Raw genomic sequence first — 57,671 nt, 5'->3', positions numbered from 1 at the left:
AGTACTTCACGTTCAACATGTTCGATGCGCAAGCCTGGCTGGTGCGGGATGCCATTATGGGCAAGTTTGTGGTTCCCGATGCGGATGCGCGTCGTGAAGACATGGAAAAATGGCTGGCAGAACATGAGACGCTTGAAACGCCGCAGGAGTCGATCGATTTTCAGGCAAAGTACATACGCGACCTGGTGTCACTCACAGACTATCCGGATTTCCCGATCGAAAAGCAGGCCGAGCTCTTCAAGTCTTGGCTGAAGGACAAGGAAGAGGACATCATGGGCTTTCGCAACAAGTCCTATGCCTCGACCATCACGGGAACGATGGCGGCCAAGTTGCCCCGGCCCTGGATGGACATCAAGGATGACTCCCTTGAAGGCTTCATGGCCTTGAATTTCATCGAAGCCGAATAGTCAGGGCTTTGAGAAGAACGGCGGCGAATATTTCGCCGCCGTTTTCACTTTCGGGATAGTAAAGGGCGCTAAGCGGATAGTCGCCCAGCCTCCGGCGCGCATAATGGTTTGCAAAATTCCATGACAAAAAAACCCGTGAAACCGTAGCGGGAAAGGAGGCAAACATGAACGGAATCAAGGATAAAGTGGCCATCGTCACTGGTGGTGCAACCATCATAGGGGCGGCCGTCGCCGCGTCACTGCACGCTGCCGGAGCCAGGGTCGTCATTGCTGACATCGACAGGGACGGAGGCGAGCGCGTCGCGAAAGACCTGGGCGAGGGCGCGCGATTTATCGCGACCGACATTACCGATGATGCCCAAATCGAACAGTGTGTGGCTTCCACGGTCGGGACTTACGGTGGGGTCGACCTCCTGATCAATCTTGCATGCAGCTATGTCGATGACGGAATTGAATCCACTCGTGATGACTGGAACCAGAGCCTAAGCGTCAACGTCGTGGGTGCGGTCATGATGGCCAAAGCTTGCCGCCCCCACATGGTGGCTCGCGGAGGCGGTGCAATAGTCAATTTCAGCAGCATCAGTGCCAAAGTCGCCCAGACGGGGCGCTGGTTGTACCCCGTTGGCAAGGCCGCGGTAGCACAGCTGACGCGCAATATGGCGATGGACCTGGCCGGCGAAGGCATTCGCGTCAATTCAGTATCCCCCGGCTGGACGTGGTCCCGTGTGATGGATGAGCTCACGCAAGGCAATCGCGCAAAGACTGACAAGGTGGCGGCACCATTCCATATGCTGGGGCGCGTTGGCGATCCCGAAGAGGTCGCCAACGCTGTGGTGTTCCTGTGTTCTTCACAGGCTTCCTTTATTACCGGAGCAGACCTGGCGGTTGATGGAGGTTACAGCGCCATGGGACCCGAGCAGGGTGTGCCCGCGATTCCTCTGCTGGCACAGTAGCAGAGCAATCGCCGCAGCAACAAGAACCCAACAAAGTTGGGCCAAGACAGGAGACACAAATGAAGATCGGAATCATTGGAGCCGGCTTCGCCGGCCTGGCTACGGCCAAGGTCCTGACGCAGTTCGGTCATGAGGTGACTGTATTCGAGAAGGCTCCCGACGTAGGCGGCGTCTGGAGCGCCACACGCAGGTATCCGGGGCTGCGCACACAGAACAACAAGGATACCTATTGCTTCACCGATTACCCGATGCCGTCATCGTATCCCGAATGGCCTTCAGGCGAGCAGGTGCAACAATACCTGGAGTCTTATGCCAGCCATTTTGATCTGAACGGTTCGATCCGCCTCAATACCGAGGTGCAGCGTGCCGAGCCGCGTGCCGACGACGGCTGGAGCGTGACGGTCAGCGACCTGAACAGCAACCAGACCTCTCAGCACGAGTTTGACGCATTGGTGGTGGCGAACGGCATTTTCTCAGAGCCGTTTATTCCGGATTACGAAGGACGGGCGGCTTTTGAGGCGGCAGGAGGCCGCATTTGCGCGGCGTCGGAGTTTCATGACGTTGAGGAAGCCAGAGGAAAGCATGTTTTGGTCGTAGGCTACGGAAAATCCTCATGTGACGTCGCTGCCGAGATCGGCAAGGTAGCAATGTCCACCAAAGTCATTGCCCGCGAACTGTTGTGGAAAATGCCGCGCAAGATCATGAACGTACTTAATTACAAGTACTTGATGCTTACCCGCATGGGCGAAGGCCTGTTCCCTTATATCGAACAACGCGGGTTCGAGCGTTTCTTGCATGGGCCCGGAAAAGGCGTGCGCGACAGCATGATCAAATCGCTGCAGTCTGTCGCAACAAAACAGCTTCGTCTCGAGAAGCTGGGTCTGGTGCCCGAGGGGACGTTTGACCGGATTGCGCGCAGTACTGTCAGCCTGGCTACCGATACCCTGTATCGACACGTCGAAGAAGGGCGAACAGAAGTGGCGCGTGATTGCGAGATTGTGCGACTCGGACAAGATCGAGGTCAGCCTGTGGCAGAGCTCAGTGACGGTCGCAAGGTGCCCGCCGAGCTGATTGTCTGCGGCACGGGCTTCAAGCAGGTAGTGCCATTTTTCTCCGACGAGCTGCAGCAGCGCATCACCGACGACGAAGGCAATTTCATGTTGTACCGTCAGATCCTTCCACTAGAGGTTCCCAATCTCTATTTCTGCGGGTACAACTCTTCGTTTTACAGCCCGCTTAGCGCAGAGGTGGCAGCGCTTTGGATAGCCGCGTATCTAATGGGAGACATCACCCTGCCGTCGTTGGATCAGCGGCGCAAACACGTTGTAACGCGTTTGCGCTGGATGCAGGAACGCACCGAGGGCAAGCATGCCCGGGGGACCAACATCATCCCGTTCTCCATGCATAATATTGACGAGATGTTGAACGAGATCGGGCTGAATGTGTCGGCGATGACGCGTTTCAAGCAGTGGCTGCTGCCCACCAATGCCAAGGACTATCGTTCTGTAACCAGGGGGCTGCTGAAACGCGCCAGAATGCGCAGCAATAAGGGCGAACCCGCTCCTAATTGGAGAGGCCGGCCTGCGGCATAGGCCGACGTCGATGGCAGGCGGCCACTGCTATTTTCGTGGCGTGGCCGTCTGGCTGGGACTTTCGCCGAACTGGGCTCGATAGGCTTGACTGAAGTGCCCCAGGTGCGAAAACCCGGCGTTGAGTGCAACACGGGTAATCTGAACGGCACGCCCGGTGTCGCGGGCTTGGAGCAGCGCCTCACGGACCTTCTGCAGCCTCACCTGCCGAAGAAATCCCATGGGTGAAATGCCTTTGTACTGTTGAAACCCTTTATGAAGGCTGCGAGCGCTGATGGCTGCGTGACGGGCCAGTACGTCCATGGTGATGGGTTCGCTGTAGTGGGCGCGGATGTAATCTTCGGCGCGTTGCACATACTGCTTGGCCGGCGTTTGCACGGGCTCTGCCAGAGCCCGGCTGTAATTGTGCGGGTGCTGACTAAGTAGTGTAGCGATCAGGAGATCTTCGATCTGGCGGGAAATCAGGCGGTGCTGCGCAGCATCGGCAGAGAACGCAGACGAGGCCAGAAACTGCACGAGGGCTTTCCAGGCCGCACCTTGGCGTGAGCGAAGATCCATGCCCAGCTCAAATTCGATCGGCTGTGGCAGAGCGTAACCCAGCTGGGCACTGCAGGCGGCTTCGAGCGCCTCGCGCTCGAGCCGGACGATGAGTTGGTCGCACTGGCCCTGCCATTTCATGTGCAAGGGCAAGGTGGGTGTCAGTACCGAGGCGCGATGGGGGCTGGATGTAATCTGCTGGTCGCCGCAGCGGATCTGGGCAGTACCTTCGAGTGGCATCTGAACGAGCAGGAACTTGTCCAGACAGTCCGGTTCGATGCTGACGTCGGCTCCGTAGCACAGCCTGTTGATGGACGCGTTGCCCAAGGGCATATGGTCCATATAGGCGTCGAGCTTTTGTTGACGACCCAATACACCAAGATCGTGAGGCTTGAAGATGCGAGCGACCAGATTGCGGGTTTCGTCCAGATCGCGGGAGTGGAACAGTCGAGCCCGTACAGGGCCACGCTTGGATGTGGCAGTTTGGGACAGCAAGTTCATGGAAGCAGACCTCCAGGGACCGTGTCGCGCCGAAGCAGCTTGAGGGCGCGGTTCGCGCAGATGACTGCATGGATGATTTAAGTTTAAACTAAGTACACGTAAAAACCATACAGAAAAACCCAGGGGGCGCCCAACTAAAGGTGCCTATATCATTATCGTGCAGAACCCTTTACGGAGACCAAAATGAGCAATACCCCCTCCAGTTTCGTCGAGCTTCTTTCCAAAGGCGATTTCAAGGTCATCGACCTGACTCATACCCTTTCGCCCGACTTTCCGCCTTTGCAACTGCCACCCGAGTTCGGGCAGGTTTCGTCGTTCAAGATTGAAACCATTTCCCAGTACAACGAAGCTGGTCCGGCCTGGTACTGGAACAACTTCACCTGTGGCGAACATACAGGAACCCACTTTGACGCGCCCGTACACTGGGTTTCCGGCAAGGACGTCCCCAACAACTCGGTCGATACCATTGATCCAGCCAATTTCATTGCCCCGGCAGTAGTCGTCGACGCTACCGAAGAAGTCAGCCAGAACGAAGACTTCATCCTGACGCCAGAATTTCTGCAGGCCTGGGAGGCCAAACACGGGCAGATCCCTGCCGGCAGCTGGGTCCTGTTTCGCACCGGTTGGGCCAAACGCCTCAGCGATCCGGCCTCGTATGTAAACATGCGCGAAGACGGTGCCCATACCCCCGGACCCAGCCAGGAAGCAGTCGAGTGGATGATCAAAGAGCGTGACGTTCACGGTTTTGGCGTGGAAACCATCAACACCGACGCCGGCCAGTCGTACGGCTGGAAGGTGCCGTATCCATGTCACACCCTGATGCACGGTGCCGGCAAGTACGGTCTGCAGTGTCTCAACAACCTTGACCAGTTGCCACCGACCGGGACGGTCATTGTGGCCGCGCCGCTCAAGATCCAGAATGGCTCGGGCAGCCCGCTTCGCGTGTTGGCTTTGGTACCTTAATCGCCAGCTCCGGAGGACCCATGAACAAGAAAGAAGCCCAGGTCATCGTTGTCGGCAGCGGAATGAACTCTTTGGTTTGTGCCGCGATATTGGCCAAGCGAGGCAGGTCGGTACTAGTGCTCGAGCGCAACGACAGGCTCGGAGGCTGCATACGTACCGAAGAACTGTTCCCGGGTTTTCACCACGAGGTGCTATCTTCGTGGTACCCCTTGTTCATGGGCGGTGCCGCCTATCCCGAACTCAAGGACGATCTTGCATCACTTGGTGTCGAGTTTGTTTCAAATGGATACACAACCGGCGTCGCCATGCCCGATGGTCGCACCCTTGCGCTCAAGCAGGACATTGGCGATTCCGTAAACCGTATTGAAGCTGTCGCCCCGGGCGATGGACAGGCCTTCGGTGCCATGGCCGGCCAGCTATTTGAGAAAGACGCTGCGCTGACCTTCGGTCTGTTGGGTAATTCGCCCTACGACTGGAAGGTCGGGCGTCTGCTGTTTTCGGAGTGGCGCAAGCGTGGAACCGATGGACTCCTGGGGTATGCCTCGGAATCACTCGAAAGTTTCCGTCGTTGGAGCGACCGCAAGCTCTCGTCCGACCTTACCCGGGCCATGATGGCCCCTTGGGTGTTGCATACCGGCTTGGGACCGGATGACGCCACGTCTGCGCTAATCGGCAAGCTCACCTTCGCAGCAGTGGTTGCTGGCGGCATGCCGGTTGTAAAAGGAGGCAGCCAAAAACTCGTGGAGGCCCTGCAGGCCCTCATTGAACGTCATGGCGGCCAAGTACTCACCAATGCCGAAGTTACCGAGGTAATTACCTCGAATGACCGTGCTACAGGAGTGAGGGTAGGCGATACGGTCTACTCGGCCAGCCAGGCAGTGGTATGCAACGTCACCCCGCCCCAGTTGTATGGCCGCCTGTTACCTCAGGCTCCGCAAGAGCTGCGCGATCGCGCGCAAGGCTACGCCTTCGGGCGTGGCTGCATGCAGATCCATTTCGCCTTGAACGGCCCTGCACCGTGGCGTGATCCTGAAATGCTCAAGGTACCCCTGGCGCACCTTACCGATAGCCTCGAGTCGGTTTCGATGGCGGTTGCCGAGGCAAATAATGGGCTGTTGCCGCGAAATCCCACCATTGCAATCGGCCAGCCAACGGCGGTGGATCCCAGCCGGGCACCAGAAGGCAAGTGGATACTCTGGCTTCAATTGCAAGAAATGCCGTCGCGGATTCGTGGCGACGCGGCCGGGCAAATCGAGGTTCCGGCCGACGGGCTCTGGAATGAGGCTGTTCGCGAGGCCATGGCCGATCGTGTACAGACCCGACTCGAATCAGTGTTGCCGGGCCTGTCTGAGCTGATTATCGGTAGAAGGGCATATTCCCCAGGAGACCTGCAAGCGCTTAACTGCAACCTGGTCGGTGGTGATCCTTACTCGGGAATCTGCTCGCCAGACCAGTTTTTCTGGTTGCGGCCCTTTGCCGGGGCCAAGGGCGCCAAGGCACATAAAACGCCGTATAAAAATGTGTATCACATCGGCGCCTCGACCCATCCGGGTCCGGGTCTGGGTGGAGGCTCGGGGTATATGGTGGCTCAGGCGCTTACGCGCAAATAGGTTTCGGCGGCTTATTCAAGGGGCAGTACTGCGCCGCCACCCAGGTGTTCGGCGTAGTCAGAGCAGAAATCTTCGATGTGCTGCATGATCTCGTCGATATCGTCACTGATGGTGACCAATTCGAGATCATTGGGCCCGATCAGCTTGTGCCCAAGCAGCTGCTCTCGCATCCAGTCGAACAGCCCCTCCCAAAATTGGGTACCCATCAGCAAGATCGGGGCAGGAGGCACCTTGCGCGTCTGGACCAACGTCATGACCTCGAACAGTTCGTCGAGTGTGCCAAAGCCACCCGGCATGGCAATGTAGGCTGCGCTGTGCATGAAAAACGTCGCCTTGCGTGAATAAAAATATTCAAACTGCAGGCTGTGCGTCTGATAGCGATTGTTGGTGGTTTCGCGGGGCAGACTGATATTAAGTCCTATACTGGTACCGCCGGCCGTAAATGCCCCCTTGTTGGCCGCTTCCATGATGCCGGGGCCGCCACCGGCAATGACGGGCAATCCCGCTTTAGCCAGGCGTCGCCCCAGTTGTTCGGACATTTGGTAATACTTGGAATCGGGTGTGAGGCGGGCACTGCCAAATACGCTGACGCCCCACCCCACTTGTTGAAGTGTGTCGGCGGCCGCTTGCATCTCTGACATAATCTGGGGGATCTGCTCGGCTGCCGAAGCGCGTACTATTTTTTTTACTGTCATGAAAAAAACCTTGTTGCTTGTTGATGGGTCCAGCTATCTGTACCGTGCCTATCACGCCCTGCCTGATCTGCGTAATGCCAAAGGAGAACCCACCGGCGCGCTTTATGGTGTGGTTTCCATGTTACGTAGACTGCTTCAGGATTACAAGGCAGACTACGCAGCATGCGTTTTTGATGCCAAGGGTGGCACGTTCCGCGACGACATCTATCCCGAATACAAAGGGCACCGACCTGATATGCCGGACGATCTGCGTGCCCAGATCGAGCCCATACACAAGGTGGTTGCCGCGTTGGGCTGGCCCGTGCTTGCGGTATCGGGCGTCGAGGCCGATGACGTGATCGGCACCCTGGCCAAGCGTGCTACAGCCCTGGGCGTGCACACGGTTATTTCTACTGGGGATAAAGACCTTGCTCAACTGGTAAACGAGCATGTAGAGCTGGTTAACACGATGAGCGGAGAGAAAACCGATGTCGAAGGCGTAATGCGCAGGTTCGGAGTAAGACCGGACCAGATCATTGATTTTCTCATGTTAACAGGTGATGCGGTCGATAATATTCCCGGAGTTGAAAAGGTCGGCCCCAAGACGGCTGCCAAATGGCTCAACGCCTACGGCTCTCTTGATAATCTGGTGGCTCATGCTGACGAAATCAAGGGTGTCGCCGGCAACAACCTTCGTCAGGCCATACCGAACTTTGAGATGACGCGCCGGCTCGTGACAATCAAGCTCGACTGCGAAATTCCCTTCTTTGATGACGAAACCTTGGGTGATCTGGTTCCCAAGGAACCCGACACCCAGGCACTTATCCAGCTATACGATGAATACGGTTTCCGTACATGGTTGCGCGAGCTGAGCGGCGACCCTCAACGAATTCCCTCGCAGGATGCGCGTGTGGCCGCCGATACGCCTCAGGCGCCCGAGCAGATCAATTACGAAATTGTGCAGGATCAAAAATCGCTCGATGCCTGGATGACCCGTCTCAGAAGCGCCGAACTCGTCGCGCTGGACACAGAAACCACATCCATCGACCCCATGCAGGCACGCATTGTGGGGCTATCCTTGTCGGTGGAGCCCGGCCATGCGTGTTACATACCTTTGGCTCATCGCGGACCCGATAACCCGACGCAACTGTCCATGGACGAAGCATGGGCCAGCCTGCGGCCGTGGCTCGAGGATCCGAAAGCTGCCAAGCTGCTGCATAACGCAAAATACGACACCCATATATTCAAGAATGAAGGGATTACCTTGGCTGGGGTCACAGAAGACACCATGCTCCAATCGTACGTGCTGGAGTCTCACCGTCGGGTCAACATGCAAGAACTGGCCCAGCGCTGGCTGGGCGTAACGGGGGTTACATACGAAGAGCTGTGCGGCAAGGGAGCCAAGCAAATCTGCTTTGACGAGGTCGAACTGGCCAAGGCGGCGGTTTATGCCTGCGAAGATGCCGACTACACCTTGCGCCTGCATCATGTGCTGCGGCCACAGGTTGCCGCGCAAGAGGGGTTTGAGCGCATTTATCAACTCGAAATGCAAGTGTCTGATGTACTTGCCACGATAGAGCGCAATGGTGTGAAAATTGATGTTCAGGCCCTGGCCGCGCAAAGCCACGAGCTGGGCCAGCAAATGCTCGAGCTCGAGAAAAAGGCGCACGAACTGGCCGGTCAGCCATTCAATCTCAATTCCCCGAAGCAACTGGGCGAAATATTGTTCCAGCGCATGGAGCTTCCGGTTGTGCGAAAGACCGCCAGCGGGGCGCCTTCCACAGATGAAGACGTGTTGACCAAGCTGGCCCGTGATTACCCGCTTCCGCAAGTCTTGCTCGAATATCGAAGTCTGGCAAAGTTGAAGTCCACCTATACTGACAAGCTGCCACGCATGGTCGATCCGCGAAGTGGCCGGGTTCACACGCGGTACTCGCAGGCTGCGGTGATTACCGGCCGATTGGCGTCTTCCGACCCTAATTTGCAGAATATCCCGGTACGGACACCCGAAGGCCGCAGAGTGCGCAGTGCTTTCGTGCCCGAGCGTGGCCATCTTGCATCGGCAGACTATTCTCAGGTCGAGTTACGGGTCATGGCGCATCTTTCGGGCGACGATAATTTGCAAAGTGCGTTTGCACGAGGCGAGGATATTCATGCGGCAACCGCTTCAGAGGTATTTGGAGTCGCATTGGCCGAAGTATCTGCCGAGCAACGCCGCGCAGCAAAAGCCATCAATTTCGGTCTGATTTACGGCATGGGCGAATTCGGGCTGGCGTCAAATTTGGGCATCACGCGAGATGCGGCGCGCGCATACATCGACCGCTACTTCAATCGCTACCCGGGTGTCGCGCACTATATGGAGCAGACCAAGCTAAAGGCTCGTGAGCAAGGCTTTGTCGAAACAGTGTTCGGGCGGCGGCTTTGGCTGCCGGATATCCGCGGCGCCAAGGGTCCACGGCTGGCTGCAGCCGAGCGGGCCGCGATCAATGCGCCGGTCCAGGGCACTGCCGCAGACTTGATCAAGATGGCGATGGTAGCTGTGCAGCACTGGATCGAAACCGAAAAGCTTGAGACCAGAATGATCATGCAGGTGCACGACGAGCTGGTTCTTGAGGTGGCCGACGACGAAGTTGAGCTGGTACGGGCCACGCTTCCGGGGTTGATGTGCGATGTGGCCGAACTGGCGGTGCCGCTTGTCGCAGAGGTTGGATTTGGTTCAAACTGGGAGCAGGCGCATTAAGCGCGCGTTTACAGACAGGAGAAATCAGATGTCTTTTTCACCGATAACCGGCATGACGGAAACTGCCATTCATACACCTGCCGACGGATTGGACGAAGCTGCCTTCAAGCTGCCGACCTTCGACGGAACCATCGACGCATACTATGCCAAGCCAAAGGGACAGTCCCGCATTCCCGTCATACTCGTCATCCAGGAAATATTCGGTTTGCATGAACACATCCGAGATGTCTGCCGACGCTTTGCGAATCTGGGATATCTGGCGGTGTCAGCGGAGCTTTATCAGCGGCAAGGCGACCCCAACGCATTCGACAACATACCCGATGTCATCAGCAATATTGTTTCGAAGGTTTCCGACGAACAGGTCATGGCGGATCTGGATGCCTGCGCCAACTGGGCCGGGCAGCAGGGCGGGGACGCATCCCGGCTTGGTGTAACCGGCTTTTGCTGGGGTGGACGCATCACCTGGATGTACATGGAGCACAATCCCGCCGCAAAGGCAGGAGTTGCCTGGTACGGCAAGCTGGCTACAGGGCATGGTCCGTTGCAAAAGCGTAATCCTGTAGACGTCGCCAACACGCTCAAGGGTCCGGTGCTTGGTCTTTACGGCGGACAGGACTCCAGCATTCCACTCGAGGACGTGCAGCGCATGGAGGCTGAGCTGGCCAAGGGTAACGAAGCGGCGCGCGCGTCAAGGATAGTTGTTTATCCCGATTCCGGACATGCGTTCTTTGCGGATTATCGTCCGAGTTACCGCGAGGACGACGCGCGCGACGCGTGGGCGAAGGCTACAGATTGGTTCAAGTCCCGCCTCTGAACGACATGGATGCCAGGGTGCCCCGTCCGGCCTTCCGGTCCGGACGTCAGAAGTTTTTCCGGGTTTAAACGCGCACCGAGTTTTGCTGCAACGCCTGGATACGGACTTCGATGGGTGGGTGAGTGGCGAACAGGGCGCTGATGGCCCGGCCTCCGGAAATACCGGCTGCCTCGAAATTTTTGGGCAGGTCGCCCGGTTCCATGCCACCCAGGCGAGCCAAGGCCCGGATCATGGGTTCGCGGGCACCCAGGAGCTTGGCGGAGCCTGCGTCGGCGCGGAATTCGCGCTGGCGAGAGAACCAGGCCACGATGATGGAAGCCAGTATGCCAAAGATAATTTCGCATACGATGACCGTCGCAAAGTACCCGATGCCGACGCCGTCCCTGTCGTTCTTGAGCACGGCGCGGTCAATGAAATACCCCACGACACGGGCCAGGAACACCACGAAGGTATTTACAACGCCCTGGATCAGCGTGAGCGTCACCATGTCGCCATTGGCGATGTGAGCCACTTCGTGACCCAGGACCGCCGTAACTTCTTCTTCGGTCATCGATTCCAGCAAGCCCGTCGATACCGCTACCAGTGCGTTGTTCTTGAAGGCACCCGTGGCAAAGGCGTTGGGCGCACCGTGGTAAATGGCGACTTCCGGGTGACCGATGCCTGCACGGTCGGCCAACTGGTGCACGGTGTCTACCAGCCAGCGTTCGCGTGAGTTGGCGGGGGCGTTGGGGTCGATGACTCGCGCGCCAGTGCTGCGTTTGGCCATCCATTTGCTGAGCAGCAACGAAATGATTGAGCCTGTAAAGCCCACAATGGCCGAGAAGGCAAGCAACTGTCCCAGATCCATGCCTTGCGCAGTGATGTAATTTCCCACCCCAAACACACTCAAGGTGATGCTCAGCACAACCAGGACGGCCAGGTTGGTCATCAAAAATAGAAAAATGCGTTTCATCGACTATTTCCTGTGTAGCGAACTGTAGTTTTAAATGTGTCCCGAATTATATGGAGACATTGCGCGCTGCTTAAAGTGCCCGTGTTCTAAAAATATTGTGTTTCTGGCTAAATGCGCTGTTTGGGGCGATTGAGATAGGCCCTATGCCTAATTTTTTTCCGGAGCAGCTGCGATCCAGGCTTTGCGCCGGATGTGCCGCCGGTCAAACCAAAATATCGTTGGGAAAGTATAGTAGCGTCTTTGAATAATCGGTGTCGGGTGCTTGATGCAGTCGTTGTGGATGTTGCTTGCCTGTGCCATGTTCGCCGTGATGGGGGCCTGCATCAAGGTGGCGGCCGATTTCGGCGCGTCACTTTCGCAGATCGTCCTGTTTCGCGGCGTGCCTTCCGTCTTGCTCTTGCTGGCATGGGCGATCTCCTCCGGGCGCAGCTTGCGTCCCCCTGATTGGAAATTGCATATTTGGCGAAACCTGTCAGGCATCACTGCCATGTGGATGGGCTTTTATGCCTTGTCGCATTTGCCTTTACCTACGGCGGTCAGTCTGAACTACACCTCGCCGCTTTTCATAGCCGGCTGGATGATGGTTTCGGGTGCAGCGCAGCGCGACTGGGTACGCGGATTCGCCGTGCTGCTTGGATTTGTCGGTGTTATCGGGGTCTTGCGACCCAGTATCGGACAGGAGCACTTTCTGGCCGGGCTCCTGGGATTGGGGTCGGGTGCCTTCGGAGCCATTGCCATGCTTCAGGTTCGTCAGCTGGGGCGAGCTGGCGAGCCGGAATGGCGCACTGTGCTGATATTTTCGAGTTGTGTCTGTGTGACAAGCTCGGTGGGCCTTGCATCGCAGGGATGGCATGCGCCATCCGTTCCGGCCTGGCTGGGTCTGTTCGGCCTGGGCGTCTCTGGTCTGGTGGGACAACTGGCCATGACGCGAGCCTTTGGTTACGGCTCTACATTGTTGACGGCAGCACTTCAATACACCACCATCATTTTTGCAGCCATGATCGGAATTGTGTTCTGGAGTGACCGACCCGATCTCGTGGCCTGGGCAGGGATGGCATTGGTCATCGCCTCAGGCTTGCTTTCCACATGGCGAACCTATATTGAAAGTCGTAAGCGTCGCCTCAGTCAGACGCGGGTTACATGAACAGGAGACTCAAGTGACAGAACTGCTTATCAGTCCATCTCGGCTCATGACGGCTGCAGATAAGCAAGAATGGCTGATTTTTGACGTACGTCACGACCTCAGTGACCATCAGGCCGGGCGTCGGGCGTACGAGCAGGGCCACATTCCCGGAGCAGTGTTCCTGGATCACGAAACGCAGCTGTCGGCACCGCGGACGGGGCGAAACGGACGCCATCCGCTGCCTGACCTTGCAGAATTCACCGCATTGATGCACCGGATGGGCGTGCGTCCCGACACTGGCGTGGTGGCTTATGACGCAAGTGGAGGGGCCTTCGCGGCACACCTGTGGTGGATGCTGCGCTGGATGGGGCACCAGCACGTTGCTGTCCTGGACGGCGGGTGGCAGGCTTGGCTCGCCGCAGGCGGGCGGGTTGAAGTCGGCTCTTCTGCAGGGGGAGACGCCGGGCAGACTTCATCAGATCCCGCGCTCTGTGGTCGGGCGGGGCCGGAGGCAGTGCCTCATATGCCAACGGTGGATGTCAACGCAGTCATGGCAATCCTCGAACGGCCCGCCTTTACCATCATTGATGCACGTTCTCCTGAACGCTACCGTGGGGAAGTGGAACCCATTGATCCGGTAGCCGGGCATATACCCGGGGCGGTAAACCGACCGAACTCCTTGAATCTTCAAGCCGATGGCCGCTTCAAGCCAGCAGGGCAGCTGCGCAAGGAGTTCGTGGAATTGCTGGGGCAGACAGAGCCCGGGCGGGTGGTGCATCAGTGCGGTTCAGGCATTACAGCTTGCCACAATCTGTTCGCGATGGAGCTCGCCGGCTTGAAGGGCTCGGCCTTGTATCCAGGGTCGTGGAGCGAATGGTGTGCCGACCCGAGCCGCCCCGTCGGCAGGGCCGTATAAAAGCCGGTTGCCCTGACAAAGGCAGCCGCGGCAGGGTTGGCGAGCCGCGCGATGCAGTGGCCTGATTCAGCCTTCGATCGACATCATGCGGCGATACCAGGCGTGGAAATGCAGCATGCCGTCTTCCATTGGCGACTGGTATGGGCCCGATTCGTCTGCGCCACGCATCATGAGCGCCTTGCGGCCCGCATCCATGCGTTCGGCAATTTCATCGTCTTCGACAGCCGTTTCCATGTAGGCGGCCTGTTGTGCCTTGACGAACTCCGGTTCGAAGGCTGCGATTTCTTCGGGGTAATAAAACTCGACCACATTGACCGTTTCTTGCGGGCTTATCGGGTGCAGGGTAGATAGCACCAGCACGTGCGGGTAGAGCTCGATCATGTGGGTGGGGAAATACGTGACCCAGATGGCGCCAAACTCGGGTGTCTGGCCACCCCGATACTCGAGCAGCCGGTCATGCCACTGGCGATACACATCGCTGCCGGGCTGTGCCAAGGCCTGATGCACACCCACTTTTTGCAGGCTATACCATTCGGAGAACTCCCATGTGAGGTCGTCACAGGTAACGAAGCGACCCAGGCCGGGATGAAATGGGCCGACGTGGTAATCCTCGAGGTAGACCTCGATGAAGGTCTTCCAATTGTAATTGCAGCGATGGATTTCGATGTGATCCAGCACGTAGTCCGAAAAATCGAACTCGGGCCGTTTAAACAAGGCCGCCATGTCGGCAGCCGGGTCCCTGGGCCCCTCGAACAGCAAGCCGTGGCAGTTTTTGAGCGCGAAGCGCTGCAGATCAAGGGGCGGTGTTTCTGGAAACAGCGGTGCGCCCTTGAGCTGGCCCTGCAGACTGTAGGTCCAGCGATGTATGGGGCAGACGATATTCCCGCCGGTACTGGCGAGATTGCCGCTGCATGAACCGCCGGCTTTGTCGAAGCCCAGCATTATGGCTTGACGGTGCCTGCAGACGTTCGAAAGCAGTTCTACACCATTCTGGTTGCGCACCAGGACCCGGCCGCTTTTTTCGTGGGCCAGCGTACGCCAGTCACCCGGTTCGGGAACGAACTTTTCGTGCCCGGTATAAAGGCATGAACGGTTGAAGATCAGAGCCTGTTCGCGAGCGAAAGTCTCTTCATCGAAATAGCTGCTGACTGGTAGTTGCGTTTGCGCCGGTGCAAAATGCACCTCCCGACCAATGTCGGTCATGGATTCCCCCCCGCTGCGATGACAACCCGCGAAGAAAAAACGGCACTCGCCGAATTTAGCGTTTCGAAAGGTGAATTTTTCATTATACCGTAGAGTTTTCCTTGTATAACAAGGCGTGGCGGGCGTCAGGGGGCTATCGGGGCGGGCGGCAGAAGCTAGCGGGCCGGCTCTGTTTCACAGTAAATCGGCGTGAATAAGGAACGCAAGGCCCGCATCTCGTACAATTCGCTATTGAATGCTCAATCAGACGGCGTGAGCCGGATCAATATTTTTGGAACACCTCATGGTCGACGACTACAAGACGCGAGGCGCCGGGCAGGGCATTGAACCCTCTGGCGGCTCGGCGGCGGCGAACGACTTGCCACAAGATTTCGAAAGCGCACTGGCCCAGCTGGAAGCTCTCGTGTCACAAATGGAGAACGGTTCCCTGCCTTTGGAACAGTCGCTTGCCGCCTATCAGAAGGGCGTCGAGCTTGCTCGAATCTGTCAGAAGCTTCTTGACGACGCCGAGCAGCAGGTAAAGGTCTTGCAAGATAACCTTCTCAAGCCGTTTGACGAGGTAAACGCCTCTGGCGAAGGCTAAACATGAACTGTCCCGATTTTTCTACTTGGTACGCCGAGCGGGTGCGCCATGTCGAGACCGTTCTGGAGGGTTTCATGCCCGATTCTTCGGTCGTGCCGGCCCGGCTGCACGAAGCCATGCGGTATGCCGTGCTGGGTGGTGGAAAACGGATTCGGGCAGCACTGGTTTACGCCGCCGGCGAAGCTTGCGCTCCCACCGGCAAGACGTTGGCGTCAGCGCAGAACATCGCGCTGGATCACGCTGCGGCCGCCGTTGAACTGATCCACGCATACTCGCTGGTGCATGACGATTTGCCGTGCATGGACGATGATGATTTGCGACGGGGTCGTCCGACCGTTCACGTGCAGTTTGATGAAGCAACGGCCATGCTCGCCGGCGACGCTCTGCAACCGCTGGCCTTCGAGTTGCTTGCGCAAATGCCCATTGCTCCTGCATTGGTGGTGCAGGCCGTGGAAATGCTGGCACGTTGTGCGGGCAGCCTTGGCATGGCGGGTGGTCAGGCGATCGATTGCGCCAGCACCGGACTCTCGTTGGACCAGGAGCAATTGCAGGCCATGCATGCCATGAAGACGGGTGCCATGCTCGAGGCCAGCATATTGTTGGGCGGAATTGTTGCAGGTGCCAGTTCGCCTGCACGGCAGGGGCTCGAGGCCTACGCCGACGCTGTGGGTCTGGCGTTTCAGATTGCCGATGATGTGCTGGATGTCGTGGCCGACACAGCAACCCTGGGCAAAACCGCGGGAAAGGATGCCGCGGCGAACAAACCGACTTATGTGTCGTTGCTGGGCCTTGATGCGTCGCGTCAATTGCTGCAGGAGTTGCGTCAGGAGGCTCATAACGCTCTCCTGCCTCTCGGACCTGCCGGCACGCGTCTTGCTGAAATTGCCGACTACATCGTCGGGCGCAGTCGTTAACAGGCGCCGGCCAGAACACTGGACTCCGTGCACCCGATATTCGCATACTTATGACTAACGTTTCTCTCGAACACATTGAGTCCCCCGCTGATCTCAGGGCACTTGACAAGCATGACCTGAAGGAATTGGCGACCCAGCTGCGCGAATTCGTTTTGCAGTCGGTCTCCAGGACGGGCGGACACCTGTCGTCCAATCTGGGTACCGTCGAGCTGACCATTGCACTGCACTATGTGTTCAATACACCCGAAGACCCGATCATTTGGGACGTCGGACACCAATCGTATCCACACAAGATCCTGACCGGGCGTCGTGAAGCCATGGCTCGCTTGCGGCAGCTGGACGGGATATCGGGCTTTCCCAAGCGTAGTGAGTCTCCCTACGATGCGTTTGGGACGGCGCACTCTTCCACTTCCATTTCGGCGGCTCTGGGAATGGCGGTGGCCGCCCGCAACAAGGGCATTGACCGGCAGCACATCGCTGTTATCGGGGACGGCGCCATGACAGCCGGCATGGCTTTCGAGGCGCTGAACAATGCAGGTGTTACGCCGGGCGTGAATATGCTGGTTGTCCTGAATGACAACGACATGTCCATTTCACCGCCGGTGGGTGCGCTCAATCATTACTTTGCCCGCTTGCTGTCGGGACGCTTCTATGCCGCAGCCAAGAATATGGGGCGCGCTGTCTTGCAGCATATGCCGCCGGTGCTTGAACTGGCGCGCCGCTTTGAAGGCCATGCCAAAGGGCTTGTTGCATCGCCCGCCACCTTGTTTGAAGAGCTGGGTTTCAATTATGTCGGTCCTATTGATGGTCACGACCTGGATGCGCTCATCCCGACTCTTGAAAACCTGCGATCGCTGGGCGGACTGCAATTCCTGCATGTCGTTACTCGCAAGGGGCAAGGCTACAAATTGGCCGAGGCGGACCCGGTCCTGTACCACGGACCGGGCAAGTTCGACCCTTCGGTGGGAATTCAAAAGCCCTCGACGCCGCCACGACAGACGTTCACCCAGGTGTTTGGTCGCTGGTTGTGCGATATGGCCGACCATGACAGCCGACTGATAGGCATTACTCCCGCAATGCGTGAAGGTAGCGGCATGGTCGAGTTTCATAAGCGATTCCCACAGCGTTATTTCGATGTGGGTATTGCCGAACAACACGCCGTAACGTTTGCGGCCGGCATGGCCTGCGACGGCCTCAAGCCGGTGGTGGCCATTTATTCTACGTTTTTGCAGCGCGCCTACGATCAGCTAATCCACGATGTCGCCTTGCAAAACCTCGATGTCACGTTTGCACTGGACCGGGCCGGCCTGGTGGGGGCCGACGGCGCGACACATGCCGGCAACTACGACATTGCCTTCTTGCGCTGCATACCGAATGTGGTGGTTGCGGCACCTTCCGACGAAAACGAGGCGCGTCTGCTCTTGAATACCTGCTATCAGCACAATGGGCCTGCGGCTGTGCGCTACCCTCGAGGCGCGGGTTGCGGTGCCGAGGTCGCAGCAGGGTTTGATACCGTGCCCTTGGGCAAGGGGCGCATCGTACGCGAGGGATCCCGGATTGCAATTTTGGGATTCGGCACGCTGGTCCCTGCGGCCCTCGAGGCGGCCGAAAAATTTGGCGCCACTGTGGCAGACATGCGTTTCGTCAAGCCGCTGGACACCGACTTGATCGATCGGCTGATCGAGGGCCACGACGCCATCGTAACGCTTGAAGAGGCAGCAGTGATGGGCGGGGCGGGCAGTGCGGTGCTTGAATATCTGAGCCAGCGCGGAGTCGAGAAACCCGTGCTGCAATTGGGGCTGCCCGATCGGTTCATCGACCACGGAGATCAGGCAGCGCTGCGCAGGCAGGTGGGTCTTGATGCCGAAGGGATCGAGCGTGCGATTGGCGAGCGGTTTGCCGACGTACTGGGGGCAATCCGGCTAAAAGCCCATACCCATTAGGGGTTTAGGGGCATTCCCGACTAAACTGGGTCATAATAAACAGTTTTCAAATTCGGCCGGGCGGTTTGCCTGGTCTACCCAGGTCCAGTTATGAATTCAGTTTCCGATTCTGCCGTGGCTATGCCAGATGTTCAGAGCAGTTTTGATACCCGCCGTTTGCCTATTCAACGAGTGGGTGTGCGCGGCGTGCGTCATCCCATGCTGGTTATGGGAGCCGATGGTGAAGCGATGCCCACGATTGCCGATTGGGAGCTCACCGTTGCATTGCCCGCCGAAGAGAAGGGCACCCATATGTCACGGTTTGTGGCGCAGCTCGAGCATTATCGACGTCGTTCCATGACCCCGGCATTGTTCTGCGAAATGGCCGAGACCATGCTGCCGCTGTTAAATGCCCAGCAAGGCGATATCACCGCAGCGTTTCCGTATTTCATCGACAAGGTGGCACCGGTATCCGGGGTCTCAAGCCTGATGGATTATCAGGTTCAATGGAAGGCTCGCGCCTGCGAAAACGAGGAAACCTGGTTCGAACTTACTGTGGTGGTGCCGGTAACAAGCTTGTGCCCCTGCTCAAAAGCCATTTCCGAATATGGTGCCCATAATCAGCGTTCGCATGTAACCGTCAGTGCCGTACTGCAGCAGCCAGTGTCAATTGATCTGCCCACGTTTATTGCCCGGATCGAAAATCAGGCCTCGTGCGAGCTTTGGGGTCTGCTTAAGCGCAGCGACGAAAAATATGTCACCGAGAGGGCCTACGACAACCCCAAATTTGTCGAAGACCTGGTACGTGACGTGGCCATGACCGTCAAGAACGTCGAGGGGGTCAGCTCGTTCCGTGTCGAGGCCGAGAACTTCGAGTCCATCCACAACCATTCAGCGTATGCGGTCGTCGAAGGCTAGTGGCATGGTCTGGCGTTGCCCTGTCGCGACGCCGGTGTGCTGGATCTTGCAAAAACCGTTTGCCGCCTAGTGCTTGCATTGCCAAATATGCTAGAATAATTGGTTTCTTGCTCGACCTGTTTGGGTAAAACCGGTACAGGCGGGCTGACCCTTTTGGCAATCGTGCCAAAAGACATCCACAAGGAGTATTTCATGCGCCACTACGAAGTAGTGTTTATCGTGCACCCTGATCAAAGCGAGCAAGTGCCTGCCATGATCGAGCGCTACCAAGCCGTTGTTACCGGCGAAGGTGGCAAGGTGCATCGCCTCGAAGACTGGGGTCGTCGCCAACTGGCCTACCCCATTCAGAAGCTGGTCAAAGCCCATTACGTCTGCATGAACATCGAGTGCGGCCAAGCTGCTCTGGACGAGCTCGAGCATTCGTTCCGTTATAACGACGCGGTCCTTCGCCACCTGGTCATCAAGACCAAAAAGGCTGAAACAGCTCCGTCCGTCATGATGAAGTCCGTCGAGCGTGAAGAGGCCCGTAAGGCCACTGCCGAATCGGCGAGCGCAGACAAGGAATAACATCGTTTCGTTCGGATTTCTGGCGTGAACCAGCTCGCATTGACGGCGACGGTAACCGAGATCAAACCTCTTCGCTATACACCAGCGGGAGTTCCGGCCCTCGAAATGCAGCTTGAGCACGAATCCGAAGTTGAGCAAGCAGGGATGCCGCGCCGCATCAGCCTTACAGTACAGGCGGTGGCTCTCGGAGACGTTGCCCTGATGCTCACCGATACGCCCCTTGGGGCCAGCCTCGAAATCGAAGGGTTCATCGCCCCGACACGAAAAGGCTCCAGCAAGCTGGTTGTTCATATCCAGCAGGCAAATCGGAAATACGCGGGTGGCGGCTCGGCGGTGGTTTAGCCGGCATACCGAACGAATAGCAAACGCGTGGAACCATCATGGTTCGGCGCATCGTAAATACAATCTCCGAAGCCGGACTTCGGAAAATCGTAAAGGCAAAATCATGGCTTACTTCAGAAAAGGCAAAGAGAAGCGCAAGTTCAACCAGCAAAATCCGCTGTTCAAGCGCCGCAAGTTCTGCCGCTTCACGGCTGCGGGCGTCGAGCAGATCGACTACAAGGATCTCGACACTCTGCGTGATTTCATCCAGGAAAACGGCAAGATCATCCCTGCGCGCCTGACGGGCACCAAAGCTCACTTCCAGCGCCAGCTCGATACGGCCATCAAGCGCGCGCGCTTCCTGGCCTTGCTGCCCTACACCGACAACCACAAATAAGCCGAGGTTATCGTCATGCAAGTCATTCTGCTCGAAAAAGTCGTCAACTTGGGTAACCTTGGCGAAGTCGTCCGTGTTCGTGACGGCTATGCCCGTAACTACCTGATCCCTAAAAAGATCGCCCGTCGTGCGACGGATGCTGCTCTCAAGGAATTTGAGGCTCGCCGCGCCGAGATCGAAAAAGCCCAGGCCGAAAAGCTGGCTGCCGCCGAAGCCATGGGTGCCAAGCTCAATGGCCTGACCCTCAAGGTTGCACAAAAGGCCGGCGTGGACGGCCGCTTGTTTGGTTCGGTCACCACCATGGATATCGCGACTGCGCTGGCTGCCGAAGGTTTCGAAGGCATTCAGAAGTCCCAGATCCGCCTGACTGACGGTGCCATCAAGGCCGTGGGCGAGTTCCCCGTGCAAGTTGTTCTTCACGCTGATGTCGTATCCGACATCACGTTGCAAGTTCAAGGCGAAATGGACTGATCAGTCTGTGCTTTCGCATGGTACATTGGCCGTTTCACGGCCTTTGTACCGCGCTACGCAGTTTGCTAGAAGCCGGCGCGAGCCGGCTTTTTTGTTCACGCCCACTTTGCTTATATATTGGGTATCGGGATGACCATGCTGGACACCAAAAAACCAACCGGAGATTCACAGCTAGACTATCTTCGCGTGCCGCCTCATTCGGTTGAGGCCGAGCAGTCTGTGCTGGGAGGCCTGCTGCTGGACAACGCCGCCTGGGACCGTATAGCCGACGTCCTGGGCGAAGAGGACTTCTACCGTTTCGACCACAAGATCATCTGGCAGCACATTACCCGCCTTATTGGCCTTGCCCGCCCCGCCGACGTCGTTACGGTGTACGAGTCGCTGAGTACGGCCGGCAAGGCCGAGGAAGTTGGCGGCCTGGCCTACCTCAATGCACTGGCGCATAACACCCCCTCAGCGGCCAACATTCGTCGCTACGCAGAAATCGTGCGCGAGCGTGCTATGCTGCGCAAGCTTGTGTCGGTGGCTGACGAGATTTCCGCTACTGCCTTCAACCCGCAAGGCAAGGATGCCCGTCAGTTGCTGGACGAAGCCGAGTCACGCGTCTTTCAGATCGCGCAAGAAGGCTCGCGAGGCGCGGCAGGCTTTCAGGAAATCCAGCCCCTCTTGTCGCAGGTCGTGGAGCGTATCGACGAGCTCTACCATCGCGAGGGTGATTCCGATATCACCGGTGTGCCTACCGGTTTTAACGACCTCGACCGCATGACTTCCGGCCTTCAGCCAGGAGACCTGATCATCGTGGCGGGCCGGCCCTCGATGGGCAAGACCTCGTTTTCCATGAACATCGGCGAGCATGTCGCCATCGAGCAGGGTCTGCCGGTGGCCGTATTCTCGATGGAAATGGGTGCGGTTCAGCTGGCCATGCGAATGGTCGGCTCAGTGGGCATGCTTGATCAGCACCGCATGCGAACCGGCAAGCTTACCAACGAAGATTGGCCACGCTTGACGCATGCTGTACAAAAGGTTCAGGAAGCGCAAATCTATATCGATGAAACGCCGGCACTCAGTTCGATGGAAGTCCGTGCCCGTGCACGCCGTCTGGCCCGCCAATGCGGTCAGCTGGGCTTGATCATCATCGATTATATGCAGTTGATGTCAGCCAATTCTGCCGGCGAAAACCGTGCAACCGAGATTTCTGAAATCAGCCGGTCGCTAAAGGGCTTGGCCAAGGAGCTCAACTGCCCGTTGATCGCACTGTCACAGCTGAACCGAAGTCTCGAGCAGCGTCCGAACAAGCGGCCGGTCATGAGCGACTTGCGAGAGTCGGGGGCGATCGAACAGGACGCTGACCTTATCTTGTTCATCTACCGGGACGAGGTATACAACCCGGACTCGCCCGATAAGGGTTCGGCAGAGATCATTATCGGCAAGCAGCGTAACGGCCCGATCGGGATGGTGCGGCTGACCTTCCAGGGTTCGAGCACCCGGTTCCTGAACTACACGCCCGGGATGACAATCTGATCGAGTGTCAGGGTTGTAAATTCAATTCTTGTGCCGCCTGCTTCAAGCTGTGCGGCACAGGCCGCAACACCGACTGGCGCTCAGTAATGTTAGCCCTATCCGGGTTCAGCCTTGATCTTGAACTGGTGTTTTCTGACCACCAGTGGCCGCATTACGACGGCAGTACGCTTGCAGTCGCCCTGGTCCATGTTTACCGGGATACCCGCCGCGGCCTTCGCGCGTAAATGCCGGCAATCACTGCACTGGCAACGAGCTGCAGTTGATGAAACACCATCAATGGTAAAACCACCGAGCCAACCACATGAGAGGCAAACAGAATGTTGGCCATCGGAATTCCCGTCGCAAGACTCTTTTTTGACCCGCAAAACAGCAAGGTGATCCTGTCTTCGATCTCCAGGCCCATCAGGCGTCCCACACCAAGACTCAACAGCATCACCGTGGCCAGCAACAGCGCGCTGATCACAAGGACGGCCACCAAGGATTCCACCGAAGTGCGCGCCCACAGACCATCATTGACTGCTGCCGAAAACGCCGTGTAAACCACCAGAAGAATTGTTCCCTGGTCAAGCTGCTTCAAGATTACGTTACGCCGCACGATCCACGCGCCTATCCAGGGGCGTGAAAGGTGCCCCGCCATAAATGGCAGCAGCAGTTGAAGCATGATCTTCCAGATCGTATCGTAGTGCAGATCTACCGACGCAGAAGCGGTGTCAAGCAGCAGGAGGCCTACCAAAACCGGTGTAATGAACACGCCCAGCATGCTTGAAGCAGAGGCGCTGCAAACGGCGGCTGGCACGTTTCCGCGTGCCATCGAGGTAAAGGCGATGGCCGACTGTACCGTGGCCGGAAGGCAGCACAGGAAGAACAGCCCCACCTGCAGTTCGGACGTCAGGAAGCGACTGGTCAGTGGTGCACTGATCAGGCCCAGAACGGGAAACACAATGAAAGTGATGGCGAAGATCACAGAGTGCAATCGCCAATGCGTCATTCCCGAGACAATCGCCTCGCGTGAAAGGCGGGCGCCATGCAGGAAAAAGAGCAGTGCGATGGCAAACGTGGTCAGCCATCCAAGGGCTTCGGCGGCGATACCGTGGGCGGGCAGGAAGCTCGCCACTGTGACGACAATCAGCAGTTTGATCAGGAAAGGGTCGATGCGCGGCATAAGGGGGTTGGGAGTTTGGCTGGGGCGTTGCCCGTTTGGTGAAGGTATTGAGCGCCGCGTCCAGAATCAGCGAAAACGCGTATTTTCGCTCATGTTCAGGGCCATGTCATAGGCAGCCCTGAGCGAGGCGGGGTCGGCAATTCCCTTGCCGGCGATATCGAAGGCGGTGCCGTGGTCGACGCTCGTGCGGATGAAAGGCAGCCCCACCGTAACGTTTACGCCATCTTCAACTCCAAGGTATTTGACAGGAATCAGTCCCTGGTCGTGGTATTGGGCAACCACAATGTCGAACTCCCCGCGGCGTGCCCGCATGAAGATGGTGTCGCCTGGCCAGGGGCCGCTGACGTTCAACCCGGCTTCGCGGGCCAGGTGGATAGCCGGTTCGATGATTTCGATTTCTTCCGAGCCGAAACGTCCGTTTTCGCCGGCGTGCGGGTTCAGTCCTGCCACCGCGATACGGGGTTGGGTGACACCAGCCTCCAGACAGGCTCGCTGGGCCAGCCGGATGGTCTCGAGCTCACTCTCGATCGTGATGTGATCGAATACATCCCGCAGGGCCAGATGTATGGTCACCAGAATGATGCGCAACTCTGGATTGGCAAGCATCATGGCGTAAGACGTGGTGCCCGTGCGCTCAGCCAGGATCTCGGTATGGCCCGGAAAATCCACACCCCCCAGTTGCATGGCCTCCTTGTTGAGAGGTGCCGTCACGATCGCCCGTACGTGTCCGGCGATGGCGTCGTCGATGGCTTGATTCAGATATTGGTATGCGGCTTTGCCCGCCGCCGCATTCAATTGTCCTGGAACCAGGGTGGATGGCAGTGGGACCCACCGGTTGACCACAGGCAGCGTGCCGGTCAGCGAGCCGGCAGACAAATCGTCAAAATTGTCGAATGCGATGATGGGTGGAGTCGCAAGGTTGAGCGCCTGGGCGGTGCGCCGAAGCACTCCTGCGTCGCCATACACCACCGTGGGATAGTCCAGCCCTGAGGCAAAGAGCTTCAGGATGATCTCGGGGCCGACGCCTGCCGCATCGCCCAGGGTAATCGCAACGGGGCGCCGGTCGGGTGACGTGGTGTTCATGAAAGGTTCATGGGCAGGTGGATGATGTCGGGGAAGTCACAGCGCTTCGCTTGCATAATCGGCAAGACGAGAGCGTTCTCCTCGTTGCAATGTAATGTGCCCGGCATGCGGCCAGCCTTTGAATCGATCGACCACATACGTCAGGCCCGAACTGCCTTCGGTAAGGTAGGGAGTATCGATTTGCGCGATATTGCCAAGACAGACTATTTTTGTTCCGGGACCCGCTCGGGTGACAAGAGTCTTCATCTGTTTTGGAGTCAGGTTCTGGGCTTCGTCGATGATCAGGAACTTGTTCAGGAAGGTCCGGCCTCGCATGAAGCTCAGGGACTTGACCTTGATACGTGAACGGATCAGTTCCATGGTGGGGTTCTTGGCCCATTCCTGGCCGCTGCCGCCAGTGCCAAGGTCATTTCCGGATCCCAGATGCAGGACTTCCAGATTGTCTTCGAGGGCGCCCATCCATGGAAGCATTTTCTCTTCTTCGGTACCGGGCAGAAAGCCGATGTCATCACCCACGGGAACCGTCGCCCGGGTAATGATGATTTCGTTGTAACGTTTTGTTTCAAGGGTTTGTGTCAACCCTGCAGCCAGGGCCAGCAGTGTTTTTCCGGTGCCTGCCTGACCCAATAACGAGACAAAATCGCAATCCGGATTCATAAGCAGGTTCAGGGCGAAATTCTGTTCGCGGTTGCGCGCCGTGATGCCCCACACATTGTTCTTGCCATGACTGTAATCGCGCAAGGTTGCCAGAACCGCGCTCTTGCCGCTTACTTCCTTCACCTGCGCGTACAGTGGGAGATCGCCTTCGAGGTACACAAATTCATTGACTATGAAATCGGCACACATGGGGCCCTTTACCCGGTAGTACGTGGTGCCGCCTTGCTGCCAGGACTCAACATCTTTGCCATGTTTGGTCCAGAAATTTTCCGGCAGGGGCATGACACCGTCGTACAGAAGATCGGAGTCGTCCAGGACACGGTCGTTGTAATAGTCTTCGGCTTCGAGGCCAAGCGACAGTGCCTTAAGCCTCATGTTGATGTCTTTCGACACCAGAATGACCTGCCGTTTGGCGTATAGGCCCTGAAGCGCATGGACCACCTGCAGGATGACGTTGTCGGCTTTGCCCAGGGGAAGTTCAATGGGCAGGTCTGACGTCAGGGCTGAAGTCTGGAAATGCAGGGAACCCAGGGCCTCTTGATTGCCCAATGCATCCAGGGCGATGCCCTTGCTCAGGTCGCCGCTTGCGCCTACCAGGCCATCAAGGAAGCGGCTGACCTGGCGTGCGTTGCGCGAAACTTCTGACATGCCCTTTTTTTGATGGTCAAGCTCTTCCAGTACGATCATGGGCAGAAAGATGTCGTGCTCTTCGAACTTGAACAGGGAATTCGAATCGTGCAGCAGCACGTTGGTATCCAGGACGAACAGCTTGCGTTTGGAGGCGGGCAGGCGAGTTTTCTTGGCGGGTTTGTTGTCGACCACAGCCAGACGGGGTTGCCTTGTGGTTGTAGTAGGGGCCGGCGGGTTCGCCCGTGGTTGGGTGGTCGTACGCGCGGCGGGCGCTGGAGCCGGTGCTGATGCCGGGGCCGGCGCTTTGGCGGCGCCGGCTTCGACGGCCTCATCATCCAGGGACAGGATGGTTCCCATTCGGGTGGGCAGCTTGGGCAGTGGCATGAGGCGTTTGCTCCTGGTGGTGGTCGTCGAGACTGGGAATCAGAGGGCTTAAACAGCAGATTGGCGCAATGTCTCGAGCACGGCCTCGACATGCCCCGGAACACGCAGGCCACGCCATTCGTGAACCAGGACTGCTTTGGGGTCGATCAGGAAGGTGCTGCGCTCGATTCCCCGGACTTGTTTGCCGTACATGTTTTTCATCTTCATGACGCCGAACAGATTGCAAAGGGTCTCGTCCGGGTCGGCAATAAGCGGGAAGGGCAGCGATTGCTTTTCAATGAAGTTGCCGTGGGTTTTGAGAGAATCGCGCGAAACACCAATAATTTGTGCTCCTGCCTTCTGGAATTCTTCATGCAAATCGCGAAATCCCTGCGCCTGGGTAGTGCAGCCCGGCGTGTGATCTTTGGGATAAAAGTACAGGACAGTCCATTGACCGATCAGAGAGGCCTTGGTGATGTCGCCGGCAGTGCTGGCGGCGGTAAAGTCGGGAATTTCCTTTCCGACGGTGACTTGACTCATTGTGCAGGCTCCAATGGCAACAAGGCCGCGACCACGCGTCGGCCTTCTGACATCAAGATGTTATAGGTGCGAGCAGCCGCCTGGGTGCTCATGGATTCGACGCCTATACCCATGGCCAGCAGTTCGCCGGTTATTTCTGGCGACAACAGGCGCTGTTTGTTGCCCGTTCCGATCAGAAGGACCTCGGGTGCGTCGGCAGGACGAGGGGGCGGTGTGCCATCAAGAAAGTCCATCGGGCTTGTACGCACTTCGGACAGCCCGGCGGCCAATCGTAGCAGCGTGATGCCAATGGCTTCGGGCTTATCGACCGGCCAATGGTGAATCTCGCCTTCCGGGCCAAAAAATACGGCGTGCCTGTATGCAATGGCGTTGATCTCGATGTAGTCGTTTCCGTAAGCTGTAACAGTGTTAAGCGCGGGGTTGGATTCGGACTGTAATTGCACTCGTATTGCTCCCATCTGCATCTCGATCATAGCGCAAATGATTTGCCGCAGTACACGCCGGGCCCCCGGTGGCTGCGCCTGCTTAAATGGCCATGCGCCACTAAATGCACCTAAAGCCGGCTTGGCTTTTTACTGCACCATGATGATCGTTTAAACTAACGGGTTATCTTTTGCTTCGTATATTCGCCGCTTTATTTTGTTGACGCGCGGCTTTCTTTTTCGGCCTCAAGGACCCCATCATGACGAATTTTCCTCGCATAGAGCGCCTGCCTCCCTATGTCTTCAATATTACGGGCGAGCTCAAAATGGCGGCGCGCCGTCGCGGCGAGGACATCATTGACATGTCGATGGGCAATCCTGACGGCCCTACACCCAAGCATATCGTTGACAAGCTCATCGAGGTGGCCAGCCGTCAGGACACGCATGGCTATTCGGTATCCAAGGGTATTCCACGTCTGCGGCGTGCAATTACCGGCTGGTACGAACGCAGGTACGACGTGAAGCTTGATCCGGACACCGAGGCAATTGTCACCATAGGCTCCAAGGAAGGCCTTGCGCATCTGATGCTTGCCACGCTCGATCGTGGTGACACCGTCTTGGTGCCGAATCCCAGCTATCCCATTCATATCTATGGTGCCGTCATTGCCGGAGCCAACATCCGTTCGGTTCCCATGGTGCCAGGGGTGGATTTCTTTGATGAAATCGAGCGGGCGGTACGCGAAAGCATTCCCAAGCCAAAGATGATGATTCTGGGCTTCCCCAGCAATCCGACCGCGCAGTGTGTCGATTTGTCTTTCTTCGAGCGGGTGGTGTCGCTGGCCAAAGAACACAATATTCTTGTAGTTCATGATCTGGCATATGCCGACATCACCTTCGACGGCTATGTGGCGCCTTCCATCATGCAGATCGAGGGTGCGCGCGATGTAGCGGTCGAATTCTTCACCATGAGCAAAAGCTATAACATGGCTGGCTGGCGCGTGGGCTTCATGGTGGGCAACAGCGAATTGGTCAATGCCTTGGCACGCCTCAAGAGCTACCACGATTACGGCACGTTTACGCCCATTCAGGTGGCGGCCATTGCAGCCCTCGAGGGGCCCCAGGACGAGGTGCGTCGCGTCGCCGAACTGTATCGCAGCCGGCGTGATGTGCTTGCCAAGGGCCTGCACGAGGCCGGGTGGCCGGTCGATATTCCCAAGGCGTCCATGTATATCTGGGCAAAGATTCCCGATTTTTATAAAGATCTCGGTTCCCTGGAGTTTTCCAAGAAACTGCTGGCGCAAGCCAAAGTCGCGGTTTCGCCCGGCATCGGCTTCGGCGAGTACGGCGACGATTACGTTCGGTTCGCCCTGATTGAAAACGAGCAGCGCATCCGCCAGGCGGTGCGCGGCATCAAGGAAATGTTCCGAAAGGACGGACTAGGTAAATGAAAGCAGTAAAAGTAGGCTTATTGGGGCTTGGCGTTGTGGGTGGCGGCACCTGGAAAGTACTGGCTGACAACGCCGGTGAAATCCAGCGCCGCGCCGGACGCCATATCGAGGTCGCCGGGGTAGCCGTCCGCGATATTCACAAGGCAGAGGCGCTGGTTGGCGACAAGGCCTATATCACCCAGGATGGCATGCGAGTCGTACGCGACCCCGAGATCGACGTTGTGGTCGAGCTTATTGGCGGTGAGACCGTTGCGCGTGACTGGGTCATGGAGGCCATTGCTCACGGCAAGCACGTAGTCACCGCCAACAAGGCATTGCTGGCTCGCCATGGCAACGAGATCTTTGCAGCCGCCGAGGCCAAGGGAGTAACTGTGGCCTACGAGGCCGCGGTCGCCGGTGGCATTCCCGCGATCAAGGCCATTCGCGAAGGCCTCGCCGCCAACAACATTCAATGGGTAGCCGGCATCATCAACGGAACCAGCAACTTTGTGCTGTCCGAAATGCGTTCTCGCGGTTTGTCGTTCAATGAAGCTTTGGCAGAAGCGCAATTATTGGGTTATGCCGAAGCAGATCCCACTTTCGATGTGGAAGGTGTGGATGCGGCTCACAAGCTTACCTTGCTTGCTTCCATCGCGTTTGGCATTCCAGTGCAGTTCAACAAGACGCACACTGAAGGCATTTCGCACTTGGCGCGCGAAGATATCGTCCATGCCGAACGCCTGGGTTACCGCATCAAGCTGCTCGCCATCACTCGCCGCAGTGAGCGCGGCATCGAGCTGCGCGTGCATCCCACCCTGATCCCCGCCGAACGTCTGCTGGCAAACGTCGAGGGCGCGATGAATGCTGTCTTGGTCTGCGGCGATGCGGTGGGGCCAACCTTATATTACGGGCAGGGAGCCGGCGAAATGCCCACTGCGTCGGCCGTGGTCGCCGACCTGATCGATGTGGCCCGTGCGATTGATGTCAAACCCGAACACCGGGTTCCGCACTTGGGTTTCCAGCCCGTTTCGGTGGTCGATATTCCGGTATTGTCTATGGACGATGTCGTTTCTTCGTACTACCTGCGGCTACGGGTCGAGGACCGTCCTGGTGTGCTGGCCGATCTGGCACGTATCCTGGCCGACGCCGATATCTCCATCGGTTCGATGTTCCAGGAGCCTCATGGCGACAACGACGCAGACATCATCTTTTTGTCTCACGAAGCGCGCGAAGGCAACGTTGAGGATGCGCTGCGCAAGATTCAATACCTGCCATTCGTCAAATCGAAAATCACTCGCCTGCGCATGGAGCATCTGCTATGAAATACCGCTCGACCCGCGGGGGAATGAGCCCGCTGCCTTTTTCTGACATTCTGCTTGAAGGCCTGGCTCCCGACGGTGGCCTGGCACTTCCCGAGTCATTGCCACAGGTCACCGCTGAGCAGCTCGAGTCGTGGCGTGCGCTGGATTATCCAGGCCTGGCGACCGAAGTGTTGTCATTGTTCATCGATGATATCCCCCGCGCCGACTTGCAACGGCTTGTTCAGGCGGCTTATGCGCCGGGAGTGTTCGATTCGCCAGATGTAGTGCCGGTCAAGCCTTTATATGGCAACACCAGCCTTCTGGGCCTGTCACAGGGCCCGACGCTCGCTTTCAAAGACATGGCCATGCAGTTTTTGGGTCAGGTTTTCGAATACGTGCTTGCCAAGCGGTCGACAACATTAAATATTGTCGGCGCCACCTCTGGCGATACCGGCTCGGCTGCCGAGTATGCCTTGCGAGGCAAGAAAGGGGTCGCGGTATTCATGTTGTCGCCCCATGGTCGCATGAGCGAGTTCCAGCGTGCACAGATGTATTCGCTTCAGGATGCCAATATTCACAACCTGGCGGTAAAGGGAGTATTTGACGAGTGCCAGGACATTGTCAAAGCGCTGGCCGGCGATCTTGAGTTCAAATCTGCCTACCGCCTGGGAGCCGTCAACTCGATCAACTGGGCCCGCATCGCCGCGCAGATTGTCTATTACTTCTGGGGCTGGCTACGCATCACATCCGGACCCGGACAGCAGGTGTCTTTCTCGGTGCCCACCGGAAACTTCGGAAACATACTCTCGGGTCACCTGGCACGCGAAATGGGTCTGCCCATTGCGAAGCTCGTATTGGCTACCAACGAGAACAATGTGCTCGAAGAATTCTTCCGCACCGGTGTCTACCGCCCGCGTTCTGCTGCCCAGACGCATGCAACCTCCAGTCCTTCCATGGACATTTCACGCGCGTCGAATTTTGAGCGTTTTGTGTTTGATCTGGTGGGGCGCGATGCACAAAAGGTTGCCAGCCTGTGGGCCAAGTTGCAGCAAGACGGCGAATTCGACCTCAGCGAGCTCAAGCCACAATTCGAGTCACGCTATGGCTTTGTGGCCGGAGTCAGCACGCATGCGGACCGGCTCAAGACAATCCGCAGCGTCTATGATGACACCGGCATCCTGATCGATCCGCATACTGCGGACGCCGTCAAGGTAGCTGCCCAGCACACAAACGCGGAAATTCCTATGCTTGTGCTCGAGACGGCGCTGCCGGTCAAGTTCCAGGACACCATACGAGAGGCGACAGGCCAGGTCGCACCGGTTCCCCCTCATTTGCAGGGGCTTTCGTCTTTGCCCCAGCGGGTACAGGTCATGGAGTGCGATGCCGGCCTGGTCAAAGAGTACATTCGCCGGCACGCCGAGCTTTAGGCAAGACTGGGCCAAGCCATGCTGGTTCTGGGTAACGTGCTTGCAGTAGGAGTCGGCGCTGCGTTCGGCGCCATTGCCCGCTGGTTGCTCGGCCTGTGGTTGAATTCGTATTTGGCTTCGCTTCCGTGGGGCACCTTGGCTGCCAATTTGCTCGGGGCCTACCTGATTGGAATTGCGTTGGGGTGCTTCCTTCTTTTTCCCGAGACCCCAGGCTGGTTAAGGTTGCTGGTGACCACCGGCTTTCTTGGGGGGCTGACGACCTTCTCGGCTTTCTCTGCAGAAACTGTTGGTCTGCTGGAGCGGGGTCATTATCTGTCGGCTGTCGGCTATTCAGGTCTCAGCCTGCTTGGAGCCTTGATGCTTACTGCCGCAGGCTTATGGACGGTGAGTGCACTGCGGGGATAGGTGTCACTGCCGCTTCAGTTGTCGCAGGACCAGCCTTGGGATAATTGCCGGGCTGCGCTGATGCCACTGCGTACTGCTCCCTCAAGCACTGCCGGGTAATCGGTGTCTGTCCAGTCGCCGGCCACGAATACATTTTTCCATGGTGTCGTGTTTTTCGGTCGCTGCAGGCCCGGGACAGCTGCAAAGGTAGCCCTCTTTTCGGTAATCAGTTCAAACGCCCGCACACTGGGCATTGGTGCGTAGCGACTGGTCTGATCCTTGATCTGTGTGATCACCCCTTCGACGATCTGCCGGACCGTCCATCGGGAGAGGTCGCGCGCATGGCTGATGACGACATTGACCCGGCTTGTCCCAAGCGGGGTACTCAGGAAGGTATTGCAGTGGAACAGCCATTGGCCGAACTGCGCTCGGTCCGGCGAGTCAGTCAACATCAACATGGGTTCAGGCATATCCCAGATTTTCGTAAGATCCAGAGTCAGGGTCGCAATGGGCAGCGATTGAAAAGCCTGTATTTGCTGAATATATGCATCGGCTCCGCTGACGCTTGGCAATCCTTCCAGCAAACGCCCGGCGGATGGAGCGTTGGTTGCAATGATGACAGCGTCGAACGTGTCTTGGTCTACGTGCACCGCGTCGCCATGTACGATCTGGCGAACCGTATGGCCGCGTGCAATACTTATTTCAGGCGGCAAGTGTTCCGGCCACAGTGTCGATAAATCAACTCGGGGAATCAGAACCCGACAGGCTTCGGGTCCTGCCCCAAGGCTGTCGCGCAGGACGTTGGCGAAAAGCTGGGCGCACGCCCGGTCGATGGGAGTGTTAAGTGCGGCCAGACAAAGGGGCTCCCAGAAATACCGGACCATCCGTTGCGATTGCTTGCCGTGTTGCAACCATTGAGCAACCGTTGGGCCCTGTATTGCGGGTTGGCCGGCATGATGATCACAATGGGTGTCGACATTCGGCGCGATACTCCATTTTTTTGAAGCAAGCGCGGCCATGCTTGCGACGAGCCTGAGCTTGTCCAGCGTGCTCATCCCCCTGGCGAGCAATAGCGCGGACGGCACGGCAAGCGGCCCGATACGCTCGGGCACGCGAAGCGAGAAATTACCGTCGGCAGAGGCGATGGTCAGTGGCATGGGGTACAGAAGCTTCTCTGTGTCCAGGCCAAGGCGGCGCATCAAGTCAAGTGTTCGGGTATATGCTGCCAGGAGTATGTGTTGGCCGTTATCGAGTTCAGAATTCAACTTCGGAGAAAACACGCTGCGCGCGCGGCCCCCCAGGCGGTGCCCCGACTCGTACACTGTGACCCGGTGCCCGTGCAGATGCGCTTCGAAAGCCGCGGCGAGCCCGGCCCAGCCTGCGCCGACAACAGCAATCTTCATCGCCCAAGGCGTTTGATCAGGCCGCGTCCACCCCCCACCCAGGTTTTCCAGGCCAACCAGAACTTACGGATGGGAGTAAGGGATATGCGCTGTTCAAGTACATGCCAGCCATCGCGCTCGATTTCGTCCAGCAGGGCGTGGTAAATGGCGGCCATGGCCAAACCGGGACGCTGGTTTCGTCGGTCGACCTCGGGCAGGGCCAACACGGCTTCGCGATAATACTGGCGCGCACGTTCTGCCTGGAACTTCATCAATGCTTCGAAACGCTCGGAATGCTGGCTGGCCAGAATCTCGGATGCCTTCACGTCGAACTTCTGCAATTCGTCGATGGGCAGGTAGATGCGGCCACGGCGCGCATCGTCGCCGACATCGCGAATGATGTTGGTCAGCTGAAATGCCAATCCAAGCTTATCGGCGTATACCAGGGTAGCTTCGTCCGTGTAGCCAAAAATACCTACCGATAATTCCCCGACCACCCCGGCTGCGTGCCAGCAGTATTTGCGCAGGCCCGGCCAATCCAGGTATCGGGACTGGTCCAGATCCATCTCCATGCCGGCAATCACTGCATGCATGCGGTCGGCCGTAATGCGACGCTGGGCCAGATGAGGCAAAAGCGCTCTGGTTACGGGGTGATCAGGCTTGCCGGCAAACAGCCGGTCGACCTCTGTATGCCACCAGGCAAGTTTGCTTCTGGCGACTGAAGGGTCGCTGCATTCGTCGACCACGTCATCGACTTCCCGACAAAATGCGTAGAGCGCAATGATGGCCTTGCGCTGCTCCGGCGGAAGAAACAGGAATGAGTAGTAAAAACTTGATCCGCTGGTAGCGGCCTTGTTCTGGCAATATTCGTCAGGGCTCATTGGTGCTGGAAGCCGGAGTAGGGTGGGGATGCGCGGCGTCACGCAGCGTGCGCCAGGAAAGCAGGGCCCAATCACGCTTGCGCAATGTGGGTCTGTGCCGGAATACGTCGTAGTGTAATTGTTCCATGCGTTCGAGGATACGCAGTCCGCCGTATACGATCATGCGAAGTTCGAGGGCGATGCGTCCGGGAAGCCGACGAGCGAGCGGCAGCCCCTCAAGGAGCAAGCTGCGAGCTTGCGTGGTTTGCTCGCTCATCAGCGCAATCCAGGCGGCGTCGCACAGGCCTTTATCAATATGCGATTCGCTGACTCCGTGGCGTTTCAGTTTGTCTTGCGGCAGATAAACACGCGACTTCTTCCAGTCAATGGCCACATCTTGCCAGAAGTTCACCAATTGCAGTCCGGTGCAAACGGCGTCGGACTGGCTGCGGTTGAAGGCATCGTCTGCGTCGTACAAGTGCAGCAGCAAGCGTCCCACCGGATTGGCCGAGCGTGTGCAATAGTCCAGCAAGGCTGCTTCGTCTGCATAGCGATGCGTAGTGACATCCTGTTCAAACGCCGACAAAAGATCCAGAAACGGCTGCAACGGTAATCCGTGGGTTTTGATGGTGTGTGCCAGCGGACCAAAGACGCCATATAAAGGATGCGAAGCTGAAATCGCATGTCCGTTACCCAGGCAAAGTAACGCTTCGCGATAGGCGGCCAGCTTCTGAAGCCTGATGTCGGGTTCGTCATCCCCTTCGTCGGCAATGTCGTCAGCGCTGCGGGCAAAGTGATAGATATGCGAGATCGGGGCGCGCAAGCGGCGGGGCAACAAGACAGAAGCTACCGGGAAATTCTCATAGTGGTCCCGGGGCTGCACATCGAATGTCGACATGGATTAGACTTTCGCTATTAGGGGAGTTTTATGCCACGTCCAATTTCGGCTTCGATTTCGTTGTCGTCTTTAAAGCACAATCTGGCGGTCGTCGCCCAACAATTGATCAGTTTCAGTCAACAGAACCGCCGGGTTGTCCCCAACATTTGGGCGGTCATCAAGGCAAATGCGTATGGCCATGGCATTGATAATGCGGTGCGGGCATTTGGCCAGGCCCAGGGTCTTGCCATGCTTGATCTGGATGAGGCCGTCCGGTGCCGCGAACTGGGGTGGGACAAACCCATCCTGATGCTCGAAGGCTTTTTTGAGCCCTCCGACATCCGCGTTTTTCGAGATTATAGTTTATGGACTACGGTGCATTGCCAGGAACAGCTGGACATGCTCAAGGCCGCCGCGCCTGGGCCAGGCCTGAATGCGATGATCAAGCTCAACACGGGGATGAGCCGGCTGGGTTTTTCACCCGCCGCCTTTGCCGGAGCGTACCGGCAGGCGCTCGAAGAGCAATCAAGGGGAGCGCTTTGCATTGTCGGAAAGATGACACACTTTGCGCGATCGGATGACGACGCTCGTGTCACCGAAGCACAGTTCAATCTGTTCATGGATGTCTGTCGCGACTTGCCGGGGCCAGTCAGTCTGTGCAACTCGGCCGCCACGCTGACACCACGGTACTGGTTATGGGCACCGCCCGAGCTTGAGCAATGGGTTCGACCAGGAATCTGTCTGTATGGTTCGACTCCGTTCCCGGGTCAGTCGGCAGAAGATCTGGGCCTGGAGCCGGCTATGACGCTGAAGTCCCGTATCATCAGTGTCCAGGAGGTTCCCGCCGGCCAGGGTGTGGGGTACGGACATGTGTTTGTCGCTTCCCAGCGGATGCGGGTCGGGGTGGTGGCCTGCGGTTATGCTGATGGCTATCCGCGCCATGCACCAAATGGCACGCCAGTCACGGTTGATGGTCGCCCAACCCAATTGCTTGGTCGGGTATCCATGGATATGCTCATCGTCGACCTGACTTCCCTGCCCAATGCAGGCATTGGTTCGCCGGTCGTACTGTGGGGTCAAGGCGGGCCTTCAGTCGACCAGGTCGCTCACGCAGCCGGCACGATCGGCTACGAGTTATTATGCGCGCTGGCACCTCGAGTGCCTGTCGACGTCAGCTAGCCCCCAGAAACGGAAGACATATATGAAGAATCAGTGCGTTTTGGTTACGGGAGCAACCAAGGGAATAGGTTGGGCAATCAGTCGTCGTCTGGCCGATCTGGGCTGTCATGTTGTCGGACTTGCCCGTCATACGCAAGACATCGATTTCCCGGGTTATCTGTATTCGTGTGACTTGTCCAATGCAGGGGAAACTGAAGACATCCTGCGGGTCATACGCGAAAAATATCCGGTCGACGGCATTGTCAACAACGTTGGCATTGTCAAGCCTGAGGCTCTTGGCGAAATCGATCTCTCATCCCTTTATCAGGTCTATGATCTGAACTTGCGGGTTGCCGTCCAGGTTACCCAGGCCTTTGTGCCGGCAATGAAGGCGCGTCACGAGGGCCGGATTGTCAATATATGCAGTCGTGTCATACATGGGTCAGCTGGTCGCACGAGCTATTCTGCTGCAAAGGGAGCACTGCTGGCCTGTACCAATACGTGGGCACTCGAGCTGGCGCCTTATGGCATCACTGTCAATGCCGTGTCGCCGGGCCCGGTGGAAACCGAGCTTTTCCGAGAAGCCACCCCAGTGGGAAGCGAGGCAGAAAAGGCGGCGTTGAATACCATCCCTATGGGAAGGTTGGGCCAGCCGTCCGACGTGGCCGCGGCGGTAACTTTCTTCCTGTCTCCCGAAGCCGGCTTCATCACGGGCCAGGTGCTGGGCGTAGATGGCGGCGGAAGCCTTGCGGGGCGCCGTTAGCATGGCCAAGGCCAAAGCCAGGACCACATTTGTCTGCAGCCAGTGCGGTGGTACCTGCCCAAAGTGGGAGGGCAAGTGCCCACATTGCGGCGAATGGAACACTCTGACTGAAACCGTGGCGGCTCCCGCCCAGAACCACAGGTTCGCGCCGTTGGCCGGGGCAAGTCCGGTGCGCAACCTTGCAGAGATCGAGGCACGTGAACTGCCGCGGCAACCCACCGGAATCGCTGAGTTTGACCGCGTGCTGGGGGGCGGACTGGTATCCGGTGCGGTCATTCTCATTGGCGGCGATCCGGGCATCGGCAAGTCGACCTTGCTTCTGCAAGCCCTGGTGTCGCTCTCACGAGTCACTCCGGTCCTTTACGTGACAGGTGAAGAATCCGCCGAACAGGTGGCCTTGCGCGCCCGGCGCCTCGAGCTTCCTACTGAAGACGTGATGCTGCTGGCCGAGATCAGGCTGGAGGCTATTGTCGCGGCGCTGACAGAGCAGAAGCCCAAGGTTGCGGTCATAGATTCCATCCAGACCTTGTACTCGTCCGAGCTCAGCGCGGCACCGGGGTCGGTGTCGCAGGTGCGTGAATGTGCCGCCCAGCTTACAAGGCTTGCAAAGCAAACTGGCACGGCCATTGTGCTGATTGGTCATGTCACCAAGGACGGGGCACTGGCGGGCCCACGTGTTCTCGAGCATATCGTCGATACCGTATTGTATTTCGAGGGGGATACGCATTCATCGTTCCGGCTGGTCAGGGCGATCAAGAACCGTTTTGGCGCCGTGAATGAACTGGGTGTTTTTGCTATGACGGATCGTGGCTTGCGGGGTGTCAGCAATCCGTCGGCGCTGTTCCTGTCTCAGCATGATCGAAATGTTGCCGGTTCATGTGTCATGGCAACCCAGGAAGGCACACGACCTTTGCTGGTAGAAATACAGGCTTTGGTGGATGGCGCTCATGTACCCAACCCGAGGCGGCTTTCTGTGGGGCTGGAAAGCACTCGGCTGGCCATGCTGCTGGCGGTGCTGCATCGCCATGCGGGTGTCGCCACATTTGACCAGGATGTCTTCGTCAACGCCGTTGGGGGGGTGAAAATCACCGAGCCGGCAGCCGATCTGCCGGTTCTTCTGGCCATCATGTCCTCATTGCGGGATAAACCCTTGCCCGAAGGGCTTATTGCATTTGGCGAAGTCGGGTTGGCCGGTGAAATTCGACCCGCGCCCAGGGGGCAGGAACGTCTCAAGGAGGCTGCCAAGCTGGGGTTCCGCCTGGCGCTTGTTCCTAAGGCAAATGCTCCTCGCCAGCCTATCGAGGGCCTGGAAATCTGGCCGGTTGATCGGATAGACGCGGCCATCAACCGCTTGCGGGGCTGATTGCCAATGAGTCTCTGGAACAGGTATCTGGCACCCGGGTTTCGCGCGTTAAGGCGCGACTGGCGATCTGGCGAACTCGTGCTTCTGGCGATTTCATTGTTGATCGCAGCTGCTGCCATAAGTAGCGTCGGTTTTCTGTCCGATCGCGTTTCCAAAGCCCTGGACCGCAGCTCGGCCCAGATGCTGGGCGGCGACCTGGCGCTTTCGTCCGACGAACCGGTTGACGAGTCGATTCTAAATCGTGCTGCTGAGCTGGGCTTGGAAAGCTCCTCATATCGCGTGCTGTCGTCAATGGCCAGCACCGACACAGGGATGGGGCTCGTGTCTCTCAAGGCCGTCGATCCTTCATACCCGCTGCGCGGTGAATTGTTGCTACGGCAAGAAGGGTCCCGGCAGGGGACCAGGGCGGTCGGCGGCCCCGGGCCGGGCAAGGTGTGGATAGATCCGCAATTGACCGGCCTGCTGGGAATCGATGTTGGCGATCTCATTTCTCTGGGCGAATCCTCGTTCGCCGTGGATGCGGTCATCTCCTATGAACCTGACCGGGGCGTGCAGTTCATCAATGTGGCGCCGCGTGTAATGATGCGTCTGGATGATTTGCCCGCGACGGGGTTGCTGGGTCCTGCAAGCCGTGTCCGGGACGTCGTCAAGTTCGCCGGTCCGGAGGCGCAGTTGCAGGCGTTTGAGTCATGGCTTGAGCCACGCCTGGAGCCGGGTCAGCGACTGTCGCACCCTGGCGAAGCGCGGCCGGAGATTCAGCGCTCGTTAAATCGCGCCTACCAGTTCCTGACTCTGGTGGCCTTGCTGACCGTCGTAATATCCGCAGTTGCTGTGGCGCTGGCGTCGCGCCGGTTTAGCCGACGCCATCGGGACTCCGTCGCTGTCATGCGCTGTATCGGGGCGGGTAAGCGGCAGCTGGCAGTCATGTTCGTTACAGAACTGGTAGTCCTTGCCATACTGGCCGCCTCAGTGGGGGTGGTGCTGGCATACGGCATTCAAGCAGGAGTCACCGGGCTCGTTTCTTCCTTGCTGGATGTGGGCTTGCCGCAGCCTTCCTGGACACCTGCCCTGCATGGATACGTTGCCTCGCTGCTGATACTGGTCGGCTTCGTGCTGCCTCCCTTGTCGTCACTGTATCGGGTTCCACCCATGCGCGTGCTGCGTCAATCGCGGGACGAATGGGAGCCAAGGAAATGGGTGGCATACGGTGCCGGCATGGTTTCGTTTTACTTACTGGCATGGGGGATATCGGCCGATGCAAGGATGAGTGCTTGGGTCACCGGTGGGTTCGCGGGTGGCCTGCTCGTTTTTTACGGCGTCGCGTACGTGGTCATTCGCGGTTTGGGAGCGGTGGCAAGCACACTGCACCATGCCTCCCTGTTCCGGTTCGCGCTGCGGGGGATGGTGCGGCGTCCTGGCCTTGCCACCACCCAGGTATGCGCCTTGGGTGTCGGACTGACCGTGATGTTGCTGCTGACCCTGACGCGCATAGATCTGCTCGACGGTTGGAGGGGAACTTTACCGGACGATGCTCCCAACACCTTCCTGATCAATATTCAGCCGGAACAACGCGAGGCAGTGACGGACACACTTGTTGATGCAGGGCTCCGCATTCAGGAGCCCGCCCCGATGATTCGGGGCCGTCTGGTTCAGATCAACGATCAGCCCGTCGATGCGGCGCGCTATGAAGACGAACGTGCTCAGCGCATGGTCGAGCGCGAGTTCAATCTTTCGCACATGCCTGCGTTGCCCTCAAGCAACACCCTTGTATCGGGACGCTGGCTGGACCCCTCAGCGAACGAGGTCTCGCTCGAAACCGGCTTGGCCAAAACTCTGCAGATCGGTCTGGGCGATTCACTGACTTTCGATGTGGCGGGGCAGCTCGTCAGGGTGGTTGTGACGAGCTTGCGGGAGGTGAAGTGGGATTCCTTCGACGTCAATTTCTTTGCCTTGATTTCGCCTGCTGCGCTGTCAGGCGCCCCGGCAACCTATATCACGTCTTTTTATATGCCTCCCCAACTGGCACATTTGAACCGGCAACTGCTCGGCGAGTTTCCTAACTTGACGGTCGTCGATGTTGGGGCAATTCTGGGACATGTCCGACGCATCATCGAGCAGGCTATTGTGGCGGTGCAGATCTTGTTTCTGTTTACGCTGGCCGCAGGCATCCAGGTATTGGCCGCCGCATTTGCTGCGACCCGCGACGAGCGTATTCACGAGGTCGCGGTGTTGAGAGTGTTGGGGGCGGCGGCTCGCAGACTGCGCCTTACGCAGTTTATAGAACTTGTAAGCTTGGGAGCACTATCAGGAGTGCTCGCCGCATTTGTGTCGATTGTGCTGGCGCAAGTTCTGGCAGACAGGGTGTTCGAGTTCTCGCTCGGGTGGCCCTGGTGGCCGTGGTTTGCCGGTATTGGCGGAGGTGTCCTGATCTCGTGGCTGGGGGGCAGACTGGCGCTGCGTGGTGTCTTGCAAACCCCTGCGCAGCGTCTGCTTCGGGAAGCCGCATGATTACCGGGAACAGAATTCGAACCGCAATACTCGATATTCCGGGTGGGGCGATGTGTTTTGATTCTTCACGCATTCAGTCACCATCAGATCAACTGTTCAATCCCGGCAACCCGCAATTGGAAGCTACTTCCGTACAGGTCGGGGGTCGGCAGTCAGCCTGGTTTGTGAGGGCGGAATTTGGCTCTGCAGTGCTGCGCCATTACCGTCGCGGCGGCATGATCGCCAGAATCAGCCGTGACCGTTACATATGGACTGGAGCGTCGTCGACGCGCTCTTTTGCCGAATTTCGTATTTTGCAGGAACTGCACAGCCTGGGCGTAAAGGTACCGGCGCCGCTGGCAGCGGCTTATTGGCGTAGCGGGCCATTTTACCGTGCTGCAATCCTGATCGAGCGAATCCAGGGCGTGCGAACCCTGGCCGAAGCTCCGGCGCATCCCCATGCGGTTGCGCGCGCTATTCACGCCATGCATCGGGCTGGTATCTGGCATGCCGACCTCAATGCCTATAATGTGCTGTTGGATCAAACCGGACAGGTCTGGCTGATTGATTTCGATCGCGCCCGAAGGCGCACCATGAGTACGTCGCTTCGACAGGCAAACTTGCTTCGCTTGCGCCGCTCTTTGCTGAAGGTGGCAGGACAGAACGGAGCCCAATACTGGTCGCAGGTGCAACAGGCTTATGAACAGATCGCCGCCGATTATCGTTAGCTCTCGCACAAAAAACTGACATCCAAAAAGCTTTATCATCTCGTCTTTTCGGTGTATGGATTCCGGAGGCTTTCATCGTGGGTTTAAAGAAGGTCACGTCGTGGCTGCTGGCATTGCTGTGCCTGGCGACTTCCACAGCCTGGTCTCAAGGCCGTGTTGTCAACGTTTATAACTGGGCCGAGTACACCGCGCCTGATACGTTGTCGGGCTTTGAGAAGGAAACGGGCATCCGGGTGCGCTACGACGTGTACGATAGCAACGACACCTTGCAGGCCAAGCTTCTTACGGGCAAATCAGGTTATGACGTTGTTGTGCCCTCCACTCACTATGCGGCGCGCCAGCTGGAAGCCGGCCTGTTTCAGAAACTGGATAAAAGCCGCATACCCAATTGGCGTCACCTCGATCCGGAGATCATGAAGTTGGTGGCCGCCGTTGACCCTGGCAATCAGTATCTTGTTCCCTGGGGTTATGGCACTAACGGATTGGGCTACAACGTTACCCGCGTGCGGGAAATACTGGGTGAGGATGCGCCCCTGCATAGTTGGGACATGCTGTTCAACCCCGACTATGCAAGCAAACTGAAGGGCTGCGGTATTGCCATCCTGGATGAGGCTGCCCAGGTCTTTCCGGCTGCGCTGCATTATTTGGGTAAAGATCCCAACAGCACGAATCCGGATGATTACCGGGCTGCTGTACAGCTCCTCAAAAAAATTCGTCCATACGTTCGCCAGTTCAGTTCGTCGGGCTATATCGATGAGCTCGCTTCCGGCGATTTGTGCATGGTGTACGGTTTTTCGGGCGACGTTCTGATCGCGCGAGACCGCGCTAAAGAAGCCGGCAGGCCATACGAAATTGACTATTACCTTCCCGAGGGTGGGGCCCCGGCCTGGTTTGACACCATGGCAATTCCCAAAGGCGCATCCAACGTGGATGAAGCACATGCCTTCATCAACTATATCGAGACTCCGCAGGTCCACGCGGCCATTACGAACACGATGTTTTATCCCAACGCCAACAAGACCGCGCGTCAGTATGTCGATCCGGAAGTTGCCGAGAACGTCATGATCTATCCGCCGGATGAAGTGGCCTCGCAGCTTTTTGTCATCAAGGCCCTGCCGCTTCACGTGTTGCGTGTACAAAACCGGATGTGGGCCGAACTTCGCTCAGGACGCTAGCCAGTTATGGATAATCGCAATGCCAACCCGGCCTGGCCGGCTGATGAAGACGCCTTCGTGCGTGTCGATGATGTGGTCAAGATCTACGGTGACGTCGTGGCCGTTCAGTCGGTCAACTTGTCCGTCAGGCGCCGCGAGATCTTTGCCTTATTGGGAAGTTCCGGCTGTGGAAAATCGACTTTGCTGCGGATGCTGGCCGGGTTCGAGGAGCCTACCTCCGGCCGAATCTATCTGGACGGCCAGGACATCACCTCGCTGGCTCCGTATCGACGGCCGGTGAACATGATGTTTCAGTCATATGCGCTGTTCCCCCACATGACGGTCGAAGCCAACGTTGCATTTGGCCTCAAGCAGGAAGGCGTGCCGCGAAACGAAGTTCATGAACGCGTGTTCGAAGCGCTCGACCTGGTACAGATGGCGGGATACTCCCGCCGCAAGCCGCATCAGTTATCCGGTGGCCAGCAACAACGGGTGGCGTTGGCGCGCAGCCTGGTAAAGCGACCGAAACTTCTGCTGCTGGACGAGCCCATGTCAGCGCTGGACAAGCAGATTCGCCAGAAGACCCAAATTGAGCTTGTTCGTATTCTGGATCAGGTAGGTGTAACGTGCATTATGGTCACCCACGATCAGGATGAGGCCATGACCATGGCGGATCGCCTTGCAGTCATGACGGAAGGGCAGATTGTGCAGTGTGGCACACCGCAAGAAGTCTACGAGTTTCCGAACTCGCGTTTTGTGGCCGGATTCATTGGAAGCACCAATCTTTTCACCGGTACCATCACTGTGGACGAGGCGGACCACGTACAAATCGAAAGTGACGAGCTTCCTCGTCCAATGTACGTGAACCATGGCGTAAACGAACCACTTGGCATGCAGGTACACGTATCTGTGCGGCCAGAGCAGATCCGGGTGTTGCGTGAACAACCCCAGTCGGACTACAACTGGGCACGCGCAGTCGTGGGACACGTGGCATGGATGGGCAGCCACGCCCGCTATCAGCTCAGGCTCGATTCCGGTGCAGTGGTTGAAGCAGAGGTGCCACGCCAGGTCCTGGCCCAGTCAGAGGCACCGGGGCTGGAAGAAGAGGTTTACATCAGTTGGGCCAGCGACAGCGCTACGGTGTTGGCATCATGAAGCGCCTGTTCTTGCACGACCGGCTTCCCGCCTTGCGTAAGCTGGCCATTGTTCCGCCGTTCGCTTGGCTCGCGTTATTTTTGCTGGCCCCTTTCCTGCTGGTGCTGAAGATCAGTTTCGCGGATCTGCGGTTTGGCATCCCGCCGTATACGCCGCTGGCCCTGTTCGAAAACGAAGCCCTGAGGCTGAGCGTGTACTTCAGCAGCTACAAGTTGTTGTTGACGGACAGCCTGTACATTGCCACCTACATCAGCTCGGTCAAGATGGCTCTGGTTACTACAGCCTGTTGCGTATTGATCGGCTATCCGATGGCTTATTACATCGCCCGTGCAACACCCAAGGCGCGAAACTTGATGCTTCTGGCGGTTATCTTGCCATTTTGGACGTCGCTTTTACTGCGGGTTTATGCCTGGGTGGGCATTTTGCGCAGCGATGGCCTGCTGAACAGTGCATTGCTGGCCTTGGGGCTCATTGATGCTCCGCTGGAAATTTACCGTACTGACGTGGCGGTTTATATCGGCCTGATCTACGCCTATCTGCCGTTTTTTATTCTGCCGCTTTACGCCAGCCTGGTGAAGCTGGACGTACGGCTGCTGGAAGCCGCCTATGATCTTGGCGCACGTCCGACGCAGGCTTTCCTGCGCGTAACCTTGCCAATGTCGATGCCGGGTGTTGTTGCCGGCGCCTTGCTCGTGTTCATTCCTACGGTGGGCGAGTATGTGATTCCCGAGATGCTTGGCGGCGCCGATACGCTTATGATGGGTCGCCTGATGTGGACCGAGTTCTTCAACAATACTGATTGGCCCATGGCAGCTGCCGTCACCTGCGTGATGGTGTTGATTCTTATCGTGCCGTTGGCTTTGCTGCAGTACAACCAGGCCAGGCAGTTTGATGCGGAGAGGCAACGTGGCAAAAACTAACTGGCTTTTCCGCGCTGTCATCCTGACGCTGGGTTACGGATTTCTCTACGTGCCCATTGCCTGTCTCATGCTGTTTTCATTCAATGATTCGGCCATGATGACCTCGTGGACCGGGTTTTCCTTGCGGTGGTACGAAGAACTCTTCAATGACCAGGCTTTATTGTCTGCCACCTGGCTGTCCCTGCGCATTGCGGCACTTACCGCGACGGCAGCTGTGGCGTTGGGTACCTGGGCGGCTTATGTGCTCGTTCGAATGGGTCCGTTCCGCGGATCCGGCCTATACGTCGGCATGTTGTGCGCCCCGTTGGCAATGCCCGAAGTCGTGCTGGGCATCTCTCTGCTTCTGATGTTTGTGGAACTGGGAGAACTTATCGGCTGGCCGGCCGGAAACGGTATGTTCACCATCTGGATCGGGCACGTTACCTTGTGTGTGGCCTACGTGGCCGTCGTTGTTCAGGCGCGCATTCGCGATCTTGATCGCTCGCTCGAGGAAGCGGCCCTGGATCTGGGCGCATCACCGCTCAAGGTCTTCTTTGTCATTACCTTGCCCCTGATTGCTCCCGCGCTGATGGCTTCCTGGCTGCTCGCCTTTACACTCTCTCTGGACGATGTGGTGATTGCATCGTTTCTTTCCGGTCCGGGTTACACCACTTTACCGCTCGAGGTTTTTTCCCGAGTAAGACTCGGACTCAAACCTGAAATCAACGCTTTGGCAACCTTGTTCATTGTGATCGTAGGTATCTGCGTGATCGTGGCCAGCAAGGTGCAATGGCGAAAAGGGGAAACATGAAACCCATACAGCTTTACGGGCTGAAGCGCTGCAGTACTTGCGTCAAGGCCATGAAATGGCTTGAGGATGCCGGTCAGCCGTACGAGTTTTCTGACTACCGCGACAATCCGATTGCCCCTGCAATGCTGTCCAAATGGAAGGAACAGCTCGGCGGGTGGGAAAAGCTCGTCAACCGTGCTTCGATGACGTGGCGGAACCTGCCCGAGCCCCGCAAGGCACCGCAGGACGATTCCCAGTGGCTGGCACTGATTGAAGAATATCCAACCTTGGTAAAACGCCCGGTTCGGGTCGAGGTGGACGGTCGCGTCAGCGTGGGCTTCAACGCCAAAAAATATGAGGAACTCAGGGGGTAGTCATGCTCGACCAGAACTCTTTGAAGCTCAATGTTGCGAAAGCCGCCGTCGAGCATATCTTGCCCCTGCTCCAGGCTGACACCATCCTCGGAGTAGGAACAGGATCCACCGTCGATCTGTTCATCGATGCGCTGGCTCCGCATGCACATCGGTTTCGCGGGGCAGCGTCCAGTTCCGAGCGCAGCTCGGATCGCCTGGCCCGGGCCGGCGTTCGGGTCTTTGACCTGAACGAAATTGATTACATGCCCGCCTATGTCGATGGCGCAGATGAGGTCGACGGCAGCCTGAACATGATAAAAGGGGGTGGGGGAGCCTTGACGCGCGAGAAGATCGTGGCGTCCGTCGCCGAACGTTTCATATGCATCGTCGACGAGTCCAAGCTGGTAAGCCGGCTTGGTGCCTTTGCCTTGCCGGTAGAGGTGATTCCCATGGCGATGAGCGCCGTTGCCCGACGCCTGGTCAACTTGGGGGGGAATCCCGTCGAACGTGAAGGTTTCGTTACCGACAATGGATGTCGGATTCTCGATGTCTCCGGGCTGGATTTTTCTCAGCCGGCGCAGCTTGAGTCGCTTATCAATGATATCCCGGGAGTCGTCACTTGCGGCCTGTTCGCCATCCGCGGTGCAGATCTGGTTCTGATTTCCGGGCAAGGGGGCGTAAGGAAGTTGTCCGCTCCATCGGTTTCATAGTTGTGTCATAAGCGCCTGTTAAGCTTTGGCCTTGAATGGATTATCATGTCTAATGCCTGCGTCGGCAGGCACTGATACCAAGTTTTAGGCGACAAGGGCACTTATGACAGAGCACACCAACAGACAGTTTTCTTCCGATCTTGAAACGACCAAGTCCTTGTTTCTGCAAATGGGCGGTCTGGTCGAAACTATGGTTTACGACGGCGTCGAAACACTGATCTCTGGCGATCTTACACTGGTCGACCGTGTGCGTGAGCGCGAAAAAGAGGTCAATCGCCTCGAGGTAGAAATCGACGAGCGCATCAGTCAGCTAATTGCCCGCAACCAGCCGGCAGCGGTCGACCTGCGATTGCTGTTGTCGATATCCAAAATGCTCACCGATATGGAGCGTTGCGGCGACGAGGCCGAAAAAGTCGCCAAGGTGTCGCGTCGCTTGCATGAATCCGAGGGTCGGTACATTCCGGCAGTCGAGCTCAGGCACATGCGCGATTATGTGGTGTCGATGCTAAGACAGGCGCTCGACGCATTCGCGCGCGAGGATCCCGTGCATGCGGCCGAAGTGGTTCGTCGTGACAAAGAAGTCGACAAGGAATGGAAGGCCACGCTCCGTCATCTGATCACCTACATGATCGAAGATCCGCGCGTCATAACTCGGGCCATCGACCTTATCTTTATCGCGCGGTCACTTGAACGAATCGGAGACCATGCCAAGAACATGTCCGAGCGTGTCATTTACATGGTGATGGGCGACGACGTACGTCACACCGGGGTCAAGGCCACAGAACGGACGGCCAGGGGACACATCTTCGAAGAAGACAACGACGTCTGATTGGATTTGCACTTCGCCCCGGGGTCGGGGCAAAAAAACGGATGTCGAAGCGAACCGTGCTCCCCAAAGGCTGGATTGGTATCCAACTTTTTGGGGTGGTTCAAAGCATCCGTTTTTTATTCTGACGGAGGGACGTATCCCTGGGCTTCGACGTGTGCGTCGTCGAACAGGTAGCTTTCCATTTGTTGTGCCAGATATTTACGTGCACGAATATCGGCCAGATTGAGACGGTTTTCGTTGACCAGGCGAGTTTGTGTCTCGATCCATTGAGCCCAGGCCTGCTTCGAGATGTTTTGCCAGATACGCATGCCGAGTTCGCCGGGATAGGGCGGCGCATCCAGGCCTTCGGCTTCGCGTTTGAGTTTTACACATTGGACCATGCGTGCCATGACGTTACTACCTCGTGAAAGTACGATTGATCAATGGCTTCATTGTACAAGCTTCGCGAAGGCAGGCGCGATGGCAGACTGATGGCCTTGCAGCGGCGCGGTGATTGCCGGGCGCAGCACAAAATCAAAGCCGCTTGATAAATATGAGACTGTTGCGAGACCGGTTGTAATGCGCCTGGCGCTCCTTGGGCAGGTCGGAGACGCCGCCGCGCGCGAAACCGCGCTTCATGAACCAATGTGAGGTTCGGGTGGTCAGGACAAACAGACGGCGCGCACCCATGGCGCGGGCCTTGCCTTCGGCATGTCTGAGCAGCATTTCGCCTTCGCCTTCACCTTGCCATTCGGGATGGACGATCAGGCAGGCCATCTCGACCATCCCTTCGTCCAGATACGGTTTAAGCGCGACGCATCCGTAGATGACACCGTCGTGTTCCAGAACCGTGAACAGCTCAACTTCGCGTTCAATGGTTGCCCGTCCACGTGGCACAAGAGTGCCGTCGGCCTCAAGAGGCTCAATCAGCTGCACGATGGCACCGATATCATCCATGGTAGCGGGGCGAAGATCATCAAGATTGTCTTCGACCACCATGGTGCCCACCCCGTCGTGGGTGAAGATTTCTAGCAGTACGCTTCCGTCCAGTGTGTACGGAAGCAGGTGGGCTCGGGCGACGCCGCGTTTGACGGCACGGGAAGCGTGCGTAAGGAACGAGGCGGTTTCTTCGTCGAGCTTGCCCGAGGCCAGCAAAGCGTCTGCCTCTTCACGCGCCAGTTCGGTGTCTACCGAGCCGTCTTCGAGACGGACGATATGATCCTGGGTCAGGAAGATAAGCTTTTCGGCCCGCAACGCCACGGCAACACTTGTGGCGAGTTCTTCCATGGCGAGGTTGAAGGCTTCGCCCGTAGGCGAGAACCCCAGCGGCGACAACAGTACGATGGCACCCTGGTTCATCACGGCCTTGATCGCGTCGATATCCAGCTTGCGAACTGCGCCGGTGTGCTGGTGGTCAATCCCATCAATGACACCTACCGGACGCGCGGTGACGAAGTTGCCCGAAATTACCCGGATCTTGGCGTGGGACATCGGAGTATTGGGCAAGCCCTGACTGAACGCCGCTTCGATGTCAAGGCGAATCTCGCCGGCGGCTTCCTTGGCGCATTCCAGAGCCTCTGGCGAGGTCGGTTCGGTACCGCGGCCAAACTGTGTGGTGTAACCCTTGAGCTTGAGCTGCTCATTGACCTGGGGGCGCGAACCGTGGACAAGTACCAGCTTCACACCCAAGGCCGACAGCAGCGAAAGGTCTTGGATAAGGGTGTTCAGTGCGCCGTCTATGACCAGTTCGCCGCCAAACGCGACGACAAAGGTCTTGCCGCGAAAGTCGTGCACGTAAGGCGCAACCTCGCGGAACCAGCGCACGAACTGGGCTGGGGCAAATTCAGGCGCATCGTGCGCCGAAAGGGTTTCCGTGTCGTTTTGGACCAAATCGTTGTGCACGCGGGTTCCCATGTTTTTACATCAATGCAAAATTATAATGACTGGTACCCGCTTTATTAGAGTTTTCATGGAAGAGCCCGTCGAATTGTCGGTAAACCAACACAGAAGAGAGTCCAGCCGCAATCGCGCCCGGGCCAAAATCACTCGGCCACTGCCGCCGATCCATTACCCCGAAGACCTGCCAGTCAGTGCGCGACGTGACGACATTGCTGCGGCAATCGGCCAGCATCAGGTCATTATCGTAAGTGGTGAAACCGGGTCGGGCAAGACCACACAGTTGCCCAAGATCTGCCTTGAGCTTGGAAGAGGGCAAAATGGCCTGATCGCGCATACGCAACCCCGGCGTCTGGCGGCCACTTCCGTGGCTCGACGAGTGGCCGAAGAACTTGGCTCCGAGTTGGGTGACTGGGTGGGCTACCAGATACGCTTCAGTGATCGCAGCGGTGCCGGGACAGCGATCAAGCTAATGACGGACGGCATACTGCTGGCGGAATCCCAGCGAGACCCGCTGCTTCGCCGCTACGACACCATCATCATTGATGAGGCGCACGAGCGTAGTCTCAATATCGATTTTCTGCTGGGTTTCCTGAAGCAGCTGCTGCCCAAGCGACCAGACCTGAAGCTGATCATCACGTCGGCAACGATTGATGCCGACAAGTTTTCCAGGCACTTTGCCATCGACGGACGCCCGGCACCGGTCATTGAAGTCTCCGGGCGGCTGTATCCGGTCGAGGTGCTGTACCGGCCGATACTCGATGAAGTCGGTAATGATGTTGCTGCAAGGCGGGTCAGCGGCAAATCTGAATCCGCTCAAGATGAAGAGCGCGATCTGATAAGCGCGGTGGTGGATGCCGTAGCCGAGTGCGCCCGATACGGTCCGGGCGATGTGCTGGTCTTTTTGCCGGGTGAGCGAGAAATTCGGGAAGCCGCTGAATCGTTACGCAAGCAGCACCCGCCTGGTTCTGAAGTACTTGCCTTGTTTGCCCGCCTTTCACAGGCTGAGCAAGAGCGTATTTTCAAGCCCAGCGGCAATGCACGCCGAATTGTCCTTGCGACCAATGTGGCGGAGACGTCGCTTACAGTGCCAGGTATCCGATTCGTCGTGGATAGCGGCCTTGCCCGCGTCAAGCGCTATTCATGGCGTAACAAGGTTGAGCAGCTGCGCATAGAGCCAATCAGTCAGGCATCAGCCAATCAGCGTGCGGGGCGTTGCGGTCGAGTCGGCCCGGGGGTTTGTATTCGCCTCTACGATGAAGCCGACTTCAAGTCGCGCCCTGCCTTTACCGATCCCGAGATCCTGCGTTCGTCACTGGCCTCGGTCATACTGCGCATGAAGTCATTGCGATTGGATGACATTGAAACCTTTCCGTTTGTGGACGCTCCCACCGGTCGAGCGATTGCCGATGGGTATCAGCAGCTTCAGGAGCTGGGAGCACTGGACGGGTCCAACCAACTGACCGCCACGGGGCGCTCGCTGGCTCGACTGCCGGTCGATCCCCGCCTGGCACGCATGATACTCGAGGCTAACGCCCAGCAATGTCTCTCGGAGATGTTGATCATTGCTGCGGCCCTGTCCGTACAGGACCCTCGTGACCGACCCATGGTTCAGCGAGAAGCGGCTGAAGCAGCTCATGCCAGGTTTCGTGACGATAAATCCGAGTTCCTCTCTTATCTGAAGCTCTGGACCTGGTATCACGAGCAAGTCGCGCACAAGGGTTCCCAGCGCAAGCTGATTGCGTTGTTACGCCAGAACTTTTTGTCGCCTGCGCGATTGCGAGAATGGCGCGACGTGCATGGACAGTTGGCCGCGCTCGTCGGCGAGCAACAGTGGCGCGTAAACACCTTGCCTGCCACCTATGAGCAGGTTCACATGGCCTTGCTATCCGGCCTGCTCGGGAATATCGGGTTAAAGAATGAAGAGGGTGGTGGCTATCTTGGAGCACGAGATATCCGTTTTCAAATCCATCCTGGATCAGCTCTGGTGAAGAAGGCCGGGCGCTGGATTGTGGCCGGTGAGCTTGTCGAGACCACACGCCTGTATGCGCGCTGCGTGGCTCGAATCGAGCCGCCTTGGCTTGAGCGCGCGGGAGCCCACCTGATAAAGCGGGTCTGGTCGGAGCCGCGCTGGGACAGAAAAAGCGGACAAGTCGTCGCCAACGAGCGGGCTACCCTATACGGACTGCCGGTCTATTCGGGTCGTCGCATCAGTTATGGAAAGGTGGATCCGGTTCAGGCGCGGGAGATCTTCATTCGCGAAGCTCTGGTCCCCGGTGATATCGACACCCGTCTATCGTTCATTAATCACAACCGACAACTGATCGCCAAGATAGAAAAGCTCGAGCATCAGGCTCGGCGTCCGGATATTCTGGTCGACGATTCCCTGATCTATGCGTTTTACGATCAGAAGCTTCCGGCCGGCATATTCCAGTCAGCCACTCTTGAGAAATGGGCGAGCGGCCTTGACAAGGCAACGCTGGATGGCTTGCGACTCACACGGGATGGCATCATGCGCCACGAGGCGGCCGGTGTCACTACCGATGTCTTTCCCAAAAAGGTGGTGTGGGACGGAGTGGAAATGTCACTTGACTACCACTTTGAGCCGGGATCGGTCCGGGACGGCGTTACGCTGACCGTGCCGCTCTTCGCGCTGAACAAGGTCGATCCCATGCGCTGCGAATGGCTGGTACCGGGCATGTTGAAAGAGAAGGTTCAAATGTTGTTGAAGTCTCTTCCACAACGGATGCGCAGGCATTGTGTGCCTTTGCCCGAGTATGCAGCGGGTTTCCATGAGCGCTGGTTTTCGCGTGCTGCCGATCCGGACACCGGCTTGCTGGAGGCCCTGCGAAGCGATCTGTGGGAGCAGGTCAAGGTTCGGCCTGAGCTGAGTGATTTCAAGACCGAGACGCTTCCGGCTCATTTATTCATGAATTTCAAGATTGTGGATGAGCATGGCCGCATGCTGTCGGGCGGCCGAAATCTTGACCAGCTCAAGGCTGAGCATGGCAGTCAGGCTCAGGCGTCGTTCCAGAAGGTGGCTGCGGGGGACGAAAGCGTCGGTCAGGTGTTGTCCCACGAGAATCTCGTTGATTGGTCGTTCGGAGAATTGCCGGAGTTGTTGGAAATTCGACGCAAGGGCCAATCTTTCGTGGGTTACCCGGCCTTGATTGATCGTCATACACACTGTGATCTGGACGTGTTCGATGATCCGGTCGAAGCCAAAAAGCGTCATCGTACGGGCTTGCTGCGGCTATTTCGTCTGGCGTTGCGTGACCAGGTCAAATTTCTGGAGAAGAACCTGGACGGACTGACGCGCATGAGCATGCTTTACATAAGCCTGGGCACACAGGAAGAGTTGCGCGACCAGATCATTGATGCGGCGTTGGCTCAGGCCTGCCTTGCCGAGCCCTGGCCTCACAACCGGGAAACCTTCGAGAAGCGAGTTGCCGACGGGCGCAGTCGCCTTGGTCTGTTGACGCAGGAAGTTGCCCGCCTGGTAGGTACGATACTTGGCGAGTGGTCCGCGCTCATGAAGAAGCTTCCCCAGGCCAAAGCGCATCCGGACAGCCATGCCGACCTGTCAGGCCAGATCGCGGCACTGATGTCCAAATGGTTTGTTCGAGATACACCCTATAAGCAACTGGGCCATTTTCCCCGCTACCTCAAGGCGGCTCAGGCGCGTATCGAAAAGTTGCGCGCGGATCCCGGAAGGGACCGGCGCCTGATGTCCGAGATGGCACCACTTGTTGTCCAGTATCAGCGCGCGCGGTCGGCGTTGAAGGGGGCGCCAGATTCTGGTCTGGACGAGTTCAGATGGCTGCTTGAGGAACTGCGTGTGGCGCTGTTTGCCCAAGAGCTGCGTACCCCAATGCCTGTATCCGTGAAGCGTCTGCAAAAGACCTGGGCGGCACAGCAGAGGTGAGAACATTTTATGGAAAACGGCAGTACGAATCGGCAGCTTGTCGCAGGCTTGTCCAGCGCGTGGTTTCAGTACAATCCCTAGCATGAATTCCCCCTTGCCCTCATCTTTTGTCCATTTGCGTGTCCACTCTGAGTTTTCAGTCGTGGACGGCATTGTTCGCATTCCACAGCTGGTAAAACGAGTTGCAAGTTTCGGTCAGCCTGCGGTGGCGCTGACCGATCTGGCAAATCTGTTCGGCTTGATCAAGTTCTACAAGGCGGCAAGAAACGCCGGCGTCAAGCCTATAGCGGGCTGCGATCTGTGGCTTGAAAACGAGCTTGACGCTGATAAGCCGCATCGAATTCTTGTACTGGTGCGCAATCACGCCGGCTATCTCAATTTGTGTGACTTGCTTACCCGGGCGTGGCTGGATAATCAGAAGGCAGGCAGGGCGGAGGTACGGCGCGATTGGCTGATGGGGCTTGAAGGTCTCATTGTGCTTTCTGGCGGGCGAGCCGGCGACGTGGGGCAGGCCCTCGAGGCCGGCAAGCCGGATCTTGCGCGCGACATGGCCAATCAATGGGCGGCGGCGTTTCCGGGCGCGTATTACATCGAACTTCAGCGTGTCTTTGAGGCCGACGAGAATTATGTGCAGGCAGCCATGCGTCTGGCGGCAGAGCTTGACCTGCCCGTGGTGGCGACACACCCCGTGCAGTTCCTGCAGGCTGAGGATTTTCGGGCGCACGAAGCACGTGTATGTATTGCCGAAGGCGAGCAGCTTGCCAACCCGAAGCGGGTGCGTCGTTTCAGCAAGGATCAATACCTGCTCGACACTGATGAGATGATGCAGCGGTTTGCAGACGTACCTTCGGCGATCGCGAACACTGTCGAAATTGCGAAGCGTTGTTCGCTTGAGCTGCAGTTGGGCAAGCCGCAGCTTCCTGACTTTCCCACTCCAGACGGTGTGACGCTTGCGGACTATCTGGTTCAGCTTTCACGCGAAGGGCTCGAAAAGCGCATGCGGCAGTTGTTTCCCGATGAAGAAGAACGGCAAAAGAATTATCCGCAATACCTCGAGCGCCTGGACTGGGAGTGCAAGACCATCATCAGCATGGGCTTTCCAGGCTACTTTCTGATCGTCGCCGACTTCATCAACTGGGGCAAGCAAAATGGCGTGCCGGTCGGGCCGGGAAGGGGTTCGGGCGCGGGGTCGCTGGTGGCGTATTCGCTAGGCATTACCGATCTGGATCCAATCAGGTACGACTTGCTGTTCGAGCGTTTCCTCAATCCCGAGCGAGTGTCGATGCCCGATTTCGATATCGATTTCTGCCAGGACAATCGCGAGCGGGTCATCGACTACGTCAAGCAGAAATACGGGAAAGAGGCGGTGAGTCAGATCGCGACTTTCGGTACCCTGGGAGCGAAGGCAGTCGTGCGCGACGTGGGCCGAGTCCTGGAGATGCCGTACATGCTGTGCGACGGGCTCTCCAAGCTGATCCCGTTCAACCCGGCTGACCCTTGGAGCCTGGAGCGAACGCTGAAAGACGAGCCTGCATTCAAGGAGCGCTACGACCAGGACGAAGAAGTAAGGGCGTTGGTAGACCTGGCGCGCCCTCTGGAAGGCCTGACCCGCAATATTGGGATGCACGCCGGCGGCGTGTTGATTGCACCTGGCAAATTGACCGACTTTTGTCCCTTGTACCGTCAGCCCGGTGTCGATGCCAGTGCAGTCTCTCAGTTCGACAAGGACGATGTCGAGGCCGCAGGTCTCGTCAAGTTCGACTTCCTTGGCCTGCGCAACCTGACCATTCTGGATTGGGCCGTACGGCACGTGCGCAAGTTTAACGAGGACAAGCGCGACTTCGACATCATGGCATTGCCACTGGATGATGCCGCTACCTATCAACTGCTGAGCGAAGGAAACACCACGGCGGTCTTCCAGCTTGAGTCTCGCGGCATGAAAGAATTGCTGCGCAGTCTGCGCCCAAACACGTTTGAGGACGTCATAGCCATGTTGGCGTTGTATCGCCCCGGGCCGCTTGAATCAGGCATGGTGGTCGACTTTGTCAACCGCAAGCATGGACGTGCCGAAGTCGACTATTTCCACAAGGATCTTGAGCCCGTCCTGCGCAGTACCTACGGCGTCATCGTGTATCAGGAACAGGTGATGCTGATTTCGCAGATCATTGGCGGCTACACCTTGGGTGGCGCCGACATGCTGCGCCGGGCGATGGGCAAGAAGAAGCCTGAAGAAATGGCCAAGCACCGCGCCATCTTTGAAAAGGGTGCCGTCGAGAAGGGTTACGATGCAGAGCTTGCGGTCAAGCTGTTCGACCTGATGGAAAAGTTCGCGGGCTACGGATTCAACAAGAGTCACTCGGCGGCTTACGCCCTGATTGCGTATCAGACCGCATGGCTCAAGGTGTACCACCCGGCGGAGTTCCTTGCTGCAACCCTGTCATCCGACATGGACGATACCGACAAGGTGCAGGTTTTCTGGAAGGATGCCCTGGCCAACGGGGTCGAGGTGCTGCCGCCCGACGTCAACGATTCGAACTATCGCTTCGAGCCGGTCGCCGACGCGCATACCGAACAGGGGCGTCCGCCGCGCACGATCCGATATGGGCTGGGTGCCATCAAGGGTACCGGCCAGGCAGCCGTGGAAGAGATCATTCGCGCGCGACAGGAGGGCGGGCCGTTCAAGAGCCTGTTCGATTTTTGTCGTCGAATAGATCGTCATACCGTCAACAGGCGCAGTATTGAAGCCATGATCCGTGCGGGAGCGTTCGATTCCATCGACGAGAACCGTGCGGCTTTGCTCGCCACCCTGGGCAACGCGATCGAAGCTGCCGAACAGGCCGAGCGCAGTGCAAATCAGGTTTCTCTGTTCGATGATGACAGCGACGACATTGTCGAAGGAGAACTGGCCAAAGTAGCCCCTTGGGATTTGCGTACAAAACTCACCGAGGAAAAGGCCGCGTTAGGATTCTTCTTCAGTGCCCATCTGTTCGATGCCTGGCGGGACGAGGTGCGCCGCTTCGCTCCCAAGCCACTCGCCCGCCTTGAGCCTGCGCGGGGCTTGCAGTGGTTTGCGGGCGTGCTGGCCTCAGTTCGTCCGCGCATGACACGTCGCGGCAAAATGCTTTACGCGGTACTGGACGATGGCTCGGCACAAGTCGAGGTAGCAGTGTTCAACGAGTTGTACGAGCAGCATCGAGACAGGTTGAAGGAAGACCGGCTGGTCATTGTGCATGGCAAGGTCAGTAACGACGATTATTCGGGCGGCTTACGGGTGTCGGCCGAAGAAATTTACGATCTTCAGCTGGCGCGCGAGGCGCGGGCCAGAGCATTGCGCATTACCCTCAATGGCAATGCCGACCTTCAGCGGCTAGCTGAGGTTCTTGACCCGTTTCGCGCCTCTTCCGATGCGGATGCACCGGGTGTCAATGTCGAGGTGTGTCTTGAACGTGACACTTATCAATGTATCCTGCGTTTAGGCGATGAATGGCGAGTACGCATGGCAGATGACATGCTGGATCAATTGCAGGGTTGGGTCAGCGCTGACGGCGTGGAGATCGCCTACCAATGAAGCCGTTGCGCATTATCCATTCCGAGGCAGCCACCAGTTTTGGGGGGCAGGAACAATACATACACCAGATGATGACGGCCATGCGTGAGCGTGGGCATCATATGGAAGCCATCTGTCAGCCCCATGCGCTATTGGCTCAGCGCCTGCGCGACGATGGCTTCACCGTCCATACACTTCTGATGGACGGCCCGGCAAATTACATCAAGGGCGTGATCAGGCTGCGCAAGGTCCTTCGCGAGGGGCACTTTGATGTCCTCAATACTCACAGCCGGCGTGACACCCTTCTTGCGGGCATGGCAGGGCGGTTGGCGGGTACGCCGCTAATAGTACGGACGCGTCATTTGGCCAAACGTGTTGGGTCATTGTTGTCTTACACGATCGTTCCGCACCGGGTTACTACTGCCAGCAATTTTGTGCGCAATCATCTGATCAGCCGCGGTGTGCCGGCTTCCCATGTGGCAACTGTGTATCCGGTGGTCAATATCAAGCCCTGGAACAAGCCGTCAACCCTGCGGGAAGAGCTGAAGCTCGCGCAAAACGACATCGTCGTGGGTTGTGTGGCCGTCATGAGAGCCAAGAAGGGGCACCGTGCCCTGATCGACGCCATGGAGCCTCTGTTTCGCGGTCGTCCAAACCTGCATCTGGTGTTTGTGGGTGGTGGGTCACCGATATTTGAAGAGGTGCAGGAATATATCGCCCAACGAAAGCTGACGCGTCGGGTTCACTTATTGGGACGCCGCAACGACGTTCCGAATCTTCTGGCCGGATTTGATCTGTTCGCCTTGGCAACCGAGCAAGAGGCC

51 protein-coding genes (1 of these 51 running past the window's edge) are annotated in these 57,671 nt (G+C 57.7%); 37 read left to right on the top strand and 14 right to left on the bottom strand.

What is annotated here, in order from left to right; all coding sequences use genetic code 11:
- The 3 genes from Q1J88_RS00255 to Q1J88_RS00245 all read left to right on the top strand — a co-directional run.
- Positions 1–407, top strand: the 3' portion of a protein-coding gene (locus Q1J88_RS00255) for an NAD(P)/FAD-dependent oxidoreductase (RefSeq protein ID WP_301115385.1). It extends 961 nt beyond the left edge of the window; only the last 407 of its 1,368 coding nucleotides appear in the window; its start codon lies off the left edge, out of view; it ends in the stop codon at positions 405–407.
- A 164-nt stretch (positions 408–571) separates the two neighbouring features.
- Positions 572–1,360, top strand: a complete 789-nt coding sequence (locus Q1J88_RS00250) for an SDR family oxidoreductase (RefSeq protein ID WP_301115384.1) — start codon at positions 572–574, stop codon at positions 1,358–1,360.
- 59 nt (positions 1,361–1,419) lie between these two features.
- Entirely contained in the window at positions 1,420–2,952 is a 1,533-nt protein-coding gene (locus Q1J88_RS00245; RefSeq protein ID WP_301115383.1) for an NAD(P)/FAD-dependent oxidoreductase, read from the top strand.
- 27 nt (positions 2,953–2,979) lie between these two features.
- On the opposite strand, the gene Q1J88_RS00240 is transcribed toward Q1J88_RS00245, so the two are convergent.
- Positions 2,980–3,987 (bottom strand): AraC family transcriptional regulator, encoded by a 1,008-nt coding sequence (locus tag Q1J88_RS00240; protein ID WP_301115382.1) that lies wholly within the window; start codon positions 3,985–3,987, stop codon positions 2,980–2,982.
- A gap of 183 nt (positions 3,988–4,170) precedes the next feature.
- Here Q1J88_RS00240 and Q1J88_RS00235 point away from each other — a divergent pair, with 183 nt between their 5' ends.
- Complete coding sequence (locus Q1J88_RS00235) at positions 4,171–4,950, top strand: cyclase family protein (protein ID WP_301115381.1); 780 nt, start codon at positions 4,171–4,173, stop codon at positions 4,948–4,950.
- Between the two features lie 20 nt (positions 4,951–4,970).
- Positions 4,971–6,560, top strand: a complete 1,590-nt coding sequence (locus tag Q1J88_RS00230) for an NAD(P)/FAD-dependent oxidoreductase (protein ID WP_301115380.1) — start codon at positions 4,971–4,973, stop codon at positions 6,558–6,560.
- 11 nt (positions 6,561–6,571) lie between these two features.
- Here Q1J88_RS00230 and Q1J88_RS00225 read toward each other — a convergent pair whose 3' ends face one another.
- A complete protein-coding gene (locus tag Q1J88_RS00225; protein WP_301115456.1) occupies positions 6,572–7,201 on the bottom strand; it encodes a TIGR00730 family Rossman fold protein in 630 nt (209 codons plus the stop codon).
- Between the two features lie 52 nt (positions 7,202–7,253).
- On the opposite strand from Q1J88_RS00225, the gene polA reads away from it, so the two are divergent.
- Complete coding sequence (gene polA, locus Q1J88_RS00220; RefSeq protein ID WP_301115379.1) at positions 7,254–9,974, top strand: DNA polymerase I; 2,721 nt, start codon at positions 7,254–7,256, stop codon at positions 9,972–9,974.
- 28 nt (positions 9,975–10,002) lie between these two features.
- Positions 10,003–10,788, top strand: coding sequence for a dienelactone hydrolase family protein (locus Q1J88_RS00215; RefSeq protein WP_301115378.1), 786 nt, complete (start codon positions 10,003–10,005; stop codon positions 10,786–10,788).
- A 64-nt stretch (positions 10,789–10,852) separates the two neighbouring features.
- Here the strand turns inward: Q1J88_RS00215 and htpX are convergent, their stop codons facing one another.
- Positions 10,853–11,740 carry a protease HtpX gene (gene htpX / locus Q1J88_RS00210; RefSeq protein ID WP_301115377.1) on the bottom strand — a complete coding sequence of 296 codons (888 nt, stop codon included), beginning with the start codon at positions 11,738–11,740 and terminating at the stop codon, positions 10,853–10,855.
- Between the two features lie 265 nt (positions 11,741–12,005).
- On the opposite strand from htpX, the gene Q1J88_RS00205 reads away from it, so the two are divergent.
- The gene (locus Q1J88_RS00205) at positions 12,006–12,884 is read left to right on the top strand and encodes a DMT family transporter (protein ID WP_301115455.1); all 879 of its coding nucleotides are present in this window, start codon (positions 12,006–12,008) and stop codon (positions 12,882–12,884) included.
- A 46-nt stretch (positions 12,885–12,930) separates the two neighbouring features.
- Positions 12,931–13,779 carry a sulfurtransferase gene (locus tag Q1J88_RS00200; RefSeq protein WP_301115454.1) on the top strand — a complete coding sequence of 283 codons (849 nt, stop codon included), beginning with the start codon at positions 12,931–12,933 and terminating at the stop codon, positions 13,777–13,779.
- A 66-nt stretch (positions 13,780–13,845) separates the two neighbouring features.
- On the opposite strand, the gene Q1J88_RS00195 is transcribed toward Q1J88_RS00200, so the two are convergent.
- Positions 13,846–14,982 (bottom strand): aromatic ring-hydroxylating dioxygenase subunit alpha, encoded by a 1,137-nt coding sequence (locus Q1J88_RS00195; protein WP_301115376.1) that lies wholly within the window; start codon positions 14,980–14,982, stop codon positions 13,846–13,848.
- A gap of 283 nt (positions 14,983–15,265) precedes the next feature.
- Here Q1J88_RS00195 and Q1J88_RS00190 point away from each other — a divergent pair, with 283 nt between their 5' ends.
- From Q1J88_RS00190 to Q1J88_RS00150, 9 genes are all read left to right on the top strand, one after another.
- Positions 15,266–15,565 carry an exodeoxyribonuclease VII small subunit gene (locus tag Q1J88_RS00190; protein ID WP_301115375.1) on the top strand — a complete coding sequence of 100 codons (300 nt, stop codon included), beginning with the start codon at positions 15,266–15,268 and terminating at the stop codon, positions 15,563–15,565.
- A gap of 2 nt (positions 15,566–15,567) precedes the next feature.
- Complete coding sequence (locus Q1J88_RS00185; RefSeq protein WP_301115374.1) at positions 15,568–16,479, top strand: polyprenyl synthetase family protein; 912 nt, start codon at positions 15,568–15,570, stop codon at positions 16,477–16,479.
- 50 nt (positions 16,480–16,529) lie between these two features.
- Positions 16,530–18,422 carry a 1-deoxy-D-xylulose-5-phosphate synthase gene (gene dxs / locus Q1J88_RS00180; RefSeq protein ID WP_301115373.1) on the top strand — a complete coding sequence of 631 codons (1,893 nt, stop codon included), beginning with the start codon at positions 16,530–16,532 and terminating at the stop codon, positions 18,420–18,422.
- Positions 18,423–18,512: 90 nt separating this feature from the next.
- Positions 18,513–19,319, top strand: coding sequence for a GTP cyclohydrolase FolE2 (gene folE2 / locus Q1J88_RS00175; protein ID WP_301115372.1), 807 nt, complete (start codon positions 18,513–18,515; stop codon positions 19,317–19,319).
- A gap of 192 nt (positions 19,320–19,511) precedes the next feature.
- On the top strand, positions 19,512–19,886 hold the full coding sequence (gene rpsF / locus Q1J88_RS00170; RefSeq protein WP_301115371.1) for a 30S ribosomal protein S6: 375 nt from the start codon (positions 19,512–19,514) through the stop codon (positions 19,884–19,886).
- Between the two features lie 24 nt (positions 19,887–19,910).
- The gene (gene priB / locus Q1J88_RS00165) at positions 19,911–20,228 is read left to right on the top strand and encodes a primosomal replication protein N (RefSeq protein ID WP_301115370.1); all 318 of its coding nucleotides are present in this window, start codon (positions 19,911–19,913) and stop codon (positions 20,226–20,228) included.
- Positions 20,229–20,331: 103 nt separating this feature from the next.
- The gene (gene rpsR, locus Q1J88_RS00160; RefSeq protein ID WP_301115369.1) at positions 20,332–20,604 is read left to right on the top strand and encodes a 30S ribosomal protein S18; all 273 of its coding nucleotides are present in this window, start codon (positions 20,332–20,334) and stop codon (positions 20,602–20,604) included.
- 15 nt (positions 20,605–20,619) lie between these two features.
- Complete coding sequence (gene rplI / locus Q1J88_RS00155; protein ID WP_301115368.1) at positions 20,620–21,075, top strand: 50S ribosomal protein L9; 456 nt, start codon at positions 20,620–20,622, stop codon at positions 21,073–21,075.
- A 135-nt stretch (positions 21,076–21,210) separates the two neighbouring features.
- On the top strand, positions 21,211–22,596 hold the full coding sequence (locus Q1J88_RS00150) for a replicative DNA helicase (protein ID WP_301115367.1): 1,386 nt from the start codon (positions 21,211–21,213) through the stop codon (positions 22,594–22,596).
- A 190-nt stretch (positions 22,597–22,786) separates the two neighbouring features.
- Here the strand turns inward: Q1J88_RS00150 and Q1J88_RS00145 are convergent, their stop codons facing one another.
- The 5 genes from Q1J88_RS00145 to Q1J88_RS00125 form a co-directional block, all read right to left on the bottom strand.
- Entirely contained in the window at positions 22,787–23,758 is a 972-nt protein-coding gene (locus Q1J88_RS00145) for a bile acid:sodium symporter family protein (RefSeq protein ID WP_301115366.1), read from the bottom strand.
- Positions 23,759–23,824: 66 nt separating this feature from the next.
- A complete protein-coding gene (gene pdxA, locus Q1J88_RS00140; RefSeq protein WP_301115365.1) occupies positions 23,825–24,841 on the bottom strand; it encodes a 4-hydroxythreonine-4-phosphate dehydrogenase PdxA in 1,017 nt (338 codons plus the stop codon).
- Positions 24,842–24,877: 36 nt separating this feature from the next.
- On the bottom strand, positions 24,878–26,512 hold the full coding sequence (locus tag Q1J88_RS00135) for a PhoH family protein (RefSeq protein ID WP_301115364.1): 1,635 nt from the start codon (positions 26,510–26,512) through the stop codon (positions 24,878–24,880).
- A 48-nt stretch (positions 26,513–26,560) separates the two neighbouring features.
- The gene (locus Q1J88_RS00130; protein WP_301115363.1) at positions 26,561–27,031 is read right to left on the bottom strand and encodes a peroxiredoxin; all 471 of its coding nucleotides are present in this window, start codon (positions 27,029–27,031) and stop codon (positions 26,561–26,563) included.
- Positions 27,028–27,474 (bottom strand): Mth938-like domain-containing protein, encoded by a 447-nt coding sequence (locus tag Q1J88_RS00125; RefSeq protein WP_301115453.1) that lies wholly within the window; start codon positions 27,472–27,474, stop codon positions 27,028–27,030. The genes Q1J88_RS00130 and Q1J88_RS00125 overlap by 4 nt, the downstream gene beginning before the upstream one ends.
- Before the next feature lie 239 nt (positions 27,475–27,713).
- On the opposite strand from Q1J88_RS00125, the gene alaC reads away from it, so the two are divergent.
- Genes alaC through crcB form a run of 4 tightly spaced genes read left to right on the top strand, consistent with a single transcriptional unit; the run spans position 27,714 to position 32,013 of the window.
- Positions 27,714–28,901, top strand: coding sequence for an alanine transaminase (alaC, locus tag Q1J88_RS00120; protein ID WP_301115362.1), 1,188 nt, complete (start codon positions 27,714–27,716; stop codon positions 28,899–28,901).
- The gene (locus Q1J88_RS00115; RefSeq protein ID WP_301115361.1) at positions 28,898–30,202 is read left to right on the top strand and encodes a homoserine dehydrogenase; all 1,305 of its coding nucleotides are present in this window, start codon (positions 28,898–28,900) and stop codon (positions 30,200–30,202) included. Before alaC ends, Q1J88_RS00115 begins: the two co-directional genes overlap by 4 nt.
- A complete protein-coding gene (gene thrC, locus Q1J88_RS00110; RefSeq protein ID WP_301115360.1) occupies positions 30,199–31,608 on the top strand; it encodes a threonine synthase in 1,410 nt (469 codons plus the stop codon). Before Q1J88_RS00115 ends, thrC begins: the two co-directional genes overlap by 4 nt.
- An 18-nt stretch (positions 31,609–31,626) precedes the next feature.
- Positions 31,627–32,013 carry a fluoride efflux transporter CrcB gene (crcB, locus tag Q1J88_RS00105; protein WP_301115359.1) on the top strand — a complete coding sequence of 129 codons (387 nt, stop codon included), beginning with the start codon at positions 31,627–31,629 and terminating at the stop codon, positions 32,011–32,013.
- 14 nt (positions 32,014–32,027) lie between these two features.
- Here crcB and hpnE read toward each other — a convergent pair whose 3' ends face one another.
- Genes hpnE through hpnC form a run of 3 tightly spaced genes read right to left on the bottom strand, consistent with a single transcriptional unit; the run spans position 32,028 to position 35,132 of the window.
- Entirely contained in the window at positions 32,028–33,395 is a 1,368-nt protein-coding gene (gene hpnE / locus Q1J88_RS00100; protein WP_301115358.1) for a hydroxysqualene dehydroxylase HpnE, read from the bottom strand.
- Positions 33,392–34,255 carry a presqualene diphosphate synthase HpnD gene (gene hpnD, locus Q1J88_RS00095; RefSeq protein ID WP_301115357.1) on the bottom strand — a complete coding sequence of 288 codons (864 nt, stop codon included), beginning with the start codon at positions 34,253–34,255 and terminating at the stop codon, positions 33,392–33,394. Before hpnD ends, hpnE begins: the two co-directional genes overlap by 4 nt.
- Positions 34,245–35,132 carry a squalene synthase HpnC gene (hpnC, locus tag Q1J88_RS00090; protein ID WP_301115356.1) on the bottom strand — a complete coding sequence of 296 codons (888 nt, stop codon included), beginning with the start codon at positions 35,130–35,132 and terminating at the stop codon, positions 34,245–34,247. The genes hpnD and hpnC overlap by 11 nt, the downstream gene beginning before the upstream one ends.
- Before the next feature lie 30 nt (positions 35,133–35,162).
- Between hpnC and alr the strand changes: the two genes are divergently transcribed.
- The 12 genes from alr (at position 35,163) to phoU (ending at position 47,500) form a co-directional block, all read left to right on the top strand.
- Positions 35,163–36,290 (top strand): alanine racemase, encoded by a 1,128-nt coding sequence (alr, locus tag Q1J88_RS00085; protein WP_301115355.1) that lies wholly within the window; start codon positions 35,163–35,165, stop codon positions 36,288–36,290.
- Between the two features lie 22 nt (positions 36,291–36,312).
- On the top strand, positions 36,313–37,032 hold the full coding sequence (locus Q1J88_RS00080; RefSeq protein ID WP_301115354.1) for an SDR family oxidoreductase: 720 nt from the start codon (positions 36,313–36,315) through the stop codon (positions 37,030–37,032).
- A 1-nt stretch (position 37,033) separates the two neighbouring features.
- Entirely contained in the window at positions 37,034–38,395 is a 1,362-nt protein-coding gene (gene radA / locus Q1J88_RS00075) for a DNA repair protein RadA (protein WP_301115353.1), read from the top strand.
- Between the two features lie 6 nt (positions 38,396–38,401).
- On the top strand, positions 38,402–40,903 hold the full coding sequence (locus tag Q1J88_RS00070) for an FtsX-like permease family protein (protein WP_301115352.1): 2,502 nt from the start codon (positions 38,402–38,404) through the stop codon (positions 40,901–40,903).
- On the top strand, positions 40,900–41,610 hold the full coding sequence (locus Q1J88_RS00065; RefSeq protein WP_301115351.1) for a 3-deoxy-D-manno-octulosonic acid kinase: 711 nt from the start codon (positions 40,900–40,902) through the stop codon (positions 41,608–41,610). The genes Q1J88_RS00070 and Q1J88_RS00065 overlap by 4 nt, the downstream gene beginning before the upstream one ends.
- A gap of 113 nt (positions 41,611–41,723) precedes the next feature.
- Complete coding sequence (locus tag Q1J88_RS00060; RefSeq protein WP_301115452.1) at positions 41,724–42,785, top strand: polyamine ABC transporter substrate-binding protein; 1,062 nt, start codon at positions 41,724–41,726, stop codon at positions 42,783–42,785.
- A gap of 6 nt (positions 42,786–42,791) precedes the next feature.
- Positions 42,792–43,919 carry a polyamine ABC transporter ATP-binding protein gene (gene potA, locus Q1J88_RS00055; RefSeq protein WP_301115350.1) on the top strand — a complete coding sequence of 376 codons (1,128 nt, stop codon included), beginning with the start codon at positions 42,792–42,794 and terminating at the stop codon, positions 43,917–43,919.
- On the top strand, positions 43,916–44,839 hold the full coding sequence (locus Q1J88_RS00050; protein WP_301115349.1) for an ABC transporter permease subunit: 924 nt from the start codon (positions 43,916–43,918) through the stop codon (positions 44,837–44,839). Before potA ends, Q1J88_RS00050 begins: the two co-directional genes overlap by 4 nt.
- Complete coding sequence (locus Q1J88_RS00045) at positions 44,826–45,629, top strand: ABC transporter permease subunit (RefSeq protein WP_301115348.1); 804 nt, start codon at positions 44,826–44,828, stop codon at positions 45,627–45,629. The genes Q1J88_RS00050 and Q1J88_RS00045 overlap by 14 nt, the downstream gene beginning before the upstream one ends.
- Positions 45,626–45,982 carry a Spx/MgsR family RNA polymerase-binding regulatory protein gene (locus tag Q1J88_RS00040; RefSeq protein WP_301115347.1) on the top strand — a complete coding sequence of 119 codons (357 nt, stop codon included), beginning with the start codon at positions 45,626–45,628 and terminating at the stop codon, positions 45,980–45,982. Before Q1J88_RS00045 ends, Q1J88_RS00040 begins: the two co-directional genes overlap by 4 nt.
- A 2-nt stretch (positions 45,983–45,984) precedes the next feature.
- Positions 45,985–46,671 (top strand): ribose-5-phosphate isomerase RpiA, encoded by a 687-nt coding sequence (gene rpiA / locus Q1J88_RS00035; protein WP_301115346.1) that lies wholly within the window; start codon positions 45,985–45,987, stop codon positions 46,669–46,671.
- Positions 46,672–46,774: 103 nt separating this feature from the next.
- The gene (gene phoU / locus Q1J88_RS00030) at positions 46,775–47,500 is read left to right on the top strand and encodes a phosphate signaling complex protein PhoU (protein WP_301115345.1); all 726 of its coding nucleotides are present in this window, start codon (positions 46,775–46,777) and stop codon (positions 47,498–47,500) included.
- 116 nt (positions 47,501–47,616) lie between these two features.
- Here phoU and Q1J88_RS00025 read toward each other — a convergent pair whose 3' ends face one another.
- Together Q1J88_RS00025 and argA are read right to left on the bottom strand one after the other, a co-directional pair.
- Positions 47,617–47,889: an oxidative damage protection protein gene (locus tag Q1J88_RS00025; protein ID WP_301115344.1), complete on the bottom strand. Its 273-nt coding sequence runs from the start codon at positions 47,887–47,889 to the stop codon at positions 47,617–47,619.
- 124 nt (positions 47,890–48,013) lie between these two features.
- On the bottom strand, positions 48,014–49,393 hold the full coding sequence (argA, locus tag Q1J88_RS00020) for an amino-acid N-acetyltransferase (protein ID WP_301115343.1): 1,380 nt from the start codon (positions 49,391–49,393) through the stop codon (positions 48,014–48,016).
- Positions 49,394–49,448: 55 nt separating this feature from the next.
- On the opposite strand from argA, the gene hrpA reads away from it, so the two are divergent.
- The 3 genes from hrpA to Q1J88_RS00005 all read left to right on the top strand — a co-directional run.
- Positions 49,449–53,300: an ATP-dependent RNA helicase HrpA gene (gene hrpA / locus Q1J88_RS00015; protein ID WP_301115342.1), complete on the top strand. Its 3,852-nt coding sequence runs from the start codon at positions 49,449–49,451 to the stop codon at positions 53,298–53,300.
- 82 nt (positions 53,301–53,382) lie between these two features.
- Positions 53,383–56,868 carry a DNA polymerase III subunit alpha gene (gene dnaE, locus Q1J88_RS00010; RefSeq protein WP_301115341.1) on the top strand — a complete coding sequence of 1,162 codons (3,486 nt, stop codon included), beginning with the start codon at positions 53,383–53,385 and terminating at the stop codon, positions 56,866–56,868.
- A partial coding sequence (locus tag Q1J88_RS00005) for a glycosyltransferase family 4 protein (protein WP_301115340.1) occupies positions 56,865–57,671 on the top strand: 807 nt, incomplete at its 3' end. The genes dnaE and Q1J88_RS00005, both read left to right, overlap by 4 nt.

It is taken from the genome of Pusillimonas sp. (genome assembly GCF_029263785.1).
Classification (GTDB): Bacteria; Pseudomonadota; Gammaproteobacteria; order Burkholderiales; family Burkholderiaceae_B; genus Pusillimonas.
Note: the sequence above shows the minus strand (reverse complement) of the source record. Positions and strands in the feature narration are given on the sequence as shown.

Excerpts from the sequence above, each read along its gene's own strand:
- Q1J88_RS00250 (WP_301115384.1), top strand. The coding sequence starts at position 572 with ATGAACGGAATCAAGGATAAAGTGGCCATCGTCACTGGTGGTGCAACC.
- Q1J88_RS00245 (WP_301115383.1), top strand. The coding sequence starts at position 1,420 with ATGAAGATCGGAATCATTGGAGCCGGCTTCGCCGGCCTGGCTACGGCC.
- Q1J88_RS00240 (WP_301115382.1), bottom strand. The coding sequence starts at position 3,987 with ATGAACTTGCTGTCCCAAACTGCCACATCCAAGCGTGGCCCTGTACGG.
- Q1J88_RS00235 (WP_301115381.1), top strand. The coding sequence starts at position 4,171 with ATGAGCAATACCCCCTCCAGTTTCGTCGAGCTTCTTTCCAAAGGCGAT.
- Q1J88_RS00230 (WP_301115380.1), top strand. The coding sequence starts at position 4,971 with ATGAACAAGAAAGAAGCCCAGGTCATCGTTGTCGGCAGCGGAATGAAC.
- Q1J88_RS00225 (WP_301115456.1), bottom strand. The coding sequence starts at position 7,201 with ATGTCAGAGATGCAAGCGGCCGCCGACACACTTCAACAAGTGGGGTGG.
- polA (WP_301115379.1), top strand. The coding sequence starts at position 7,254 with ATGAAAAAAACCTTGTTGCTTGTTGATGGGTCCAGCTATCTGTACCGT.
- Q1J88_RS00215 (WP_301115378.1), top strand. The coding sequence starts at position 10,003 with ATGTCTTTTTCACCGATAACCGGCATGACGGAAACTGCCATTCATACA.
- htpX (WP_301115377.1), bottom strand. The coding sequence starts at position 11,740 with ATGAAACGCATTTTTCTATTTTTGATGACCAACCTGGCCGTCCTGGTT.
- Q1J88_RS00205 (WP_301115455.1), top strand. The coding sequence starts at position 12,006 with ATGCAGTCGTTGTGGATGTTGCTTGCCTGTGCCATGTTCGCCGTGATG.
- Q1J88_RS00200 (WP_301115454.1), top strand. The coding sequence starts at position 12,931 with ATGACGGCTGCAGATAAGCAAGAATGGCTGATTTTTGACGTACGTCAC.
- Q1J88_RS00195 (WP_301115376.1), bottom strand. The coding sequence starts at position 14,982 with ATGACCGACATTGGTCGGGAGGTGCATTTTGCACCGGCGCAAACGCAA.
- Q1J88_RS00190 (WP_301115375.1), top strand. The coding sequence starts at position 15,266 with ATGGTCGACGACTACAAGACGCGAGGCGCCGGGCAGGGCATTGAACCC.
- Q1J88_RS00185 (WP_301115374.1), top strand. The coding sequence starts at position 15,568 with ATGAACTGTCCCGATTTTTCTACTTGGTACGCCGAGCGGGTGCGCCAT.
- dxs (WP_301115373.1), top strand. The coding sequence starts at position 16,530 with ATGACTAACGTTTCTCTCGAACACATTGAGTCCCCCGCTGATCTCAGG.
- folE2 (WP_301115372.1), top strand. The coding sequence starts at position 18,513 with ATGAATTCAGTTTCCGATTCTGCCGTGGCTATGCCAGATGTTCAGAGC.
- rpsF (WP_301115371.1), top strand. The coding sequence starts at position 19,512 with ATGCGCCACTACGAAGTAGTGTTTATCGTGCACCCTGATCAAAGCGAG.
- rpsR (WP_301115369.1), top strand. The coding sequence starts at position 20,332 with ATGGCTTACTTCAGAAAAGGCAAAGAGAAGCGCAAGTTCAACCAGCAA.
- rplI (WP_301115368.1), top strand. The coding sequence starts at position 20,620 with ATGCAAGTCATTCTGCTCGAAAAAGTCGTCAACTTGGGTAACCTTGGC.
- Q1J88_RS00150 (WP_301115367.1), top strand. The coding sequence starts at position 21,211 with ATGCTGGACACCAAAAAACCAACCGGAGATTCACAGCTAGACTATCTT.
- Q1J88_RS00145 (WP_301115366.1), bottom strand. The coding sequence starts at position 23,758 with ATGCCGCGCATCGACCCTTTCCTGATCAAACTGCTGATTGTCGTCACA.
- pdxA (WP_301115365.1), bottom strand. The coding sequence starts at position 24,841 with ATGAACACCACGTCACCCGACCGGCGCCCCGTTGCGATTACCCTGGGC.
- Q1J88_RS00135 (WP_301115364.1), bottom strand. The coding sequence starts at position 26,512 with ATGCCACTGCCCAAGCTGCCCACCCGAATGGGAACCATCCTGTCCCTG.
- Q1J88_RS00130 (WP_301115363.1), bottom strand. The coding sequence starts at position 27,031 with ATGAGTCAAGTCACCGTCGGAAAGGAAATTCCCGACTTTACCGCCGCC.
- alaC (WP_301115362.1), top strand. The coding sequence starts at position 27,714 with ATGACGAATTTTCCTCGCATAGAGCGCCTGCCTCCCTATGTCTTCAAT.
- Q1J88_RS00115 (WP_301115361.1), top strand. The coding sequence starts at position 28,898 with ATGAAAGCAGTAAAAGTAGGCTTATTGGGGCTTGGCGTTGTGGGTGGC.
- thrC (WP_301115360.1), top strand. The coding sequence starts at position 30,199 with ATGAAATACCGCTCGACCCGCGGGGGAATGAGCCCGCTGCCTTTTTCT.
- crcB (WP_301115359.1), top strand. The coding sequence starts at position 31,627 with ATGCTGGTTCTGGGTAACGTGCTTGCAGTAGGAGTCGGCGCTGCGTTC.
- hpnE (WP_301115358.1), bottom strand. The coding sequence starts at position 33,395 with ATGAAGATTGCTGTTGTCGGCGCAGGCTGGGCCGGGCTCGCCGCGGCT.
- hpnD (WP_301115357.1), bottom strand. The coding sequence starts at position 34,255 with ATGAGCCCTGACGAATATTGCCAGAACAAGGCCGCTACCAGCGGATCA.
- hpnC (WP_301115356.1), bottom strand. The coding sequence starts at position 35,132 with ATGTCGACATTCGATGTGCAGCCCCGGGACCACTATGAGAATTTCCCG.
- alr (WP_301115355.1), top strand. The coding sequence starts at position 35,163 with ATGCCACGTCCAATTTCGGCTTCGATTTCGTTGTCGTCTTTAAAGCAC.
- Q1J88_RS00080 (WP_301115354.1), top strand. The coding sequence starts at position 36,313 with ATGAAGAATCAGTGCGTTTTGGTTACGGGAGCAACCAAGGGAATAGGT.
- radA (WP_301115353.1), top strand. The coding sequence starts at position 37,034 with ATGGCCAAGGCCAAAGCCAGGACCACATTTGTCTGCAGCCAGTGCGGT.
- Q1J88_RS00070 (WP_301115352.1), top strand. The coding sequence starts at position 38,402 with ATGAGTCTCTGGAACAGGTATCTGGCACCCGGGTTTCGCGCGTTAAGG.
- Q1J88_RS00065 (WP_301115351.1), top strand. The coding sequence starts at position 40,900 with ATGATTACCGGGAACAGAATTCGAACCGCAATACTCGATATTCCGGGT.
- potA (WP_301115350.1), top strand. The coding sequence starts at position 42,792 with ATGGATAATCGCAATGCCAACCCGGCCTGGCCGGCTGATGAAGACGCC.
- Q1J88_RS00050 (WP_301115349.1), top strand. The coding sequence starts at position 43,916 with ATGAAGCGCCTGTTCTTGCACGACCGGCTTCCCGCCTTGCGTAAGCTG.
- Q1J88_RS00040 (WP_301115347.1), top strand. The coding sequence starts at position 45,626 with ATGAAACCCATACAGCTTTACGGGCTGAAGCGCTGCAGTACTTGCGTC.
- rpiA (WP_301115346.1), top strand. The coding sequence starts at position 45,985 with ATGCTCGACCAGAACTCTTTGAAGCTCAATGTTGCGAAAGCCGCCGTC.
- phoU (WP_301115345.1), top strand. The coding sequence starts at position 46,775 with ATGACAGAGCACACCAACAGACAGTTTTCTTCCGATCTTGAAACGACC.
- Q1J88_RS00025 (WP_301115344.1), bottom strand. The coding sequence starts at position 47,889 with ATGGCACGCATGGTCCAATGTGTAAAACTCAAACGCGAAGCCGAAGGC.
- argA (WP_301115343.1), bottom strand. The coding sequence starts at position 49,393 with ATGGGAACCCGCGTGCACAACGATTTGGTCCAAAACGACACGGAAACC.
- hrpA (WP_301115342.1), top strand. The coding sequence starts at position 49,449 with ATGGAAGAGCCCGTCGAATTGTCGGTAAACCAACACAGAAGAGAGTCC.
- dnaE (WP_301115341.1), top strand. The coding sequence starts at position 53,383 with ATGAATTCCCCCTTGCCCTCATCTTTTGTCCATTTGCGTGTCCACTCT.